At 71.2% G+C, this 57,671-nt stretch carries 45 protein-coding genes, 4 tRNA genes and 1 pseudogene (1 of these 50 only partly in view); 27 read left to right on the top strand and 23 right to left on the bottom strand.

Annotation, left to right across the window (positions count from 1 at the left end; genetic code table 11):
• Positions 1–168: 168 nt before the first annotated feature.
• From STRBO_RS0139175 to STRBO_RS0139190, 4 genes are all read right to left on the bottom strand, one after another.
• Positions 169–1,062, bottom strand: coding sequence for a DUF2797 domain-containing protein (locus tag STRBO_RS0139175; protein WP_028797109.1), 894 nt, complete (start codon positions 1,060–1,062; stop codon positions 169–171).
• A 263-nt stretch (positions 1,063–1,325) separates the two neighbouring features.
• Positions 1,326–1,547, bottom strand: a complete 222-nt coding sequence (locus STRBO_RS0139180; RefSeq protein ID WP_013002359.1) for a hypothetical protein — start codon at positions 1,545–1,547, stop codon at positions 1,326–1,328.
• A gap of 164 nt (positions 1,548–1,711) precedes the next feature.
• Positions 1,712–1,784: transfer RNA gene (locus STRBO_RS0139185), tRNA-Arg, on the bottom strand.
• A 199-nt stretch (positions 1,785–1,983) separates the two neighbouring features.
• Positions 1,984–2,074 (bottom strand) — tRNA-Ser (locus STRBO_RS0139190).
• Between the two features lie 212 nt (positions 2,075–2,286).
• Here STRBO_RS0139190 and STRBO_RS0139195 point away from each other — a divergent pair.
• Positions 2,287–2,922: an SSI family serine proteinase inhibitor gene (locus tag STRBO_RS0139195; RefSeq protein WP_005482793.1), complete on the top strand. Its 636-nt coding sequence runs from the start codon at positions 2,287–2,289 to the stop codon at positions 2,920–2,922.
• 320 nt (positions 2,923–3,242) lie between these two features.
• The gene (locus tag STRBO_RS0139200; protein ID WP_005482796.1) at positions 3,243–8,492 is read left to right on the top strand and encodes a PAS domain-containing protein; all 5,250 of its coding nucleotides are present in this window, start codon (positions 3,243–3,245) and stop codon (positions 8,490–8,492) included.
• Positions 8,493–8,577: 85 nt separating this feature from the next.
• On the opposite strand, the gene STRBO_RS0139205 is transcribed toward STRBO_RS0139200, so the two are convergent.
• The 6 genes and pseudogenes from STRBO_RS0139205 to STRBO_RS45300 all read right to left on the bottom strand — a co-directional run.
• Positions 8,578–10,236, bottom strand: a complete 1,659-nt coding sequence (locus tag STRBO_RS0139205) for a long-chain fatty acid--CoA ligase (RefSeq protein WP_005482797.1) — start codon at positions 10,234–10,236, stop codon at positions 8,578–8,580.
• A gap of 212 nt (positions 10,237–10,448) precedes the next feature.
• Entirely contained in the window at positions 10,449–11,153 is a 705-nt protein-coding gene (locus STRBO_RS0139210; protein WP_020115796.1) for a SigE family RNA polymerase sigma factor, read from the bottom strand.
• A gap of 263 nt (positions 11,154–11,416) precedes the next feature.
• A complete protein-coding gene (locus tag STRBO_RS0139215; RefSeq protein WP_005482800.1) occupies positions 11,417–12,583 on the bottom strand; it encodes a lipid-transfer protein in 1,167 nt (388 codons plus the stop codon).
• Positions 12,580–12,993 (bottom strand): MaoC family dehydratase, encoded by a 414-nt coding sequence (locus STRBO_RS0139220; protein WP_005482801.1) that lies wholly within the window; start codon positions 12,991–12,993, stop codon positions 12,580–12,582. The genes STRBO_RS0139215 and STRBO_RS0139220 overlap by 4 nt, the downstream gene beginning before the upstream one ends.
• Positions 12,990–14,078, bottom strand: a complete 1,089-nt coding sequence (locus STRBO_RS0139225) for a bifunctional MaoC family dehydratase N-terminal/OB-fold nucleic acid binding domain-containing protein (RefSeq protein WP_005482802.1) — start codon at positions 14,076–14,078, stop codon at positions 12,990–12,992. Before STRBO_RS0139225 ends, STRBO_RS0139220 begins: the two co-directional genes overlap by 4 nt.
• Positions 14,079–14,393: 315 nt before the next feature.
• Positions 14,394–14,625, bottom strand: a pseudogene (locus STRBO_RS45300) (hypothetical protein); the annotation flags it as partial.
• A gap of 175 nt (positions 14,626–14,800) precedes the next feature.
• Between STRBO_RS45300 and STRBO_RS0139230 the strand changes: the two are divergent.
• Positions 14,801–15,661 carry a bifunctional DNA primase/polymerase gene (locus tag STRBO_RS0139230; RefSeq protein ID WP_005482804.1) on the top strand — a complete coding sequence of 287 codons (861 nt, stop codon included), beginning with the start codon at positions 14,801–14,803 and terminating at the stop codon, positions 15,659–15,661.
• A gap of 34 nt (positions 15,662–15,695) precedes the next feature.
• Here STRBO_RS0139230 and STRBO_RS0139235 read toward each other — a convergent pair whose 3' ends face one another.
• Complete coding sequence (locus tag STRBO_RS0139235) at positions 15,696–15,905, bottom strand: antitoxin (protein WP_020115797.1); 210 nt, start codon at positions 15,903–15,905, stop codon at positions 15,696–15,698.
• A 321-nt stretch (positions 15,906–16,226) separates the two neighbouring features.
• On the opposite strand from STRBO_RS0139235, the gene STRBO_RS0139240 reads away from it, so the two are divergent.
• The 3 genes from STRBO_RS0139240 to STRBO_RS46135 all read left to right on the top strand — a co-directional run bounded on the left by STRBO_RS0139240 (position 16,227) and on the right by STRBO_RS46135 (position 18,090).
• Entirely contained in the window at positions 16,227–16,442 is a 216-nt protein-coding gene (locus tag STRBO_RS0139240; RefSeq protein WP_005482808.1) for a hypothetical protein, read from the top strand.
• 588 nt (positions 16,443–17,030) lie between these two features.
• Positions 17,031–17,546, top strand: a complete 516-nt coding sequence (locus STRBO_RS46130) for a winged helix-turn-helix domain-containing protein (protein ID WP_005482810.1) — start codon at positions 17,031–17,033, stop codon at positions 17,544–17,546.
• A 1-nt stretch (position 17,547) separates the two neighbouring features.
• A complete protein-coding gene (locus tag STRBO_RS46135; protein WP_005482812.1) occupies positions 17,548–18,090 on the top strand; it encodes an IS630 family transposase in 543 nt (180 codons plus the stop codon).
• Positions 18,091–18,310: 220 nt separating this feature from the next.
• Here the strand turns inward: STRBO_RS46135 and STRBO_RS43600 are convergent, their stop codons facing one another.
• Positions 18,311–18,877, bottom strand: coding sequence for a hypothetical protein (locus STRBO_RS43600; protein ID WP_158690977.1), 567 nt, complete (start codon positions 18,875–18,877; stop codon positions 18,311–18,313).
• Positions 18,878–19,776: 899 nt separating this feature from the next.
• Complete coding sequence (locus STRBO_RS0139250) at positions 19,777–20,475, bottom strand: DUF6534 domain-containing protein (RefSeq protein WP_005482815.1); 699 nt, start codon at positions 20,473–20,475, stop codon at positions 19,777–19,779.
• A 361-nt stretch (positions 20,476–20,836) separates the two neighbouring features.
• Between STRBO_RS0139250 and STRBO_RS0139255 the strand changes: the two genes are divergently transcribed.
• The 3 genes from STRBO_RS0139255 (at position 20,837) to STRBO_RS43605 (ending at position 22,959) form a co-directional block, all read left to right on the top strand.
• Positions 20,837–21,193, top strand: a complete 357-nt coding sequence (locus STRBO_RS0139255; protein ID WP_005482816.1) for a hypothetical protein — start codon at positions 20,837–20,839, stop codon at positions 21,191–21,193.
• Between the two features lie 442 nt (positions 21,194–21,635).
• Positions 21,636–22,121, top strand: coding sequence for a DUF4265 domain-containing protein (locus STRBO_RS0139260; protein ID WP_005482818.1), 486 nt, complete (start codon positions 21,636–21,638; stop codon positions 22,119–22,121).
• 388 nt (positions 22,122–22,509) lie between these two features.
• Positions 22,510–22,959 carry a hypothetical protein gene (locus STRBO_RS43605; RefSeq protein WP_161375686.1) on the top strand — a complete coding sequence of 150 codons (450 nt, stop codon included), beginning with the start codon at positions 22,510–22,512 and terminating at the stop codon, positions 22,957–22,959.
• A 172-nt stretch (positions 22,960–23,131) separates the two neighbouring features.
• Here STRBO_RS43605 and STRBO_RS0139270 read toward each other — a convergent pair.
• Positions 23,132–23,219, bottom strand: a tRNA-Ser gene (locus STRBO_RS0139270).
• Between the two features lie 108 nt (positions 23,220–23,327).
• Positions 23,328–25,046, bottom strand: coding sequence for a S1C family serine protease (locus tag STRBO_RS0139275; protein ID WP_020115799.1), 1,719 nt, complete (start codon positions 25,044–25,046; stop codon positions 23,328–23,330).
• Between the two features lie 265 nt (positions 25,047–25,311).
• Between STRBO_RS0139275 and STRBO_RS0139280 the strand changes: the two genes are divergently transcribed.
• The 3 genes from STRBO_RS0139280 (at position 25,312) to STRBO_RS0139290 (ending at position 28,195) form a co-directional block, all read left to right on the top strand.
• On the top strand, positions 25,312–26,121 hold the full coding sequence (locus STRBO_RS0139280; RefSeq protein ID WP_005482825.1) for a glycerophosphodiester phosphodiesterase: 810 nt from the start codon (positions 25,312–25,314) through the stop codon (positions 26,119–26,121).
• Between the two features lie 391 nt (positions 26,122–26,512).
• Positions 26,513–27,055: an ATP-binding protein gene (locus tag STRBO_RS0139285; protein WP_245170646.1), complete on the top strand. Its 543-nt coding sequence runs from the start codon at positions 26,513–26,515 to the stop codon at positions 27,053–27,055.
• A gap of 150 nt (positions 27,056–27,205) precedes the next feature.
• A complete protein-coding gene (locus STRBO_RS0139290) occupies positions 27,206–28,195 on the top strand; it encodes a DUF5926 family protein (RefSeq protein ID WP_005482831.1) in 990 nt (329 codons plus the stop codon).
• A 276-nt stretch (positions 28,196–28,471) separates the two neighbouring features.
• Here STRBO_RS0139290 and STRBO_RS0139295 read toward each other — a convergent pair whose 3' ends face one another.
• Positions 28,472–29,164 carry a hypothetical protein gene (locus tag STRBO_RS0139295; protein ID WP_005482832.1) on the bottom strand — a complete coding sequence of 231 codons (693 nt, stop codon included), beginning with the start codon at positions 29,162–29,164 and terminating at the stop codon, positions 28,472–28,474.
• A gap of 142 nt (positions 29,165–29,306) precedes the next feature.
• Positions 29,307–29,972, bottom strand: coding sequence for a bifunctional DNA primase/polymerase (locus tag STRBO_RS0139300; RefSeq protein WP_020115801.1), 666 nt, complete (start codon positions 29,970–29,972; stop codon positions 29,307–29,309).
• Between the two features lie 513 nt (positions 29,973–30,485).
• Here STRBO_RS0139300 and STRBO_RS0139305 point away from each other — a divergent pair.
• Both STRBO_RS0139305 and STRBO_RS0139310 read left to right on the top strand, forming a co-directional pair.
• Positions 30,486–32,009: a PP2C family protein-serine/threonine phosphatase gene (locus STRBO_RS0139305; RefSeq protein WP_078531532.1), complete on the top strand. Its 1,524-nt coding sequence runs from the start codon at positions 30,486–30,488 to the stop codon at positions 32,007–32,009.
• A gap of 160 nt (positions 32,010–32,169) precedes the next feature.
• Positions 32,170–33,660 carry an aminopeptidase P family protein gene (locus tag STRBO_RS0139310; RefSeq protein WP_028797112.1) on the top strand — a complete coding sequence of 497 codons (1,491 nt, stop codon included), beginning with the start codon at positions 32,170–32,172 and terminating at the stop codon, positions 33,658–33,660.
• Between the two features lie 142 nt (positions 33,661–33,802).
• Here the strand turns inward: STRBO_RS0139310 and STRBO_RS0139315 are convergent, their stop codons facing one another.
• Together STRBO_RS0139315 and STRBO_RS0139320 are read right to left on the bottom strand one after the other, a co-directional pair.
• On the bottom strand, positions 33,803–34,633 hold the full coding sequence (locus STRBO_RS0139315) for a triphosphoribosyl-dephospho-CoA synthase (protein ID WP_005482842.1): 831 nt from the start codon (positions 34,631–34,633) through the stop codon (positions 33,803–33,805).
• Between the two features lie 10 nt (positions 34,634–34,643).
• The gene (locus STRBO_RS0139320; RefSeq protein WP_202500216.1) at positions 34,644–35,600 is read right to left on the bottom strand and encodes an intradiol ring-cleavage dioxygenase; all 957 of its coding nucleotides are present in this window, start codon (positions 35,598–35,600) and stop codon (positions 34,644–34,646) included.
• A 399-nt stretch (positions 35,601–35,999) separates the two neighbouring features.
• Here STRBO_RS0139320 and fxsA point away from each other — a divergent pair, with 399 nt between their 5' ends.
• From fxsA to fxsT, 4 genes are all read left to right on the top strand, one after another.
• Positions 36,000–36,197, top strand: coding sequence for an FxSxx-COOH cyclophane-containing RiPP peptide (gene fxsA, locus STRBO_RS0139325; RefSeq protein ID WP_020115803.1), 198 nt, complete (start codon positions 36,000–36,002; stop codon positions 36,195–36,197).
• 34 nt (positions 36,198–36,231) lie between these two features.
• Entirely contained in the window at positions 36,232–38,700 is a 2,469-nt protein-coding gene (locus STRBO_RS0139330; protein ID WP_202500217.1) for an FxsB family cyclophane-forming radical SAM/SPASM peptide maturase, read from the top strand.
• Positions 38,701–38,850: 150 nt separating this feature from the next.
• Entirely contained in the window at positions 38,851–40,101 is a 1,251-nt protein-coding gene (locus STRBO_RS0139335; protein WP_005482852.1) for a TIR-like protein FxsC, read from the top strand.
• 82 nt (positions 40,102–40,183) lie between these two features.
• Entirely contained in the window at positions 40,184–44,164 is a 3,981-nt protein-coding gene (gene fxsT / locus STRBO_RS0139340; RefSeq protein WP_005482854.1) for an FxSxx-COOH system tetratricopeptide repeat protein, read from the top strand.
• A gap of 182 nt (positions 44,165–44,346) precedes the next feature.
• Here the strand turns inward: fxsT and STRBO_RS0139345 are convergent, their stop codons facing one another.
• Complete coding sequence (locus tag STRBO_RS0139345; protein WP_028797113.1) at positions 44,347–44,799, bottom strand: ATP-binding protein; 453 nt, start codon at positions 44,797–44,799, stop codon at positions 44,347–44,349.
• Between the two features lie 393 nt (positions 44,800–45,192).
• On the opposite strand from STRBO_RS0139345, the gene STRBO_RS0139350 reads away from it, so the two are divergent.
• The 9 genes from STRBO_RS0139350 (at position 45,193) to STRBO_RS0139395 (ending at position 55,729) form a co-directional block, all read left to right on the top strand.
• Complete coding sequence (locus STRBO_RS0139350) at positions 45,193–45,927, top strand: hypothetical protein (RefSeq protein WP_005482858.1); 735 nt, start codon at positions 45,193–45,195, stop codon at positions 45,925–45,927.
• A 200-nt stretch (positions 45,928–46,127) separates the two neighbouring features.
• Positions 46,128–46,874, top strand: coding sequence for a YcnI family copper-binding membrane protein (locus STRBO_RS0139355; protein ID WP_005482860.1), 747 nt, complete (start codon positions 46,128–46,130; stop codon positions 46,872–46,874).
• A gap of 85 nt (positions 46,875–46,959) precedes the next feature.
• Positions 46,960–47,631, top strand: a complete 672-nt coding sequence (locus STRBO_RS0139360) for an SCO family protein (protein WP_005482862.1) — start codon at positions 46,960–46,962, stop codon at positions 47,629–47,631.
• Positions 47,628–48,119 (top strand): copper chaperone PCu(A)C, encoded by a 492-nt coding sequence (locus STRBO_RS0139365; protein ID WP_005482864.1) that lies wholly within the window; start codon positions 47,628–47,630, stop codon positions 48,117–48,119. Before STRBO_RS0139360 ends, STRBO_RS0139365 begins: the two co-directional genes overlap by 4 nt.
• 13 nt (positions 48,120–48,132) lie before the next feature.
• Entirely contained in the window at positions 48,133–50,229 is a 2,097-nt protein-coding gene (locus tag STRBO_RS0139370; protein ID WP_005482866.1) for a copper resistance CopC/CopD family protein, read from the top strand.
• 7 nt (positions 50,230–50,236) lie between these two features.
• Positions 50,237–51,685 (top strand): iron uptake transporter deferrochelatase/peroxidase subunit, encoded by a 1,449-nt coding sequence (gene efeB / locus STRBO_RS0139375; protein ID WP_005482869.1) that lies wholly within the window; start codon positions 50,237–50,239, stop codon positions 51,683–51,685.
• A gap of 141 nt (positions 51,686–51,826) precedes the next feature.
• Positions 51,827–52,762: a prephenate dehydratase gene (gene pheA / locus STRBO_RS0139380; protein ID WP_020115805.1), complete on the top strand. Its 936-nt coding sequence runs from the start codon at positions 51,827–51,829 to the stop codon at positions 52,760–52,762.
• A gap of 784 nt (positions 52,763–53,546) precedes the next feature.
• Positions 53,547–54,824, top strand: a complete 1,278-nt coding sequence (serS, locus tag STRBO_RS0139390; RefSeq protein WP_005482873.1) for a serine--tRNA ligase — start codon at positions 53,547–53,549, stop codon at positions 54,822–54,824.
• A gap of 83 nt (positions 54,825–54,907) precedes the next feature.
• Positions 54,908–55,729, top strand: coding sequence for an HAD family hydrolase (locus STRBO_RS0139395; RefSeq protein WP_005482875.1), 822 nt, complete (start codon positions 54,908–54,910; stop codon positions 55,727–55,729).
• Positions 55,730–56,269: 540 nt separating this feature from the next.
• Here the strand turns inward: STRBO_RS0139395 and STRBO_RS0139400 are convergent.
• The 3 genes from STRBO_RS0139400 to STRBO_RS0139405 form a co-directional block, all read right to left on the bottom strand.
• A tRNA-Ser gene (locus STRBO_RS0139400) sits at positions 56,270–56,353 on the bottom strand.
• Between the two features lie 282 nt (positions 56,354–56,635).
• Positions 56,636–57,076: an SGM_3592 family protein gene (locus tag STRBO_RS46150; RefSeq protein WP_483414624.1), complete on the bottom strand. Its 441-nt coding sequence runs from the start codon at positions 57,074–57,076 to the stop codon at positions 56,636–56,638.
• Between the two features lie 146 nt (positions 57,077–57,222).
• Positions 57,223–57,671: the 3' portion of an ABC transporter permease gene (locus STRBO_RS0139405; protein WP_005482878.1), read on the bottom strand. Its footprint extends 271 nt past the window's final position; 449 of the gene's 720 nt are visible here — the last part of the coding sequence; its start codon lies off the right edge, out of view — the gene reads right to left on this strand; its stop codon occupies positions 57,223–57,225.

Below are 57,671 nucleotides of genomic sequence, written 5' to 3' on the forward strand. Positions count from 1 at the left end.
ACAGACTTTCCGAACGGGATCCAAAAGGGATCACACTCTTTACGCCCGCCGCACCTGTCCGCCGCACCGGCCCGCCCCTGCCACGCCCTCCGTACTCGCCGCGGACCACGCGCCCCACCGCCCGCCCTCGTCAGAGCAGCCCCTCCTGCTCAGAACAGCCCGAGCCCCTCAGAACAGCCCGTCCTGAACGCTCCCGCTCCCTCGGCTCGGCAAGTCCCGCACGGGCACGGTGAGGACATCCCGGGCTCCCTGGCCGACGGCGACGGGTGCGGTCAGCTCCCACCCCGTCATGAGCCGCGTATCGAGGACGACGACTCCTCGTCCGGTGGCCAGATGCAGATCGGGCCCGGCGACGGCGAGCACCTCACCGCCCACGGCCCCGCCCGCGACCAGCTCACTCACCACACCGTCCGCGGCCGGCAACCCGCCGAGCCCGAACACCCCGAAGTGATCGACCGCCTGGAACGGCACCGGCTGCAACGACTCGGGCCACCCCGCGAGCCCCTGGGCGCGCCCGTGCAGCACCGCCAGCTCGGCGGCACGCTCCTCGGCGGCCGGGAGGTCGGCCCGCACGGCCCTCTTCTCGGCGTACGGGATCCGGTCCGGCACCCCGAGCGCGGCCCGCAGCACCTCCTCCGCCCGCCGCGCGGCCATCAGCGGCCCCCGCCCGAGCCACCCGAAGGTGACCGCGCCCTGCTCCAACAGCCGAGCCGAGCCACGCTCCACCGCGGTGATCCCGACCTTCACCATGCCGGGCCCGAACCACGCGAGGTACACGTGATACGGCCGCGGATCGTCGGCGATCGTGTCAGCGGCCACGGAATGCGCCCGGTCGAGCCGCGCGCACTCCTCGCACCGTGCGCCGGTGCTCCGCCCCGACACCCCCGCCCGCAGCGCACACGGGTTCCCCCGGGCCCCGACGCATGTGCGCCGCCCCTCGGCCACGACCCCGAAAGCCACCGCCTTCCCCGGCGGCAAGGCACTTCCACGTCCGCCGGCCCACCCCAGCAGCGGTCCGTCCGCGCCCCACCGCAGCCCCGTACATCTCCACACGCGTGCCATCCCCCACGACATTAGAGGGCACCACTGACAACGCCTCCGCCCGGCTGTCCGGGGCCTGAACGAGCTACGTCGTCGGAGGCGGCGTGCCGCGCCGGCCGTGCGGGGTGCACGGTGCGGGCGCGGGTGTAGGCGGGGTGAGGTGGCACAGCGACATGGCGGCGGGACGCGCCCCCGGCGGAGCGCAACCGGCCGTCACTGTTGCGGACCTGGCCCCGACCCGGGCCCGGCCCTCGTTGTGTCTGTGTCTGTGTCTGTTTGCGGTCCTACAGCTTGCTCATCTTGGTGTACGGGCTCAGGATCCGCTGTCGCGCCGATCCGAAATCGACGAGTGCGGCGATCCCGTCCTCGATGCCGATCACCCGGCCGAGGCCGTACATGTCGTGGGTGACCTGGTCGCCCACCGCGAAGTGCTTGGGCGGCGGGGCGACCGGGGCCTTGAAGGGACTGGTGGGCAAATAGCGCTTCGGTGCACCTGGCTTTGTCATCTCGACCAGTATGCGCCCAGACGTATCCGCCAGTCCGCCCCCTTCCGCCCCCAACCCCTCCCGGGACCCCTCCGCACACCCCCGCGCCCGCTTCTCCCAGGGCGACGGCCAAGGTCAACGCCAACGCCGAAGGCCCCGGATCTCTCCGGGGCCTTCGGTGAATGTGCACTCGGCAGGATTCGAACCTGCAACCTTCTGATCCGTAGTCAGATGCTCTATCCGTTAAGCTACGAGTGCTTGTTCTGTTTTCCGCCGCTCCCGGCCCTTTCGGCCCGCTCGCGGCGACAGGAAGAACATTACATGACTGCCGTCGCCATGTGAAATCCGTTTCCCATACCCATTGTGACCTGCGAAAACGGCTTCTGGGACGGTCTTGGCGCGAGGGCGGGAACGACGAAGCCCCGGTCGGGTGGACCGGGGCTTCGGTGATCAAGCGCGGAGGCGGAGGGATTTGAACCCTCGATGGGATTGAAGTCCCAAACCGCATTAGCAGTGCGGCGCCATAGACCGGACTAGGCGACGCCTCCAGCACAACCACCCGCGCGAGCGCGAACGGTGCGTGCAGATGATGACACAGCCTGGTGGGCTGTCACCAATCGCCCCCCACGGTACTAGGCGGAGAGGCCGCAGGGCAAAGCCGTATGGCACGTCGGGAGCGGTGCGACGGGCCGCGGGGGAGGGGTGGGGACGGGGCGCGGCGGCGCCGCAACCGTGGGACGGGCGTGGCGTTAGTCAGGTCATGTCGCAGAGTCCCCCCACCCCCCGCCCGAAGCCCGCCACCCCGTCCGCCGAGCGCCCCGGCTCCGGCCCCACCTCCGGGTCCGCCCCCGGCTCCGGCCCCACCTCCGGGTCCGCCTCCGCCGCGCGCCCACTCCCTCTCCCCAGGTCCCTCGGCCGCCCCGCCGCCCTGGGTCGGCTGCTCCTGGGCGCCGCCGCCTCGCTCGCCACGGCGGCCGCCGGCACGCTCGCGCCGGTGGCGCCGGACGCGTACGCCGCCGAGGCGGTGTCGCGGGCGTCGCTGCGCGTGCCCACCCTCGCCGTCGGCTCCGAGGACCGGTTGACCGTCACCGTGCGGAATACCGGCGCCACGGCGGACGGGACGTTCGAGCTGCGATGCCATCCCGAGGGGGGCAGCCACCCGGAGGCGCGCGAGGCGTGCGGGCGCCTCGACCGGCGCACGACGTGGGGGACGGATCCGTTCGCGCCGGTCGGGTCCGGGACCATGTGCACGATGCAGTACGGCGGGCCGGCCACCGCCCACGTCACCGGGACCTGGGCCGGGCGGCGCGTCGACGCGCGCTACGACCGGAGGAACGGCTGCGAGATCGCCCGCTGGGACGCACTGGTGCCCGTCCTGCCGGACCTCCGCGCGTAGGGGAGGCGGCAGGACAGGAAAAGCGGAGAGCAGGGCGGGGACGGGAATCGGCCACCCGCCGGGCGGCCCGCTCGACACGCGCGCACAGCCCGTACATATGTGCCGCCGACAAGGCCCTCCGGCAAAACACACGGTCACGGCATCCCCGTCCGCGCAGTCACCGCATCTCCAGATGTTCGGTGTGCGACCTCCCTCTCATCCGGCGTCGCGAGCGCAACCTCTGCCCGTAGACTCCCTCGCGTGACACGTCGCGGGCCGGTTGGCAAGATGGCCACGGGCCCGGCGGTCGGCAAGGTGCGGTAACAGGGAGGAAGCGTCTCGTGAGCAGCAGGCCATCCCGAGGCGCTGCTCGCCTCGCAGCCATACTGGACGCGCTGCCCGATGCGTTGGTGCTGGTCAACGCCAATGGGACCGTCGTCAACGCCAACACGATCGCGCTGGAGGCCTTCGAGACCCCCGGGACCGCGTTGGTCGGACGCGGGTTGCTGGACCTCCTCCCCGAGTTCGACTCCCGGCTCATCCCGGGTTCCATGCGGCGGCCCGACACCATGGACCCGACCGGACGGACCAAGCCGACCCGGATGACCGCCCGCCGGACCGACGGCAGCGAGTTCCCGGTCGAGGTCACTTCCGCGAATCTGGAGAACGGCCAGCAGGCGTACGACGGTTACGGCTCCGCCAATGACGAGCTGCTCATGCTGGTCGTACGGGATCTTTCGGGCACCGTCGACACCGAGGCCGAACTCGCGCGTTCGCAACGGCAGACCGAGATGATCCTGCGGGCCGCGTCCGAGGGCGTGGTCGGCACCGACACGGACGGCCGGATCGTCCTCGTCAACCCGGCGGCCGCCCAGATACTGGGTTATCGGGCCAGTGACCTCGGCGGACGCGAGCTGCACACGCTCGTGCTGCACTCGCGCGAGGACGGCGCCCCCTTCCCGTACGGCGAGTCGCCGCTCGCGGACACCCTGCGGTCCGGGCGCAAGCACCGGGTGCGCGGGCAGGTGCTGTGGTCGAAGAACGGCGAGAAGGTGTCGGTCGACCTGACGACCGCGCCGGTGCGTGACGGGGACCAGCTCGTCGGTGCCGTGATGACGTTCACCGACCGACGGCCGTACGACAAGCTCGCCGAGGAGAAGGACTCCGAGGCCGAGACGCACGCGGAGGAGCTGGAGCGGCTCGCCAAGGAGCACGCCGAGGAACTGGCGGGCGTCCGGGAGGAGCACGCCGCCGAGCTGGCCGAGCTGAGCGAGCAGCACGCCGAGGAGCTCGCCGCCGGCGACGAGCGGTACGCGGCGCTCGGGGAGCGCGAGAAGGACCGGTACGAGGCGCTGGCGGCGCGGCACGAGCAGCTGCTCGCCGTGCTGGGTACGTCCCTGCGCGGCCCGCTCGACCAACTCCGCAGTGAGCTGGGCACTCTCGCCGCCGACGACGCCGGGCAGCTGTGGCCCGAGGCCAACCAGGTGCTGCACCACCTGACCGCCGGGTACTCGCGGATCACGACCCTCATCGACAACGTCCTCGGCTACCAGCGGATCGACGCGGGCGAGGACGGCCTCGTCCGCACGGCCGTCATGCTGGACGCGGTCGTCGCGGCCGGTGTCGACGGGGCCGTGGAGCTGATCGGGCCGGGCCGGGTGCAGTTCGCCGTGCACGCGCCGCCCATCGAGGCCGAGGTGGACCAGGTGCGGCTCGCGACCGCGCTCGCGCACCTCGTCGCTGATGTCGCCGGTGTCGACGCGACGGGCAACGCGCCCATGTCCGCCGGCGGTTACATGGACAACACCGTCGTGGTGGCGGCCGCGCAGCGCGGCGAGGTCGTACGCATCGAGGTGCGCGGGCCGTACGCCGGGGGAGACCCGGTGCACCAGCCGATCGTCCAGGGGATCGTGCGGGCGCACGGCGGTGTGCTCCAGACGGTCGAGGTGCCGGGGATGAGCGGCAGCGCCTATGTGCTGGAGGTGCCGCTCGGTGGCGGTGCCGGGGCCGTGCCCGCCGCCCCGATGCCCGCGGTGGTGGGCGCCGAGGCCGACTCCGCTCCCCTCGCCACCGGTGCCGAGGTCGCTCTGCCCGAGCAGGCCGCCGGTGGCGGGCGCAGGCGGGCGCGGCGGTCGTCGGTGGACGCGTTCCTGGAGAGTGAGGACGCTCCCGAGGGCCAGGAGCCCGAGGCCGCGGTCGCCCCCACCGGTCGGCGCAGGCGCCGGGCGGAGGAGGCGGCGGTCGCGGCTGGTGCGGCTGGTGCGGCTGACGGTGGTGCCGAGGGGCTCGTGCCCGCGCCGGGTGCCCAGGCCGAGGACGCCGGGGGCAGCGGGCGGCGGCGCGGACGGGGTATCGCCATCGAAGCCGCCGGCGAGTCCGTGGCCGCCGAGGGCGCTGTCGTCACGGCGGCCGAGCACGCGGCGGGTGCCGCGGCCACCGCCAACGGACTGGGGGGAACGGTGCCGCCCCAGGGCGTGCCCGCGCCCGGCGGGCGACGCGCGCGCCGGGAGCCCGCCGCCGCGCAGAACGCCTTGCCGGCGGCGCTGCCCCCGGGCACGAGCCCCGGCGGTGAGGCGAGCGCCGCCGAAGCCGATTCCGGTGCGGAGGGCGGCGCTCAACAGCCCACCGGACGCCGTCGTCGGGCTCTCGCCAGCGCGGAGGAGCGCGCCGCCGCGCCCGAGCCGGGGCCGCGAGCCGTCTTCGCGCTGCCGCCGGCCGAGGCCGACCGGGGACCCGAGTACGCGCAGGCGGTCGGGCTCGGTCCGGTGCCCCCGCCCGCGGGGCCGGGCGCGCCCGGCACGCCGATGCCCATGCCCATGCCCATGCCTCTGCCCGCTGGAACGGCCGCGCCGGCCTCGTCCGCCACGCCTGCCGTCCCCGCCGTGCCCTCCGTGCCCGTGCAGGGTGGCCAGGGGGCGACCGGCTCGGGCGGGGGGCAGGTCCCGGCCGCTGGAGGCCGGCCGGTCGCTGGTGGAGGGGCGGTCCCCGCTGGGGGGCCGGTTCCCGCCGGGGGACTCTCGCAGGCCGGGGGAGTTGTGCCCGCTGGTGGGCCCGCCCTCGCCGTAGGGCCGGTGCCTGCCGCCGGGGTCGGACAGCAGCTCCCCCAGGCCGTTGCGGGCCAGGCCCCCGGTGCCGGTCAGGGCGTTGTCGCCGGCCAGGGCCCGGGTGCCGCGCAGGGCCCGGGTGCCGCGCAGGCACCCGGTACGGGACAAGCCCCCGGCGCGGGACAGGTCCCCGCCGCGGGTCAGCACGCGGGCATGCCGGCCGGTGGCGTGGACGACGGCCGGCATGACACCGCGCCCCACTCCGCAGCCGACGACCACACACCTCCGCAGCCACACCCGATGCCCACGGGCCGCCGCCGGGCGGTACGGCAGTCCGCTCCCCAGCAGGGCGACGGCGTGGCCATGACGGCGACCGCGCAAGGGGTGCCGGTACAGGGCGGCGCCCCGGCACAGGGGATTCCCCCGCAGGGAGGCCCGGGCCGGCAGGCGCCCGCACAGGGTGCGGCGGTGGCCGCCGCCGCCCAGCCCGTCACCGCCCAGAACGTCCCGGGCGGCCCGCAGCCCGTCCCCGTCCAGGGCGTGCAGGCCGTTCCGCAACAGGTGCCCGGCCAGGCCGTCGCCGCTGCTCCCGGTCAGCTCGCCCCCGCCGCGGTCGCGGCCGGGCAGCCCGTCGCTCCGCCGGGGGTCGCTCAGGGCGCGGCCCAGGCGGCCGTGGGACAGGCTCTCACCGGGCAGGCGGCCACCGGCCAGGACCTCGCCGTCCAGGCCGGCGCCGGACAGGTCACCCCCGGGCAACCCGCTGTCGGGCAGCCCGTCGCCGCACAGGGCGCCGTCCCGCCGCAAGGGGCCCCCGGGGTCCCGCAGCAGGCGCCCGCACAGGCCGGAGCCCTCGGCCAGGCCGTCCTCGGGCAGTCCGTCCTCGTGTCCGGGGTCCAGGGCGTCCAAGGGGTCCAGGCCGTGCAGGGCGTACCGGGTGCGCAGCCGGTTCAGGGCGTCCAGCCCGTTCAGGCCCCCGGCGCCCAGCAGGCTGCCCCCGCTCAGGGCGCGCGCCAGCCCCAGTCCTGGCCCGACGCCCGCCACGAGACCTCCGGCGCGGGCATCCCCGTAGCCGCTCCGCAGGCGCCGCTGCCCCCGCAGTCCACTCCCTCCTCGGGTACCCCGCTGCCGCCGGAGGTCGCCGTCCAACAGCCGCGCGCCGCGCAGCCGTTGCCCGCCGAAGCCATGGCTCCGCCCCAGGCCCGGCCCGCACCGGCGGCCCAGGCCCCGGCACCCGCCGCCGCTCCTCTCGACCCCAACTCCACCCACGGGCGGGCGATCAGCGTGCGGACGCTCGGCCAAGGCGTCCCCTTCTCCCGCCAGGCCGGCCCTCAGGCACAGGCGCAGGCCGGTGCGCAGCCAGGGACCGGAGCCACGCCCGCCCCGAACCAGCCCGGTGGATCGGGCCGGCGCCGCAAGCTCGGGACACCGCCGCAGCCGACCGGCGACCGCCCCGAGACCGCCGCGCGCCCCCACCCGCAGTCCACCCCGACGAACGGCACCGGCTTCCGCGTCGGCACCGGCCAGACCCCGCCCCCGGCCCGGACGGCCCCGCCGCAGCAGGCCGCCGCGCAGGTGTCGCAGCCGTCGATCGCCGGGCAGGCCCCGCTGCCCGCGCAGCCCTCGCTCGCCGGGCAGGTCCCCCTCCCGCCGCAGCCGTCCCTGGCCGGGCAGTCCCGGCTGACGGGCCGTACGGAGGGCGCCGGGCGGTCGTACGCCATAGGGGCGCCCGACGAGAACGCGGACGAAGGTCCCGAGCCGCTCGACGGACCCGGCGGTGCGGTGGAGATTCCCGACCGGCCGCATCCGCAGCCGATGGACGACGAGTTGCCGCCGGAGCCGCTGGACAACCCGCGACGGCTGCTGGTGTGGCCCGCACCGGACGCCGCGACCCACCAGGCCCTCAGCGACCGCGGCTACCGGCCCGTGATCGTGAACTCCCGCGAGGACGTGGACGCGCAGATCGCCGCCTACCCGGCCGCCCTGTTCGTCGATCCGCTGACCGGGCCCATCACCCGTACGGCACTGCAGTCGCTGCGCCAGGCCGCCGTGGCCGCCGAGGTCCCCGTCCTCGTGACGGCCGGGCTCGGCCAGGCGACGCGTGAGGCGGCCTACGGTGCCGACCCGGCCATCCTGCTGAAGGCGCTGGCGCCGCGCGACTCCGAGCAGCACCCGCCGCGTGTCCTGCTCATCGAGGAGCACGCGGAGATCGCGCTCGCCCTCACCACGACGCTGGAGCGGCGTGGCATGCAGGTCGCGCGGGCCGCGTCCGACGCGGACGCCGTCACGCTGGCCGCACAGATGCGACCCAACCTGGTGGTGATGGACCTGTTGCAGGTGCACCGCCGCCAGGCCGGGATCATCGACTGGCTGCGGACGAACGGCCAGTTGAACCGGACCCCGCTCGTCGTCTACACCGCCGCCGTCGACCAGTCCGAACTCCCGCGCCTGGCCTCGGGGGAGACGGTCCTCTTCCTGGCGGAGCGCTCGACGAGCACCGAGGTGCAGACCAGGATCGTGGACCTGCTGGCACGAGTCGGCACGAACTGAGCCCATATACGGCAGGTGGGGCGGTGTTTCACGTGAAACACCGCCCCACCTGCCGTACGTACGGGTGCTGGATCCTCAGCACGTTCTAGATCTGCGTCACGTCCAGCGAGCCCTCCGCGTACTGCCTCCGGAGCACCTTCTTGTCGAACTTGCCCACGCTCGTCTTCGGCACCGACTCGATGATCGTCCAGCGCTCGGGCAGCTGCCACTTGGCGATGTGGCCCTCATCGGCGAGGAAGGAGCGGAGGGCGGCGAAGTCGGTGGTGGAGCCCTCCTTCAACACGACCGTCGCGAGGGGGCGTTCGCCCCACTTGTCGTCCGGTACGGCGACGACGGCGGCCTCGGCGACGTCCGGGTGGGCCATGAGGGCGTTCTCCAGCTCGACGGAGGAGATCCACTCACCACCGGACTTGATGACGTCCTTGGCACGGTCGGTGAGGGTGAGGAAGCCGTCAGGGCTGATCGTGCCGACGTCACCCGTCTTCAGCCAGCCGTCCTCGCTGAACTTGTCGTCGGGGCGTACGGGTTCGGCACCCGACCCTCCGTAGTACGCGCCCGCGATCCAGGGGCCGCGGACCTCCAGCTCACCGGCGGACTCACCGTCCCAGGGCAGGCGTTCGCCACCGGGGCCGGTGAGGCGGGCCTCGACGGAGGCGGGGAAGCGGCCCTGGGTGAGGCGGTACGCGAGCTCCTCCTCCGAGTCGGCCTCGACATGGGCCGGCGGCCGGGCGATCGTGCCGAGCGGCGAGGTCTCCGTCATGCCCCAGGCGTGGCAGACGCGCATGCCCAGCTTGTCGAAGGCCTCCATGAGGGCGGGCGGGCAGGCCGAGCCGCCGATGGTGACCTGGTTGAGCGAGGAGACCTCGCGCGGGCGGGCGGTCAGCTCCGCGAGCAGGCCCTGCCAGATGGTGGGGACGGCGGCGGCGTGCGACGGCTTCAGCGTCTCGATCATCTCGGCGAGCGGGCCGGGCTGCAGGAAACGGTCCGGCATCAGCAGGTTGACGCCGGTCATGAACGTCGCGTGCGGCAGGCCCCAGGCGTTGACATGGAACTGCGGGACGACGACGAGTGAGAGGTCCGCGTCCGTCAGGCCCATGGACTGGGCCATGTTGACCTGCATGGAGTGCAGGTAGATCGAGCGGTGGGAGTAGACGACGCCCTTGGGGTCGCCGGTCGTGCCGGAGGTGTAACACATGGCCGCGGCGGAACGCTCGTCCAGCTCGGGCCAGTCGTACGTGGTCGGCTTGCCGGCGATCAGGTCCTCGTACTCGTGCACCTGCACGCTCGCTCCGGCGAGCAGCGACCGGTCGCCGGGTCCGGCGACGACGACGTGCTCCACCGGCTTGAGGTGCGGAAGGAGCGGCGCGAGGAGGGGCAGCAGCGAACCGTTGGCGATGATCACGCGGTCGGCGGCGTGGTTGACGATCCAGGCGAGCTGCTCGGGGGGCAGCCGCAGGTTGAGGGTGTGGAGGACGGCGCCCATGGAGGGGATCGCGAAGTACGCCTCCACGTGTTCCGCGTTGTTCCACATGAGTGTCGCGACGCGCTCGTCGCCGTCGACTCCGAGGTCCTCGCGCAGGGCGTGGGCCAGCTGCGCGGTGCGGGCGCCGATCTCGGCGTAGGAGCGGCGTTCGGGCTCCCCCTCGCCGGTCCAGGTGATCACCTGCGACGTCCCGTGGATGACCTGTCCGTGGGTCAGGATCCTGGAGATCAACAGCGGTACGTCCTGCATGGTGCTCAGCACGGCGTCCTCCCGGGGCGGCTCTGCCTACGCGGTGGTAACGGTTGCGCTGATTCTGCTCACATACCGAGCGGTATGTCACTAGGGGGCGAGATGATCGATCAGACAGAGTGACCGGTCGAGCCCGAGTTCGAGCAGAGTTCGCGTTCGATCCCTCCGGGTCGGGCCGCGCGCGTCCGTCCTCGGGCCGGGTTCCTGACCGGCCAACGAACGACTCAGCGCACGGGTTCCAGCTCGGGATCCTCACGCAGCTTGCCCAGCGCCCGCGAGACCGCCGACTTCACGGTGCCGACCGAGACCCCGAGGACCTCCGCCGTCTGTACCTCGCTCAGGTCCTCGTAGTACCTGAGGACTACCATGGCCCGCTGCCGCGCCGGCAGCTTCATGATCGCCCGCCACATCGCGTCGTGCAGCGCCTGCTGCTCGGCCGGGTCGGCGGCCTGGGCCCCCTCCGGCTCCGGCATCTCGTCGCACGCGAACTCGTCCACCTTGCGCTTGCGCCACTGGGACGTGCGGGTGTTCAGCAGCGCCCGGCGCACATACCCGTCGAGGGCCCGGTGGTCCTCGATGCGCTCCCAGGCGACGTACGTCTTGGCCAGCGCGGTCTGCAGCAGGTCCTCGGCGTCGCACGGGTTCGCGGTGAGCGAGCGGGCGGTCCGCAGCAGCACCGGCTGGCGGGCCTTCACGTACGCCGAGAACGACGGGTAGGACGCGTGCGACGAGGGGTGCGACGACGGGTGCGATGTCGGGTGCGACGACGGAAGCGACAGGTTCGTCAGACCCGACAGAGCCGAGGTCGCCCGGGCCGCGGCCGAACGGACCGAGGTCGATCGGGTCCCGGTCGACCGGCTCGCGGTCGACCGGGCCGGGGTCGACCGGGCCGGGGTCGACCGGGCCGGGGTCGGCAGGGTCCGCGACACTGGTGCAGCGGCCTTCGAAGCGCTGGTGCAGACGGGTGTGGTCATGGCTCCACGCTAGGAGCGGGCCGCGCCCGGCGGATCGGCCGCAGGTCCCGAAGGCGAATCCCCCTCAGGTTGTAGGAGTGGGGCGGACCCCACCTACTGAAGGTGGATGAACGGCCCCCAGGTACTGAGGGTGTACCCCTGAGAATCACCTGCCCAGGGTGTACGGCACCGGACCCCGAGGTGCCCGAAAACCCCCTCAGCCGTCACATCCCGCCCCCTCACCCGTCCCTCCCCAGGACCAACCCCGAGGTCGGCACCCCGGTGCCCGCGGTGACGAGCGCCCGCTCGGCGCCGGGAACCTGGTTCACGGAGGTGCCCCGCAACTGCCGTACCGCCTCCGCGATGCCGTTCATCCCGTGCAGATACGCCTCGCCGAGCTGCCCGCCATGGGTGTTGATCGGCAGCCGTTCCTCGGCGACGAAGTCCGCGGCCTCCCCCGGCCCGCAGAACCCGAACTCCTCCAGCTGCATCAGCACGAACGGCGTGAAGTGGTCGTACAGGATGCCCACGTCGATGTCGTCCGGGCCCAGCCCCGAGGTCCGCCGGAGCTGGCGGGCGACGACGCCCATCTCCGGCAGCCCGGTGAGATCGCCGTCGTAGAAGCCGGTCATCTGCTGCTGCGCCCGGCCCGCCCCCTGCGCCGCCGCCACGACCACGGCGGGCGGCTTCGGCAGATCCCGCGCGCGCTCCACCGAGGTCACGATGAGCGCCTGGCCGCCGTCCGTCTCCTGGCAGCAGTCCAGCAGCCGCAGCGGCTCGGCGATCCAGCGCGAGGCCGCGTGCTCGTCGAGGGTGATGGGGCGGCCGTGGAAGTACGCCGCCGGGTTCGTCGCCGCGTACTTCCGGTCGACGACGGCCACATGTCCGAACGCCTCGGGGGTCAGCCCGTACGCGTACAGGTAGCGCTGCGCCGCCATCGCGACCCAGGAGGCGGGCGTGAGCAGCCCGAACGGGAGCGTCCAGCCGAGCGCCACGCCCTCCGCCGACGGCTCCCGGTGCCGTACGCCCGACCCGAACCGCCGTCCCGAACGCTCGTTGAACGCCCGGTAGCAGACCACGACCTCCGCCACGCCCGTCGCGACCGCGAGCGCCGCCTGCTGGACGGTCGCGCACGCGGCGCCGCCCCCGTAGTGGACGCGTGAGAAGAAGGACAGCTCACCGATGCCAGCCGCCTGCGCGACCGTGATCTCCGGACTCGTGTCCATCGTGAACGTCACCATCCCGTCCACGTCCGCCGGCGCCAGCCCCGCGTCGTCGAGCGCCGCCCGCACCGCCTCCACGGCCAGCCGCAGCTCACTGCGGCCCGAGTCCTTGGAGAAGTCGGTCGCGCCGATCCCGACGATCGCGGCACGACCACCGAGCCGGTCCTTGGTTCGTACGCTCATGCGACTTCCCCTGTCGTGGGGGCTTCGGGGAGCGTGACCGTGACCGTTCCGGTGACGTGTCGGCCGATGCCGTTCTCGCCGATGATCCTGACTGTGGCGGTACGGCCGTCCGTCGCCTCGACCGTGCCGGTCAACACCATCGTGTCCCCCGGGTAGTTGGGTGCCCCGAGCCGGATGGCGACCTTGCGGAGGACGGCGGTCGCACCGAAGTGATCGGTGACGTACCGGCCCACCAGCCCGTTCGTCGTCAGGATGTTCATGAACACGTCCGGCGACCCGCGCCGCCGCGCCAACTCGGGGTCGTGGTGCACGTCCTGGTAGTCGCGCGAGGCGATCGCCCCCGCGACGACGAGCGTGCGCGTGATCTCGATCTCCAGCGACGGCAGCCCGTCCCCGACCCGGGCCCTCATACCCGCACCACCCCTTCAGCCGTCTCCTCCTTCTCCTCCTTCTCCTCCCTCTCCTCCGTGCCTGCCGCCTCCTCCGTCTCAGCCGTCTCTTCCGCGCGGAACACGGGCAACTCCAACTCCTCGTCGTAGCGAGCGAATTCGAGGCGTACGGACATCCCGATCCGCACCTTGTCGTAGGGCACTCCGATGACGTTGCTGACCATCCGCACCCCTTCCGCCAGCTCGATCAGTCCGACGGCGTAGGGCGGGTCGAAGGCCGGGAAGGGCGGGTGGTGCATGACGACGTACGAGAACACCGTGCCGTCGCCGCTCGCCTCGACGGTGTCCCACTCGGGCGAACCGCACGCGTTGCAGCCCGGCAGCCACGGGAGGCGGAGCGTGGCGCAGTCGGCGCAGCGCTGGATGAGGAGGCGGTGGCGCGCGACGCCCTCCCAGAACCCGGCGTTGTCCCGGTTGACGACGGGTCGGGGGCGCCGGGGCCGTTGTTCACGGGGCCGCTCGTCCCCGGCCCGGGGCCGGGGCTCGGGCTGCCGCTCGTGCTGCCGCTCCTGCTCACCCTGAGCGTCGGCCGGGGCCCGCTCGGCGGGTGTCCTGGCCGGCGCGTACTTGAGGATCCGGAAGCGATGGGTGCCGACGAGTTCGTCGCCCTCCTCACCGGCCCGCACGTCCATGCGGGTCGTGACGAAGTACCCCGTGCCGAGCCGGGTGGTCTTCCTCTCGGAGACGGACTCGACGACCGAGTCGAAGGTGATCTCGTCCCCCGGCCGCAGCGCCCGCAGATACTCCTGCTCGCAGTCGGTGGCGACGACGGAGGTGTACCCGGCGTCGTCGAGCAGCGCCAGGAGTTCGTCGTACGCCGCCGAGCGGGCCTCGTGCCCGCTCAGCCCCCCCATCGTCCACACCTGCAGCATGGTGGGCGGGGCGATGGCGTCGGGCCCGGTGTACGCGGGGTTGGAGTCCCCCAGCGCCTCGCACCAGTGCCGGATCATGGGCGAGTTGACGGGATCCTTGCCACGGCCGCCGAGGACGGCCGCGCGCCCCTCGTAAGCCTTGAGCCGTACGGACAGGTCCTCGGTCACCGCCACCGTCCCACCACCCCCTCCGAAGAATTCTGACTACCCGTCAGATTGAAGGAACTGGTGCCGCACCTGTCAAGGTCGCCGTAGCCCGCCCCGCGCACCGACATCCGGCCGCGAACGGCCCGAGGAACCACCGGAAAACGCCTGTGCGGCGACGCCGAAGCACCGCCGCACAGGCATCTCACACCCCACGAACACGTCGCCCATGCCCTACATGTCCCGCATGTCCCACATCCCGCACCCGAGGGTCGGACCGGGAGCCTCAGGGGCCGGGGCGACCACATCCGCCCACCCTCGGGCCCCGGCCCGCCCTCGACCGGCTCACCAGGGGTCGGTGAAGCCGACGACGGCGTTCTTCTGCTCGACGGCCGTGAGGGCCGGAGCCGTTGACCTGGGCGACGTTGTTCTGGTTCGAGGCTCCCGAGCCGTTCGCCTGCTGCTGCGAGGTCGACGAGTTGCCGTCGTTGTCGCGGCCGACACCGCTGCCGACGATGTCCGCCACGCCGGCGTTCGCTCCACTGTCCGCGAACGAGCCGTTGTCGGCCGCTTGGATCAAGGAACTCCCAGCTCAGCGATATCGAGCCCGCCGAGCGGCGGCAAGATCGGGCGGGGCAAGGGGCGAAGCGTTCCGGCACATTTCCGGCCGCCCCGCGAACGCACCCTCGACGGCCGAAAGGACACCCCGAACCACTCTTCCCTTTATCGAACATGCGTACGAACATAGAGGCATGGCCACCATAGACCGGCAGGCCGGCACCCTGGCCCTGGCACACGCCCTCTCCGCCGCCGAACGCGGACTGGCGGTGATCCCCCTCTCCCGTTCGAAACTCCCTGCCCTGCGCTCCCCACACCGGGACGACCCCCGGCCCCGCCCCTGCCACGGCGAGTGCGGCCGTTTCGGCCATGGCGTGCACGACGCCTCCACCGATCCCCGCCGCGTCCGCGAACTCTTCTCCGCCGCCCCCTGGGCCACCGGTTACGGCATCGCCTGCGGCCTCCACCCCCACCATCTGATCGGCGTCGACCTCGACACGAAGTCCGGTACGGACTCCTCGGCGGCCCTGCGTGAACTGGCCCTGCGCCACCTCTTCACGATCCCCGAGACGGTCGTCGTGCTGACCCCCAGCGGCGGACGCCACATCTGGCTCACCGGCCCGCCCGACGTCGTGGTCCCCAACTCCGCGAGCCGGCTGGCCCCCGGCATCGACATCCGCGGCGCCGGCGGCTACCTCGTGGGCCCCGGCTCCCGCACCGACCACGGCGTCTACGGCACGGCCCCCGGCACCTCACACCTCCCCCCGGCCTCCTGCCCGCCGGCCCTGCTCCGCCTCCTGCTGCCCCCGCCGCGCACAGGCCCCGCCGGCACGGCCACCGACCACGGCCACGGTCTGGTCCACTTCGTCCTGACCGCCCAGGAGGGCCAGCGCAACACCCGCCTCTTCTGGGCCGCCTGCCGCGCCTACGAGAACAATCTGGGCCCCGACCTCACGAACGCCCTGGTCGAGGCAGCCGTACGCACGGGCCTCACGGAACGGGAGGCCCGCTCGACGGTGGCTTCGGCGGCGCGGATGTCGGGGCGGGGCGCGTAGCCCTCGGTCGCGCGGGGGCTACGCTCCAGGCCCCCTACCGGGGCGGTTCCTCTCGTCCGGCATCGCCCCGCCCTGTCTGCTCCGAACCCAGCTGCTGCCTGAGCCTCTCCTGCGCGGAGTCGACCTGCCCGCTGTACTTCCCCTGCGTCCGGCCGTCGACGTAGTCACCACCCTTGTCGACACCCTTCCCGGCCTGCTCCTCGTGCCCCTTCAGCATCTGCTTGAGCTTGTCCATCACAGACATGGCGACTCCTTCCGCGATTCACACGGTCCCCACCAGAATCAGCGCCACGCCCTGCCCCCGCATCTCGTGGCCCCGCCACGACTCACGAGCTTCGGGGAGCAGCCGATCCGTCGTGTCAGCCCGCTCGGCCGCCTGGCCCGCTCGGCCCGGCACGAACGGGACGGCCGACCGGGACGGCCGACGAGGACAGACTGGCCGAGGGACGACCGTCAGACTCCTGACCCCGATGTTTCGCCGCGAGCGCTCCCAGGAGCTGTCTCGACGAAGACAGATCCCTATCAACTCTGGGCAGCTACCGCCTTGGCCTGCCACGATCAAGCCATGGCCAACCTGTCGAAGATCCCGGATCGCCTGGACGCCGTCATGGACCTCATGGGCCCGGTGATCGGCGTCGTAGCCCTGATGGCGGGCATTGCGACCTACCGTGGTGGTGGATCCGTGGGCTGGCCCCTGCTGGGAGCGGCCCTGCTCGTGATCAACACCCTGGTGGCCTGGCGCCGACTCTCCGGGCGCCGACGCCCGGATGCCTCGCCGTAGCGACGCCACACGGCGGTACGAATCAGAACGTGCCTGTGCCTGTGCCCGTGTCCCTGCCCCTGCCCCTGCCCCTGCCCCTGCCCCTGCCCCTGCCCCTGCCCCTGCCGTGCTCGGTCCCCGGCAACTGACGGGGAATCACCGTGGTTTGACGAAGTACGCGCAAGAGAACGGCCCCCGACCGATTGACCTGGTCAGGGGCCGTTCACCTACGCGGTGGGTGTGGGATTTGAACCCACGGTGACTCGCGCCACGACGGTTTTCAAGACCGCCCAAAGATCAGTGCCACAAGGTGGAGGAAATCTGGCCAGAGGATGGCCACGGAGGGTGATGCGGCGCACAAGTCGTGGCGAGGCATTGGTCCCGGCGGTCACCCGTCGAAATCCCTCTAGAGGGAGGCTACGCGCGGGCGGTTGCTGATGCGGTCTGCGGCTCACGCGGTGCCGTAGCCAACCTAATAAACGCCTTCCTCACCGAGACCGGACCGACCATCAGACCTGCCTGATCAGCGGCACGACATCCCAAGTTCCAAATCATCAATTCTGACCTATTGATCCGAAACGGTAAGCGTTCTGGGTCGTTGAATGCTGCGTGAGTGAACTGGTCGGGGACGCACGGCAGTTGTCGCCGTCGGCGCAGGAAGCGTTGCGACTGCGGGCGGTGGCCGCGCTGGTGGAGGGGCGGGACCGCGAGGATGTCGCGGCGATGTTCAAGGTCTCGCTCAAGGCGGTGGACGGCTGGTGGGCGAAGTGGCAGGCCGGTGGGCGTGAGGCGCTGACCGCGCGTCCGCGTGGGCGGCGCGTGGGTGAGCATCAGGTGCTGTCCGAGGTCGAGCAGGCGGCGGTGCGGCAGGCAATTTTGGATCACCTGCCGTGTGACCTGGGTCTTCGTGGCCAGTTGTGGACGCGTGGTCAGGTGGGTGAGCTGATCGCGAAGCTGTATCGGGTGCGGATGACCGAGCCCGGGGTGGGCAAGTACCTGCGGCGCTGGGGACTGTCGTTCCAGCGGCCCGACAAGCGCGCGGTCGAGCAGAACCCGGAGGCGGTGCGAACCTGGCTGGAGGTGACATGGCCGGCGATCCGGGCGACGGCGAGGGCCGGGAGGTGAGGTGCTGTTCGCCGACCAGGTCGGCATCCGTTCCGATCAGGTCACCGGCCGCACCTGGGGCGAGAAGGGCCGTACCCCCGTCGTGCGCCGCACCGGCAACCGGTTCTCCGTGAATGCGATGTCCGCGATCAGTACGAAGGGCCGGATGCACTTCATGGTGTTCACCGAGACCTTCGACGCGAAGGTCATGTGCCGCTTCCTCGACCGGCTCATCGGCCACTTCGACCGCAAGATCCACCTCGTGGTGGATGGTCACTCCGCACACCGCTCTCACGTGGTCCGCACATGGCTGACCGACCACGCCGACAGGATCGAGCTGCACTTCCTGCCCTCGTACTCGCCCGAACTGAACCCCGACGAACTCGTCAACGCCGACCTCAAACGAAGCCTGCCCATGAGCAGCAAGGCCCGCAACCAGGCCCAACTCGCAGCCGAGACCCGCAGGTTCTTCCACCGCCGCCAGCGCCAGCCCCACATCGTCCGCGGCTACTTCGGTGGCCCCCACGTCCGCTACACCCTCGAAGAGAACCTTTTGAGTTTCTGATCAATAAGATCATGGCCCCAACGTCGTGCTTTACGGGCAGGTCCACTGACTGCCCGACTCGCCATGAGCTTACGGGGCCATGATCACTCGCCCCAAAGCAGCTCCAGCCCAAAGCCGCTCCACCGACCTCGGAAGTAGATCGATCGGGCAGTCAGAGTGCCCCGAGGAACCCAAAGATTAGACACTAACTAACCAAGGCGACAAGCGGCATGCCGAGGCATCAATCTCGACTTTCTTCAGCAGAGAAAGGGAATTCCCTTGTTCGCCTGATAACCTCTCCCGCGCATTCCTCAAACAGAGTGCGCGCAACGACCAACCGCTCCGTGCGCTGATACTGCTCTATAACCCTCAGTCCCGTGCGTGCCGGATCGGCAGCATCTGGCCTCAACATCATCAGTCCCTGCACAGCCGACGTGGCTGATTCAGCCAGATGCTTGCCCAGCAAGATCACTTGCGGCGGGCCAACAAGGACGATCTTGCCCAGCGCCATCATCAGAGACTGGTTACGACTCATAACGTTTTCAACGTCTTGCTCAGAAAGGGAATTTAAGCGGACCCCAGAGATATCCTGCAACAGTTTCTGCGCGGCATCGAGAGCCTCCGTATATATCTCATAGCGCTTACCGCGAAACCATTCCTCCTGAGCCAGCGAGCGTGCATTCTCCGACGTTTCACGAGCTGCCTCACGCGCTGCACGTGCAGCCAGCACCGCAGCCCGTGCTCCGATTAGAGATCCACCCAATCCCCCGACCAACGCCGCAATAGCTGCAATCAGCGCTTCGCTCACGACATACATGATGACGCTCTTCGACTCCGCAGGAGAGTCTTTCAGTAAATCACTGAACGAGCTGAGCAACCTTCCTGGGTCGCCTCCAGGCCGGGCAAGGGCGTCGACCAACGGCGACCGACAGGCCGACGCCGGGAAGGTCGGCGGCAACGAGGTCGGAGGCGGCTAAGTTACGCTCCCTGCCTACGGCGCTGACGGTGCAAACGATTTGGGAAAACCGGCGACATCCGTAGGCTCAGTCCGGCCCGTCGCTGGGCCGTCCAGGCCACCCCGACGCCGACCAACAACGACAAAGGCCCACGCATCTGAACTGGTCAGAGCCGTGGGCCTCTTCAGTCTCACTGGTCAGCTAGACCGGTGATCAGCAGACCGGCATGGAGCGCCCCCGGGCCGTCCTCGGGCCGTGGAAGGGCGCTCAACGATGACCAACGTCGACAGCTACCGACAGCTCAGCAGCAGGTCAGGACGTTGATCGATTAGACAGCCGCAGGTCACGGCCGCCGACGATCAGTTGTGGCTGTACTGAGCGAGCGGCATTCAGCAATCAACCAGCCCCCAAAAAAGAAGCAACGTGGCTGAGGCCAGTGGGGGTACATCGAGACACACGCGTGATCGGTCGACGCACCCGCCGTCGTGGCTGGCTTTCGTCGGCTGAGGCTCAGGCACTTCGGGGCCCGGCTCTGCAAAGGGGCGTACGAGGCGAAGAGGCCGTGCCAGTCGTGTGCCAGACCTTGCGGGGAACAGCGAGGACTGGCCCTAGCTACGGCCAGGGCTCCAACATCGCTCCACCGCAGGTCAGCCCGGAAGCCACCGGCAAGAAACTCGAGCTTCCCAAGCTCAGGGCTCTCCCCCGAGAATGCTGCGGCCCAGCACCTACTGAGTAACGAGTCTGTGGGTAGTCACTGGAGCAGGCCATAGCGGAAGCGGTGGCCCACGGCTCCCTTGTTGCCCTCCAGAACACGAAGCAGCATCCACCGGCCGGAGGTGGTGCGTACGCAGACGCTGTGCGTTTTCCAGTCGTAGTCTTCGTCGTGTAGGGAGATTCGCTGCCCCAGCTTTTCTCCGAAGTCCGCCCTTCCGGCACAGTCGGGCAGATCATCGTTATTGATCCATCCCACGCGAACTGTATCGTCCATTCGATGCTGCCTCCCGTACTGCAGAGAAGCAAAGCTCAGCCATACATCATTGTCGGTGTCTGCCTGGTTCAGCCGGCCGCTGTCGAGGTCGAACTTGTTGCCGTCTCCGATGGTGATCTCGTCGGCGCCCGTGACGAACTTGTCGAAGTCGACATGTCGGACTGCATCGGCGTTCAACTCGGAAGCGGAGGGCGAGCTGGTCACCTCAGCGGTCGGCTGCTCGGGTGCCAGCTGCGACCTGGATGGCTCCGGGGGCTTGCGGTCCGCCGAATCGCCGTCCCCTCCAGGTAGGAAGACCGCACAGATCAGACCGGTCAGAATCGCCAGTGCGTTCCCTCCGATGATGATGATTCGATCAACGACAACGCTCGTCGGACGCATCCGGCGCACGACGAGCCACATGGCGAAGCTTGTCGCGATCAGGCCGACGCAGACGACCGCTCCGAAGAGCCAAGGTTCCACTTCCCGCCCCCCCAGGGTAGTTGTGCAGCTACCGTAAGTATGGACTCTTCTCGTGGCCCCTCAGTTCCCTGCCTCCAATCACTTCAGTGTGGTTCGCGATCGTGCGGCCGCACCGGGTCTGGAACGTGTACGGCACCGCGTGATCATCGATTGCTGGTGTGGCCAAACGAAGATCGTGCGGTGGCCGCAGTCTTGCGGTGTTCCGCACCTGAGGTGCCTGGTGCTACCGCCTTCCCACGGAGGTGACCGGAACGGGAAAACCTCGCTGCTGTGGCTGACTGTCATCGGCCGAGGTTCAGGACGGCGGTTCTCGACCAAGGCACGAGGGTAGTGACGTCGGCGAAGAAGCTGGTTCGTGCCGATGTCAGACGCCGATGAGAGTGTGTCGGCCATGGAGACACCCATTGCCCCTGAGAGCGGGGATGAGGAGCACGCCGTCATCGCACACTTCCGGCTCGCCAGTGGCGGTTTCGGCGAGGCTGACCAGCGGGAGCTGGTCTACGAAGCCGAGCAGGCGATGGCGGCCGCGGTCGAGGCAGCTGACGTTGGGGAGGTCGACGGCAACGAGTTCGGTGGGGGCGAAGCAGTCGTGTACGCCTACGGACCGGATGCCGATGCTCTTTTCAAGGTCATGGAGTCGACTCTGCGCGGTCTACCGTTCCGGCCAGCGCACGTCGTTCTCAGGCGAGGCGACGGCGAGTCTCGCCTGGACCTGTAAGCCCGGCACAGCGGCCATAAGCGGACCGGGCAAGGTGGAGACGAGGTGCACCACTAGCGCACCAGATCAGGCGGGGAACAGCGGGGAACCACGGTGAAGCAGCCGAGCCCTACGAGGCCACAGCTCGGCCCTTCGCCCAGGTCAGCACCCGAACCCGCCTCGAATGCTCACAGCTTCCCAAGCTGAGGGCCTGGAAGAGGCGGGCACCGAGTTCTCCGTACACCCCGGCCGGCGCAGCTTTCTCTGGTCGACGACACCGGCAGCGTGGCTGAGGCCGGTGAGGGTGCAGCGAGACACACGCGCGCCTGATCGGTCGGCGCACCCGCCATCGTGGCTGGCTGTCGTCGGCTGACGCACAGGACAACCTGTTACCGAATTCTGAACAGACGTCATAGGTCACCCACCTGCGGCCGGAGTAACAGGACTATGCATCCTGGGCACCATGACGAACCCCGAAGGCCAGTACGTGAAGGTGCACTTCCGGCTTGAGATCGAGGACGACTGGCCCCCGGCATCGGTGGAGAGCCTGTGGGCCGTCGACCAGGGCGACGGAACCGTCCGGCTCGACAACATCCCGTGGTTCGTTCGAGGCATCGCGTGCGGGGACATCGTGGCTACCGAGCCCGACGAAGAAGGCGTTCAATGGGCCGGCGAAGTGGTTCGGCGTTCGGAGAACTGCACCATCCGCCTCATCGTGCTCCGTGACAGCGGCTCGGGAGCCGCACGGCAGAGCGTGCTCAACGCATTTCACGAACTCGGCGTCTGCGGCGAGGGCATAGAACGGTTCCGCATGGTCGCCCTGTACGTCCCACCCACCGCCGATCTCGCCAAGGTACAACGGCTCCTCAAGCACGGTGTGGCCAAGGAGTGGTGGGACATGGAAGAGGGGTGCATCACCGCGCAATGGCGAGCCACGTCCGCTGGCTGACGCCGTTCATGTGACTCACGACTGGGCCGTCCCTGGGCCGTCCGAGGCCGCTCAACAGTGACCAATGACGACCAACAACGACCACCAGGAGCGCGATCCCATCGTCCCCGACCAGCGAAAACCCAGCTCACCAACATCCCCGGCAAGACCCAGGGCAAGAAGACATATCTTGCCTAACCCCTTGAGTCACCACCCCCTCCTCCGCTTCGAAGGTACTGGTACCAAGTATCTGAAACAGCATCAACCGGCTTCCCGCCTGGCTACGATCTGCACACGAGCCATCAGCAGGGGGTAAGACATGGTTCATCGGCCTTCTTGGCTACCGTCGTGGGTGGGAATGAGTGCCTGGACGATCGGCAGTGGAACACTTGCGCTGATCTTTGCGGGCGTGAGCACCTACTACCAAATGTCCGGTCAAACTGCGAAGGCGACGACTCCTCATTACTCCATCGTGACGCCTGGCGAAGCCGAGTCCGTCGGATTGTGTGTGCCAGTGATCAGAGGTCGGGGCGAGGCACCTCAGAAGGGATCACTGTGGCTGGTAGTCCATGGCCTGGCCAATGTCGGCTACTACCCGGTTCGGCAAGTGCAAACCCGGCAAGGAGAAGAGGAATGGTCGGTCAGCAAGGTCCAGGTCGGTTCCGCCGAAACAGAAGCAGGGCAGCGCTACGAGCTGGTTCTTTGGCAGATCGATGAGGATCTGACGGAGGCGATCGAGCACATCCCGGTGAAACATCGAGTCTTCAACGATCCCCCAGCCGGCGCTTCCGTTGTGGGCCAGCCCACGACAGTCGTCCGGCGCGCCGATACACGCAGCTGCGGAGCCTCTGGGAACTGACTCTCGGTCGCGGGACTACCGTTGCTCGACTCCTTGCAGAGCTACGGCCCAGCAGAAGCCGTGCCCCAACCGTGCCCGATCCAGCGGGAAACCACGGGGAACCACGGCGCCGAACGGGCACCGAGCACGGCAACGACCCCTGACCAATCTCCTGGTCAGGGGCCGTTTCACCTGGCGGTGGGTGTGGGATTTGAACCCACGGTGACTCGCGCCACGACGGTTTTCAAGACCGTTCCCTTAGGCCGCTCGGGCAACCCACCCCGCGCGATCACGGTGGTGGTCGCGCGGGGACAAGAGTAGCCGGTCAGCGGGGGCGGGGGTGGGCCGGATCGGGGGTGGCGGGTGGGTCGGCCGTCGGCCGGGGTGGGTCAGCTGTCGCCCTCGCGTTCACCCAAAGTGACCTCCGCCGTGCGGGTCTTGCCGTCGCGGGTGTACGTGAGGGTGACCTTGTCGCCGGGGAGGTGGGTCCAGATCTCGCCGATGAGGGTGGGGCCGCTGTCGATGACGTGGTCGTCGAGCTTGGTGATGACGTCACCGGGCTTGAGGCCGGCCTTGGCGGCGGGGCCGTTCGCGGTGATGGGGTCCAAGCCGCCCTCACCGGAGTTCGTGATCTTCGCTCCGCCCGTGCCCTCCTCCAGGGAGACCGAGGCGCCGATCACCGGATACACCGGCTTGCCCGTCCTGATCAGCTGCTGGGCCACGTTCTTGGCCTGGTTGATCGGGATGGCGAAGCCAAGGCCGATGGAGCCCGCCTGGCCGGAGCCGAAGCTGCCGTTGCTGGCGGACTGGATGGCCGAGTTGATGCCGATGACGTTGCCGCGGGCGTCGAGGAGGGGGCCGCCGGAGTTGCCCGGGTTGATCGACGCGTCGGTCTGCAGGGCGCTCATGTAGGAGGCCTTGCTGCCGGAGGAGCCGTCGCTGGAGGCCACGGGGCGGTTCTTGGCGCTGATGATGCCCGTCGTGACCGTGTTGGAGAGGCCGAAGGGCGCGCCGATCGCGATCGTCGAGTCGCCCACCGCGACCTTGTCCGAGTCTCCGAGCGTCAGCGGCTGGAGGTTCGAGGGGGCGTTCTTCAGCTTGATGACCGCCACGTCGTAGCCCTGCGCGTGGCCGACGACCTCCGCGGCGTACTTCTTGCCGTCCGGGAAGGTGGCCGACACCTTGCCGCCGTCGACGGCCTCCGCCACCACGTGGTTGTTGGTGACGATGTGGCCTTCCTTGTCGAAGACGAAGCCGGTGCCCGTGCCGCCGTCGCCGTCGCTGTTGGACGCCTCGATGGTCACCGTGCTCGGCAGTGCGGAGGAGGCCACGGCGGCGACCGTACCGGCGGCGCGTTTGACGTCTCCGCCGTTCTGGGAGGCCGAGACGGTCGTGGAACCGGTGGAGTTGTCGTTGCGGTCGGCCAGCGTGTAGCCGATGCCACCGCCGACACCGCCCGCGACCAGCGCGGCCACGAGGACCGCGGCGATCAGGCCGCCCCGCTTCGTACCCGCCGGCTTGGGGGCGGGCTGCTGCGTCTGCTGCCACGAGGAGCCCCAGCCGCCGTCACCGGGACCACCGGCGCCACCGGCTCCGGAGGCCGCGCCCGTGTCCGCGTACGCGCCACCGCCGTGGTCCGCGTACGACGGGACGGCCGGCGGCGCCGGAGGGGGCCAGGCGGCGTCGGGCGCGGAGGACCCGGCCCCGCCGGGAGCCTGTCCGTAACCTCCGCCGTACCCCGGGCCCGGGGCCGCCGCGTAGCCGGGCGCCCCGGCGGACACCAGTTCGGGCTGCGGCTGATGAGCCGCCGACTGCTGCGCGGTCGGGTACTGCGCCGTCGACTGGTGGGCCACCGGCTGCTCCGCCGTCGGATGCTGCGGCATCCCCGGCTGCACCGCGGTGGCTCCCGGCTCCGGGGCCGTCGGCGGGACCGGCGGGAGCTGGGTCGTCGGCGCGTTGTCGGCGGCCGGCGCCGGAGCGGGGGGCTCCGCCGGGGCCGCGCTCGGCTCGTGCGCAGGGGCCGGCGCGGAGGCAGCGGGAGTTTCCACCGGCACGGGAGGTGCGGACGGGGCCGGGGGTACCGGGGTGCCCTCGTTCTCGGTGCTCACAGCTTTTCTCCTCGATCCACGGCTTCGGCTGGTCGGTGGTCGACGTCGGCGGTCGACTGTTCTTGGTCACACGTCGGACCGTGCGCAAGTTGTATGGGGTCAGCTTTTCCCACGAGCCGTCAGGGCACCATAAGCGGTGCCTGTGGGTCCGGGACCATCCTTTATGTAGGATCAATTGGACTAATGGAGCATACTGTGCGTACGAACCCGGTCGTCCACGGTCACCACCCCCACGCGTACCCCGTCACGGTGGCACCATGACGCCGTGACCCACGTACGACAGCTCCCGATTCAGGTCGTCGCCCACCGGGGGGCCTCCGAGGCGGCCCCCGAACACACCCTTGCCGCGTACAAGAAGGCGATCGAGGACGGTGCGGACGCCCTCGAATGCGATGTGCGGCTGACGGCGGACGGCCACCTCGTCTGTGTCCACGACCGGCGCGTCAACCGTACGTCGAACGGCCGGGGCGCGGTCTCCGCGCTGGAGCTCGCCGACCTCGCGGCCCTGGACTTCGGTTCCTGGAAGAACGGCGACGAGGCCCCCGACTGGGAGGTCACCCCCGAGGACCGGGCCGACACCTCCGTCCTCACTCTCGAACGCCTGCTCGAACTCGTGGCCGACGCGGGGCGCCGGGTGGAGCTGGCCATCGAGACCAAGCACCCCACGCGCTGGGCGGGCCAGGTCGAGGAGCGGCTGCTGGTCCTGCTGAAGCGGTTCGGGCTGGACGCCCCGGAGACGGCCACCGAGTCGCCGGTACGGATCATGAGCTTCTCGGCACGCTCGCTGCAGCGCGTGCGCACCGCGTCCCCCACGCTGCCGACCGTCTATCTGATGCAGTTCGTCTCCCCCCGCCTGCGCGACGGACGGCTGCCGGACGGCGTCCGGATCGCGGGCCCCTCGATCCGGATCGTGCGCAACCACCCCGCCTACATCGAGCGCCTGAAGAACGCCGGTCACCAGGTGCACGTGTGGACCGTGAACGAGCCCCAGGACGTCGACCTCTGCGTCGAGCTGGGCGTCGACGCCATCATCACCAACCGCCCCCGCGCGGTGCTTCACCAGCTGAGCCGCTGACCGCGCCCCCCGGACCCACCCTCCGCCGCCCCACCGAGCGCACGGCCTCCCACAAGTTCGAACACACCGATTCCGACAGCTTCCAACACCGCGCTCACGACCGCTCCGAACACGCCGCTGTTCACACCTGCGACCACCTCGCCGACCGTCGTCGCCACCCTCGCACGGCGCTTGACGGAGGTAAGAATTCCGCCAAGGCGGCCGGACCGATGACCAGGGACAAGTCGGCATATCAGGGACGAAATTCAGCCACTCGGCTACGGGGAGTGCACCGGCGCGTTCGGTACGTGTTCGAACGTCGCGAGTGCGCCAGAGCACGTGTTCCGGCCGGTTTCCAGTCCAGTCCAATGGGGCATTCACACCGTGGCGTGGGGTGAAGGAGGTCTCGGGGGTGGCGTTGGTGGTGGCACAGGAGGTGCCCACGTCGTCGAGCATGGCCGTACCCCATGGCCCTGCGGGCGTGGGGAAAGCGAGGCACCGGATGCGCGATCAGTTGCGCGACGGTGGTGTGGCGGATTCGGTCATCGACGACGCCCTACTGATCCTTTCCGAACTGCTCAGCAATGCCTGCAAACACGGCAGACCACTGGGCGACGCACTGGCCGGCGACGGCGACGTGCGTTGCGCCTGGCGCATGGATCCCACCGGACGGCTCACGGTCGAGGTGACGGACGGCGGTGGTCCGACCCGCCCGGTCCCGTCCACGCCCTCGGTCACCGCACACGGCGGCCGCGGGCTGAACATCGTCACGGCGCTGGCCGACGACTGGGGCGTACGCAACGATGCCCACGGCGAGGTCACGGTGTGGGTCGTCGTCCAGGACGACATCTACCGCGCCCACCGCCGGGACGACTTCGCCACCCGCGTCGCCGCCCCCACGGTCTCCACCGTTCCCGACCTGGACTTCGTGGACGCCTTCGACGACCTGGACTGACCCGACGGCCGGCGGCAGGCGTGCACATCCCGGCCCGAACCACCGGTTCCGGGACGACTCGGTGCGTTGTCCACAGGGTCCCGTCGGGCGTCGTACGAGCGGCTAGGCTCGCGCCAGTACGAGACGAGCCGTGATCGGGAGACACCCACGATGGCCAAGAAGCGACCCCACACGAAGGCCAAGCGCCCGCAGGGCACCGGCGGAGTCGGCGCCGCAGGCGCCGATGGGCAGGTTCCGGTTGTCGGCGCGCGCGAGCAATGCCCCTGCGGCAGCGGCCGCCGCTACAAGGCCTGCCACGGCCGGGCCGCCGCCCAGGCGGTGACCGAGCTGGTGCAGCGCCCCTTCGAGGGCCTGCCGGGCGAGGGCGACTGGATCGCGCTGCGCGAGCTGGTGCCCGCCGCCACCGTCGAGCTGAAGCTGAAGGACGCGCTCCCGCAGGGCGTTCCCTCGGTGACGCTCGCCACCGTCCTGCCCATGGCGTGGCCCGCGCTGCGCCGCGACGACGGCTCGGTGCTGCTCGGCCTGCAGAACGACACGTCGTCCGGCGACATCAGCCGCGACCTCGCCGACACCCTCCAGCGGGCCCTCGTCGCCGACCCGGGCACACCGGTCCAGGGCCGGCGCGCCCCGGCCGACGGACCGCGCCTGCAGGACCTGCTGGACCCCGAAGGGGAGTTCGAGCCAGTTGTGCACACGGGCTTCGAGTTCTGGGTCCCGGACACGGAGAACACGACCCCGGAGGTGACCGCCTCCCTGGAGCGCGCCAACTCCGCGGCGATCCCGACTGTGAAGCTCGCGGGCGTCGACGCGGCGTACTGGTGCGAGACTCCCGACAAGAACCATTTGCGATGGGTCATGCCGCACGCCGAGGAGCGGCTTCTGGACGCCCTCGCCCGGCTCCACGCGGCGGGGCGCTCCAGCCTCGGCGAGGGCACCCGTCTGGTCGGTTCCTTCCGTGCTCACGGCCTCACCGTGCCGGTCTGGGACCTGCCCACCGGGGTCGGCGCGGACGACGTGGAGAAGCCGGCGGCCGAGTTCGCCGAGCGGCTCGCCACCGCCCTGGCCGACGAGTCCCCGCTCACCCCGGACGAGCGCCGGGCGCGCGGCGGGCTCACCAACCGGCAGGTCACGCTGAGTTGACCCTGCGCGTCGGCCCGGCCGTACGGGCGGCCGACCGAGTGCGCTCGGGATGTGGTGACTCCTGTCACAACTCCCCTACGTGACAAGCAAATTCGTGTCCGAATAGCCAAGACGGAATTTGCGAAGCGCCGATCTCTTGTTACGGTTTCATTAGCCCGGTTGCTGGTGCATCCCCCGTCGCCAGCAACCGGGTCTTCTCATGCCCGGGTCTCTCCCGGGTCCTGCCCGGGGTCCTGGGCGCCACCGCCACACCGACCCCGCTCGGCCCCAACGCCCTTATGAACGGCCTGAGTTGCTCCCTGAGCGCAGCAGCAGCGGTCCGTCGCCGTCCGGTGCCGCGAACTCCGCCACGGCCGTGTACGCCCCCATGGCGCCCCGCGTGCGCTCCCTGGGCGTCTCGCACGCCCCGGGCTCGTCGTGCGCGCCCACGGCGCAGTACATCCGTACGGTGTGACCGCCGGGCGCCATCATGCTGAGGACCGAACGCAGCTCACGCCCGGTGGCGTTGCGGTAGTACGTGCGGGCCCAGGTCTGCTCGCCCTGCGTGAGGACGCACGTCTGCGCCTCGATGCCGTCGGGGGAGGTGAGTTCGGGGCCGCAGCGGGCGGCCGTGGCGAGTCCGATGCCGAGCAGCGGCCGCGAGGAGCGCGCGGTGTCGTCCTTGCCGCCGACGTCGGCGACGTCGCCGGCATCACCGACGCCGCGGCTCGCCGCCGTTCCGTTCGGCTCACCCGGCCCGCCCGCCTTCTGATCGACGCGTCCGGAGGACTTCTCGGCGGCTCCTGCCGACCCGTCGACGGCAGGGCCCGGGTGCGAGGAGGGAGACCGTGCGGGCGTGAGAGCGCGGTCGGACGTACGTACGTCGCCGAGGGGGCCCGCGGCGGCGGCGAGGGGCAGGCCCAGCGCGACCGCGACCGCGGCGGTCAGTCCCGCCAGGCGGAGCCGGTGCGGATCGGGCCCGCCGCGCACCGGCTCGGGTGCTCTACGGCTCCGGGGCGGGGGAGCGCTGTGACGACCGCGCGGAGGGGCCCCGCGGCCCCCGGGAAGACGCTGCATGTGCGGAAGATAACGACCGACCGGGGGCGCCCGGCCCCGCGCGCGCCGGGCGCGCTCAGAACTCGGGCGCGCTCACACCCGTACGAGTGAGGGCGTCGACGACCGCGTCCACGACCGCCTCGACGTCGGGCACCCAGGGCGCGGCCGAACCGGGCAGCGGGGCCCGCTCCCAGCGGATCACTCCGTGGCCGGTCTCGGAGGGGGGCAGTGCCAGATAGCCGCCCTCGCTGTGGAAGCGGAGCGAGCCGGGCACGAAGTCCTTGGCGTAGAGCAGTTCGCCCAACTGCTCCATGGAGTACGGCGCGACGAGGATCGCCCAGCGGTGCGGGGCCGCGACCACGGGGCCGAGGCGCATGCCGGTGCGGTCGAGCGCGGCGAGGGCGCGGGAGGCGGCCAGGGCCGGCAGGCTCACCGCGCAGGGGGCGGCGCCGCCGGTGGCCAGCACGATCGGTGCCGTCGGCCGGTTGCCCCACCACCAGCGCACCATGCGCTCGTCGGTGGTGGCGGCCAGCAGGCCGGGGTCGAAGGGGTGAGCGCCGGGCACCACGCACTCCGGGTCCGGGCAGCCGCAGCGGGCACGGCCCTGCGGGTCCGGCGCCACCCCCGGGAGTACGGGCCACTGCCATTCCGTCGCGAACGTCAGGGCCTGCTCAAGTAGCTCGGGCCTCCCGCCGTTGCGCCTGGACAGGAGCCTGCGTCGCTTTCCGGGGATCTCGCGCATGAGCGCTCGTCCTTTCCGTTGCACGCATGGCAACACCGTGGGTCACATCACAACATGTGTCGTTCACTGCACTGTGCGTACCTGCTGGCGCATCACACCCCTGTCGCGGACAAGGGGAACCCCTGCGGGCCGGGCTCGTTTACGTCCGCGTCCATCGCTTGCGTCGACTTGCGTCTGTCAAAAGCATGGGCATGGCGTAGGGGTGGCGGCGCCTGGCGTTTTGCCGTCTCGCATGTGCTCGCCGCCTCCGCCACGGGAGGATGGGGCTCGGTCGTCGGTGGATAGGACGCCCGGGTCAGCCGCCAGGTTCCGGGCGACCTCCGCCACCCCTGGCCTTCACCGAGTACGTACCCATCACGACCGCTGTGACGCTCTGTTGAACAAGGCCAGTCGACCTCAATACACCGTTCACCACAACACTTTTAGGCCAACTTTCCTTTTCCCGAAGGTCTGGACAAGAGGTTGACGGGCGTCCAACAACGCCTCACGGACACCAGATATCCCAGCAGGACAATGCTGGACATCCCCTCACGAGTGCGTGTACATGTGGAGAGACTGCTAGCGGTGCAGAATGACATGGGGGTTTGCGATGCTTTTGAGCAATACGCACCGGTCGGAAAGCCGGACACCATGAACGCCCCTCACCCTCCGAAAGTGGCTGGAATCGATTCAACGGTTCCCTCCCCCGCACACACTGTCGCGCCCGCGCCCGTCGCCCCCGGTTCCCCATCGGCCCCTCCCGCCACAGGACCGGGCACCGCTCCCGGGGCTGTTCTGCAGGACAGACTCGCGGGCTGGGTCTCGGACCTCACGACGCTGCACGAACTCACCGAACGCCTGACCCGCACGGACTCGCTCGACAGCGCGCTGGACGAGGCCCTGCGCGCCGGCGCCGCCCTGGTGGGCGCCCGCCGCGGTCTCCTCGTCCTGGAACCGGCCGGCGGAATCGGTCCGGACACCACCGTCGGCCTCGGGCTCGGCCGCGCCGACCTCGGGCACATCGAGACCGTGCCGCGCAGTTCCCTGCCGTACGGCCGCATCCTCGACGGACTGCCGGGCGGGGACGGCGAGATCGCCCAGCCCGACCTGTTCGCCGAGGACGGACTCGACCCCCGCCACCGCGAGGTCGCCGCCCGGCTCGGATACGCGGCGAGCTACGCGCTCCCCCTGTCCACCGAGAGCGCCGGCCGGCTCGGCGCCGCCGTCTGGCTCTACGACGAGCCCGCGGAGCCGGTCGAGCGGCAGCGCCACCTCGTCGGGCTGTACACGCGCTTCGCCGCCGAGCATCTGGCCCGGCTCGTCGAGGTCGAGCGCACCCGCGCGTGCATGGCGACCATCGCCGAGGAACTGCTGCCCTCCCGGCTGCCCCGGGTCGCCGGCGTGCAGCTCGCCGCCCGGCACCGCACCGGACCGCGCGGCGGCGGCGACTGGTACGACGCGCTGCCGCTGCCGGACGCCGCGCTCGGGCTCGCGGTCGGCTCGGTCACGGGGTCGGGGCCCAGCGCGATCGCCGCGATGGGACGGCTGCGTGCCTCCCTGCGGGCGTACGCGGTGATGGAGGGAGAGGACCCCGTCGCCGTCCTCTCCGATCTGGAGCTGTTGCTGCGCCTGACGGAACCCGCCCGCTCCGCCACCGCGCTCTTCGCCTACGTGGAACCCGCCCTGCGCAAGATCACCCTGGCCGGGGCGGGGCACAGTCCGCCGCTGGTGATCGGCGAACGGCGCACCGAGTTCGTCGAGACCTCCCTGTCGGCGCCGCTCGGCATGCTCGCCTGCTGGGAGGCGCCGAGCGTGGAGCTGACCGCCCATTCAGGAGAAACCGTCCTGCTCTATACCGACGGCCTCCTCCAGCGCACCGGCGAACCCGTCGACCGGGCCTTCGCCCGCCTCCACGCGGCCGCGGCCTGCGTCCCCCGGGCCCTGCGCACCGACCCCGGCGCCATCGCCGACCACGTCCTGCGCACCGTTCTGCCGGAGAGGCTCGACGCGGCCGACGGCACGGAGGACGTGGTGCTGCTGGCGGCGCGGTTCGAGTAGGCCTGCCGCGCCTTCCCCGGGTGCGGGACGGCGATCCCTCGCGGCTGCTTGCCGTGAGGGATCGGTGACCCCACGTGAGAGGCGTTCCGGCCGCCCCGGGCTCCCCGGCGGCACGACCGTACGATGGACGCGGTCCAGTGCCGTACCTAGGAGGATGACCGTGGCGGACGAGCTCGAACCGGTGACCCCGGAGACCGAGGCGACCGAAGCCGAGGAGCCCATCAAGCAGCGCAAGAACGGCCTGTACCCGGGCGTGTCCGACGAGCTGGCCGAGAACATGAAGTCGGGCTGGGCCGACACCGAGCTGCACGGCCTGAAGCCGATCGCCCAGGCCGCGGAGACCGCCGCCCGCCGCGCCGCGCTCTCCGCGCGCTTCCCCGGCGACCGCCTGGTGATCCCCTCGGGCAACCTCAAGACCCGCTCGAACGACACCGAGTACCCCTTCCGGGCGTCGGTCGAGTACGCGTACCTCACTGGTGGCCGGCCCGATGACAGCACGGACGGCGTCCTGGTCCTGGAGCCGACGGGCGCCGAGGGGCACGAGGCGACGATCTACCTCCTGCCCCGCTCCGACCGGGAGAACGGCGAGTTCTGGCTCTCCGGCCAGGGCGAGCTGTGGGTCGGCCGACGGCACTCGCTGAGCGAGTCGGCGGAGCTGTACGGCATCCCCGCCGCCGACGTCCGCGAACTCGCCGACAAGCTGCGCGAGGCCACCGGGCCGGTGCGGGTCGTACGCGGGTACGACGCCGGTATCGAGGCGGCGCTGCACGACAAGGTCACCGCCGAGCGTGACGACGAGCTGCGGGTCTTCCTCTCCGAGGCACGGCTGGTCAAGGACGCGTTCGAGATCGGCGAGCTGCAGAAGGCCGTCGACTCGACGGTGCGCGGCTTCGAGGACGTCGTACGCGTGCTGGACAGGGCCGAGGCGACCTCGGAGCGCTACATCGAGGGAACCTTCTTCCTGCGCGCCCGGGTCGAGGGCAACGATGTCGGCTACGGCTCCATCTGCGCCTCCGGTCCGCACGCCACGACGCTGCACTGGGTCCGCAACGACGGTCCGGTCCGCTCCGGCGACCTGCTCCTGCTGGACGCCGGCGTCGAGACGCACACGTACTACACGGCCGACGTCACGCGCACCCTGCCGGTCAACGGCACCTTCAGCGCGATCCAGAGGAAGATCTACGACGCCGTCTTCGACGCGCAGGAGGCCGGTATCGCCGCCGTGCGGCCCGGCGGCAAGTACCGCGACTTCCATGACGCCGCGCAGCACGTTCTCGCCGAACGGCTGGTCGAGTGGGGGCTCGTCGAGGGGCCCGTCGAGCGGGTCCTGGAGCTGGGCCTCCAGCGCCGCTGGACCCTGCACGGCACGGGTCACATGCTCGGCATGGACGTCCACGACTGCGCCGCCGCGCGCGTCGAGTCCTACGTCGACGGGACGTTGGAGCCGGGGATGGTGCTGACGGTCGAGCCCGGCCTGTACTTCCAGGCGGACGACCTCACCGTCCCCGAGGAGTACCGGGGCATCGGCGTCCGCATCGAGGACGACATCCTGGTGACGGAGGACGGCAACCGCAACCTGTCCGCGGGGCTGCCGCGCGGTTCCGCCGAGGTCGAGCGGTGGATGGCCTCGCTGAAGGGCTCGCGCGACTGAGGGGACCGCCGTCCGGCCGCGGGCGCGCGGGGGCTGGTCGCACAGTTCCCCGCGCGCCCGCGGTTTCGTGCCCTGTGCTCTTCAGCGGCGCGGGGAACTGCGCCCCTGGTGGGGCGCGGTAGGGGCGGCGGGGGCGAACCCCTCACGCGGGCACCGGCGAGAGGCCGGGCAGGGCGTCCACGAACAACGCCCCGGCCAGCAACGACCCACTCCCCCGCGGACTCCACCCCCGCTCCTGAAGATCCGCGTCGAACGCGACCAGACCCCGCCGCCCCGCATCGGTCGCCACACCCCCCGCCTCGATCACCGCCCGGGCCCCGGCCTGCACATGCCGCAGCCCCTGCGGCCCGGCGGTGTACAGCAACTCGGTGTCCTGCAGCGTGGACATCACCGTGAGAAGCGCGTCGAGCCGGGCCTCCCCCTCCCGCGTCCCCGCGACGCGCGCCCCGGCCAGGACGTCCAACGCCCGCCGTACATGGGGAAAGCCAGCCCGGGCCTCGCCCCGGGCGCCGGCGGCCCCGTACTTGGCGGAGACCGACGACCCCCGTGAGGGGCGCCTGGGTGCCCGGCGGTCGGGGTGGGCGGCGATCTTCTTGGCGATGGCGGCCAGTTCGCGCCCCCGGGCGCCGGGCTCCATGGCGGCCGCGGCGACCAGCAGACCCAGCACCCAGGTGGCGCCGCGATGCCCGCCGCCGGCGCGTTGCGTCGAGTGCTCGGTGCAGCGCCCGATCGCACCGAGTTCGGCCCGGAGTCCGGGGGTCGGGGCACCGTTGCGCCGGGCGCAGGCCGCCATCGCCGCGAAGCCGGGCAGCAGTGCCTTCGCCGACCAGCGCAGGGCACGGTGGTCCTGCCGGGTCGCGCGGGCGCCGAGGTCGCGCGGGTCGGGCAGGCCGGGCTTGGGGGTCAGTTCCAGCTGCCGGGTGAGCGCGGCCACCGCGGCCCGCGCCAGCGTCTCGTCCTCGCGACTGCTCATGGGCGCACCCCTACGAGGCCGACGCGGAGCCGGTGGCGCCGTCGGTCGGGGCGTCGGCCGGGGGCTCGCCCGACGGGGGCGTACCGCCCTCTCCGCCACCGCCGGTGTTCTCGGCGTCGGGGTCGATGCCGAGGATGAGGGAGCCCCGGTAACCGCGGGCCGGGTTCGCCTTCTTGACGGCCTTGAGGGTGAGCAGGCCCGTGGAGGCGCCTCCGCCGTCGTAGACCATGTCGTCGTCGAGGGTGGTGTAGCTGCCGCTGTGCCGGGAGTACGGCTCCAGCGTGAAGACCGCCTGGGCGATCTCGTCGTCGAAGAAGAACTGGCCGGTGAAGTTGACCTTGCCGCCCTCGTAGGTGCCGTCCTCCTTCCCGCCGCCGGTGTGCACCTTCACATGGATGTGACAGGTGCGCGGGGTGTACCAACCGGGGAAGACGGTCCTGAACTCGACGACCCCGTTCGCGTTGGCGATCTGATATCCGCGAAGGTACGTGGCGTCGTCGGCGGTCGAACCGTCCTCGCTCTCGGCGGGTGCCCAGCCGCCGGGATTCGCGGTGGTGTAGCCGGAGTAGTAGCCCCAGGCGTCGCAGTGCCAGATCTCCACGGCCGCGCCGGGGACCGGGGTGCAGCCGTCGGTGGCGTCCACCACGGTGAGGCGCAGCGTCAAGGGAACACCGCTCTTGCCTTCGGTGATGTCCTTGCGGACGAGGGCGCCGTCCAGATGGTAGGGCCCCTCGGTGACGCTCGACATCAGCGTCATGCACGCGCTGCCGGCGCTCGTCCCGAAAGCCGTGACGGTCGCCTCGGCGCTACTGGTGTTCCCGTCCGCGAACGCCGACTGGTACCCGGTGGCCACCAGCCCGCCGGCGGCGATCGTCCCTCCGGTCACCGCGAGAGCACGGCGCCTCGTGATCGTTCTGCTCGTGCGGTGTCCCGCCGTGTGGTGTCCCGCCGTGTGGTTTCCCGTCATGGCCGTGACGTTAGGGGCGCACTCCGTCAGGGGGCTGAGGTCCGGCTGTGCGGTGGCTGGGAGTGCGCGGCGGTCCGCCTCCGGCGCCGGAACGGGGTCTGTCCTCCGCCCCACCACGACGCCGGGAGCCGGAAGCCGGAAGCCGGTGGATGAGACGGTTCTCACGTTTGCCGTCCCGTATACGGACGAGGCTTGTGTTGCCGTTCGAAGCACTCCCCGGTGTCGGCTATGTTCTGGTCGCGACCAGCAGCTGACCGAATATTCGGCGCCGTCGGCCCGGTCGGCCGCTAACTTCTTCTGCGGCCGACCCTTGAGTGAGAAATTTCTGTCGGCAACCGCTTCATCGAGCCGCAAGACCGCAACTCCGTCGGTTTCCACGCACAGATTGATGAGGTCCCCATGAACGCATCCCTCGACCCCACGGCCGCAGAGTCAGGGTCCACGGCCGCCGTCGGTCCGGAGCGGGTGTCCTTGGTGCAGTTGGCGGCACGGAGCGGAGGCGCGCTGTCGCCCGCTCTGACCCGTGCCGTGTCGAACGGCGTCGAACGGTCCGGTCCGGGACGGGTCGCGGTCGCGGCCTTCCAGTCCTCCGTCTGACACCGCCCGTATCCGGCCGATCCCCGTGACCGTCATGGGCCGACCGCTCCTGCCCCTACGCCAGTTCGTGCTGAAGATGCACAGTCGCTGCGATCTCGCGTGCGACCACTGCTATGTGTACGAGCACGCCGACCAGAGCTGGCGCGGCCGGCCCCGGGTGATGTCGGACCTCGTCCTGCGCGCCACGGCGGAACGCGTCGCCGAGCACGCGAAGACCCATGGGCTCGCCGCCGTGCACGTGGTGCTGCACGGCGGCGAGCCCCTTCTCGCGGGCCGCGCCCGGCTGCGCGCGGCCGCCGTGGAACTGCGCGCCGCCCTCGACGGCGTGTGCGAACTGGATCTGCGGATCCACACCAACGCCGTCACGCTCGACGAGCGGTTCCTGGACCTGTTCGACGAGTTCGGCATCAAGGTCGGCGTCTCGCTGGACGGCGACCGCGCCGCGAACGACCTGCACCGGCGCTACGCCGACGGGCGCAGCAGCCACGACCGGGTCCTCGGGGCCGTCGCCCTGCTCGGCCGGCCCCGCTACCGCCACCTCTTCGCGGGTCTGCTGTGCACCATCGACCTGCGCAACGACCCGGTCGCCGTCCACGACGCGCTCGCCGGCCTCGCCCCGCCCCGCGTCGACTTCCTCCTCCCGCACGCCACCTGGGACGAGCCCCCGGCGCGCCCCGAGGACGATGTCGACGGCACCGCGTACGCGCGCTGGCTGCTGGCCGTCCACGACCGCTGGACCGAGACCGGACGGCCCATGGAGGTCCGGGTGTTCGACTCGGTCCTGCGGACCCTGCGTGGCGAGAGCAGCCTGACCGAGTCGCTGGGGCTGGACCCGGCCGACCTCGCCGTGATCGAGACCGACGGGACCTTCGAACAGGCCGACTCCCTGAAGACCGCCCACGCCGGGGCCCCCGCCACCGGCCTGGACGTGTTCGCCCACTCCCTGGACGAGGTCGCCGCGCATCCCGGGATCGTGGCCCGGCAGCAGGGTCTCGACGGGCTGGCCGCGCAGTGCCGTTCCTGTCCGGTGGTGCGCTCCTGCGGCGGGGGCCTGTACGCCCATCGCTACCGGTCCGGCGGCAGCGGGTTCGCCAACCCCTCCGTGTACTGCTCCGACCTGCTGTCCCTCATCACCGATCTCCGGGACCGTCACATGACCGACCAGTGCGTACAACCCGCGCTCGCCGAGGCGCACTTGGACGAGCTGGCCACGGGATGCGGCTCGGACACGACCGTGGACCTGCTGGGCCGCCACCAACTCGCCCTGGTCCGCGAGCTGCTGGGCCATGTGCGGCACACGACGACGCGCACCCCGGCGGGCGGGGACGCCGAGGACGCGCAGGAGGCGTGGCAGACGCTGACCGCCCTCGACAGCGCGGCCCCCGAGGCCGTGGACACGGTCCTGGCCCACCCCTATGTACGGCCCTGGGCGCTCAGCTCCCTCGGGGTCCGTCCGCCGACGCGACCGGCGGCGGGGAAGGCCGGAGACGCGGGAGGGACGGCACCGGCGGAACCGGCCGGGGGCGGCAGCGAGACGGCCGCGACGGCGACCCGCGGGATCGCGGAGATCGCCGCCGCCGCCGCGGTGCGCGCCGGGCGCCCGGCGGCGGTCGTCGTCCCGGTCCGCGACGGACTGCTGCGGCTGCCCTCGCTCGGCACGCTGGCGGTGGGGGCGGGCGCCGGGCGCGCCGTGGTGCGCGCGGGCGCCGACGGTTTCACGGTCCACGCGGACGACCGGACGTACACGGTGGCCCGCAACGAGCCCGCGGACCCCGCCTGGCAGGGGAGCCGACGGTTCGAGCTGGACGGCTGGTCCGTGACCCTGGAGGACACCGACCCCTGGCGGGCCTGCCACGGGCATCCGGCGCACCCCCGGCTCACCGAGGGGGAGGCCGAGGCGTGGCGGGCCGACCTCACCCGGGCCTGGGCCTGGATCCGCCGCGAACTGCCCCGCTACGCACCGGGGATCGCCGCGGGGCTCCGGGTGATCACCCCGCTCCTGCCCTCCCCCGAGGGCGCCGACATCAGTTCGGCGGCCCGCGACGCCTTCGGCGCCGTGGCCATCGCCCGCCCCGCCGCACCGGAGACGCTGGCGCTGCTCCTCGTCCACGAGTTCCAGCACGTGAAGCTGGGCGCGGTCCTGGACCTGGCGGACCTGTACGACCCGGCGTGCGACACGCTGTTCTACGCGCCCTGGCGCCCCGACCCGCGCCCGCTGGAGGGGCTGCTGCAGGGGACGTACGCCCATCTCGCGGTGGTCGACTTCTGGCTGGCCCGGTGGCGGAGCGGGGGCGGGCAGGGGGCCGAGACCCGGTTCTCCCGGTGGCGGGACCAGACGGCGGAGGCGGTGGAGACCCTGGCGGGGTCGGGAGCGCTGACGCAGGCCGGGGGACGGTTCGTGGCGGGGCTCCGGCGGGCGCTGCCGGCGGACGAGGTGAGCGCGGACGCCCGGCGGGCGGCCCGGCGGGTGGCGGACGAGCACCGGCGGACCGTTCTGCCGTAGGGGGAGTGGAGTGTCTCCTGCTTCCGCTTACGTGTTCGAGGGTCGCGCATTCCTCGGCCGGAGCGGGGACATTGGGCCCGTTCGTCATATTCCACGTGCCCCTGCCCCCTTCCTACACTGAGGAAAGTCACCGGGCATCGGGGGGCACGGGTGCGAGGAGATGCGGCCAACGGGGGCGGGAGCCCTTATTTCTTCCTGAGTTATGCGCACACCCCGCGCAACGACGCCGGTGACACCGATCCGAACATCTGGGTCAAGAAGCTGTACGACGGGCTGTGCGCCCACATCATGCAGATGACCGATCTGCCGCGCGGCGCACGCGCCGGGTTCCTGGACCAGGGCATGGCGGTCGGCACCCGCTGGACGGACGAACTGTCGGAGAACCTCGCGCGCTGCAAGGTGTTCGTGCCGCTGTACTCGCCGCGCTACTTCATCAGCGAGCAGTGCGGCCGGGAGTGGTGGGCCTTCTCCCAGCGGCAGATCAGCCACCGGGCACGCGGCGGGGCCGCCCGGGAACACGCGATCATCCCCGCGTTATGGGTGCCCGTGGAACCCGTACAACTGCCTCACGCGGCGAAGGACCTGCAGTTCAACCATGTGTCCTTCGGCCAGGACTACGCGGAGGAGGGGTTCTACGGGCTGACCAAACTCCGGTACCTGCGCGACGAGTACGAGCGGGCCCTGTACCGGCTGGCCAAGCAGATCGTGCACGTGGCCAAGGTCACCGAACTGGACGAGGGGCAGACGTACGACGAGTACGAGTCGCTGCCCAGCGCGTTCGGCGCCTCGGGGCACCCCCCGGAGTTCGACATCACGGTCCTCGCGTGCACCCGCTCCGACCTGCCCCCGGGCAGTGAACCCGACTGCTACGGCCCGCTGCCGCGCGACTGGAACCCGTACCACCCGGCGTCGGCCCGGCCGCTCGGCGAACACGCGGCCGACCTGGTGCGCACCATGGACTACAAGGTGAACATCGGGGACTTCGAGAAGGACGCCGACCGGCTGCTCGGGCCCGGTCCGCCCCGGGCGCCCGGACTGCTGCTGCTCGACCGGTGGGCGCTGGGCTCCGCCAGGGGCCGGGAGCTGCTGGACCGGCTGTGCGAGGAACAGCGGCCGTGGATCAGCGTGATGATCCCCAGGTGCGAGGACGACGCCGGTCCGGCCCGGGAGAAGAGGCTGACGGCGCTCACCGAGAAGGCACTGGCCGCGCGCATGACGGAGGGCAGCGGGCACCGCACCCTCAACGGCGGCATCCGCACCCTGGACGCCTTCGGCAACGAACTGCAGACGGCCGTGAAGCAGGCCGTCGCCTCCTACGAGGCACACGCGCGGACCTATCCGCCGGCGGGACCCCGTATCGCGCCCCCGCGCCTGCGGGGCCCGGCGGACCTGGGCTGCTAGCGCCCGGGGCCACCGGGATGGACGGGAGCACGGGAGCACGGCAAGGGCGGGGCGGGTCGGACAGGGCGGAGGACGGCAGGCCATGACGGAGAACCGCAACGGCACGGTGATCACGTTCTACTCGTACAAGGGCGGCACCGGGCGAACGATGACGCTCGCGAACGTGGCGTGGATCCTGGCCGCGGGCGGACACCGCGTCCTGGCCGTCGACTGGGACCTGGAGGCCCCCGGCCTGCACAAGTTCTTCCACCCCTTCCTGAACCCCGCGATGCTCCGGGCGACCCCCGGGCTGAGCAACCTCATCGGCGACTACCGCCGCGAGGCACTGCGCGACCTGCCCGACCGCGCCCCGGACTGGCACCGCCGCTACGCCCGGGTCCGGCCGCACGCCCTGACGCTGGACTGGTCGTTCCCCGAGGGCGGCAGCCTGGACTTCCTGTCCGCCGGCCGCCGGCACGACGACTATCCGATGATCGGCAACATGGACTGGGAGCTGTTCTACGCCAGTTACGGCGGCGGCCGGTTCTTCGAGGCGATGCGCGCGGACATGCGGCGCCACTACGACTACACCCTGATCGACAGCCGTACCGGCCTCAGCGACCTCGCCGACGTCTGCACCGTGCAGATGCCCAACACCCTCGTCGTCTGCTACACCCTCAGCGGCCAGAGCATCGAGGGCGCCGCCGCCGTCGCGCAGAGCGTCCGGGAGCGGTTCGGCCACAAGGGCATCCGCATCCTGCCCCTCGCCATGCGCATCGATCTCGGGGAGAAGGACAAGCTCGACGCGGGACGCGCCCTGGCCCGCGACCGCTTCGCCGGGCTCCCGGCCGGCCTGGACGGCGAACGGCTCACCGACTACTGGTCGTCGATGGAGGTCCTCTACCAGCCGTACTACGCCTACGAGGAGATCCTCGCGGCCTTCGGCGACCCGCCGAAGACGGCCAACTCCATGCTGAGCGCCTGCGAACGGGTCACCTCCGTCATCACCGAGGGCCGGGTCACCCGGCTGCCCCCGATCGGCGAGGAGAAGCGGGCGCGGTACAAGGCCGCCTACACCCGGCGGCGGCCGCTGCCCGTCTCCCGGCTGGTGCTGTACTACGTCTCCGAGGACCGGATGTGGGTGGACTGGCTGGAGTCGGTGCTGCGGGACGCGGGCTTCGAGGTGGTGCCCATGGACGTCCGCGAGCTGCCGCAGGACGCCGACGGGCTCCCCGGAGCCGCCGCGCACCCGGACCCGGACGACGACTCGGAGCGGCTGCTCGCCGTGGTCTCCCCCGCCTTCCTCAACTCCCGGCGGGCCCGCCGGGCGTGGGACGACGCGGTACGCGCCGGGGGGCGCAAGCCCCGGAACCGGCCGGTGGCGGTGCGGGTCGACGACGTCCGGCTCAGCCTGCCGCACTCCGGCCGGGGCGCCATCGACCTGACCCGGCTGGACGAGGAGCGGGCGTACACCACGCTGATGACCGGCCTCGACCACCCGGACATCCTGCCGGCGCCCCCCGGCGGCGCCGCGCGCTTCCCCAACACCGGCACGCGCATCTCCAACGTCCAGCCCCGCTACCCGTGGTTCACCGGTCGCTCACCGATCCTGGACCGGCTGCGTGAGCGCCTGGTCAGCGGCCGCTCCGGCCAGCGGCTGCCGCAGGTGCTGCACGGCCTGGGCGGGGTGGGCAAGTCCCAGCTGGCCCGCGAGTACGCGCACCGCTTCAAGGCGGACTACGACCTGGTGTGGTGGATCGACGCCGAACAGCCGGACCTGGTCCTGCCGAAGGTGGCCGCGCTCGCCCAGGAGCTGGACCTGCCCGTCGGCGACGACGTGGCGGAGGCGGCCGAGGCGGCCATGGCCGCGCTCCGGCAGGGGGACCCCTGCGAGCGGTGGCTGCTGATCTTCGACAACGTCCCCGACCTGGACAAGGCGCTGCACCTCTTCCCGGAGCGTTCCGGGCCCCTGCCCGACCACGTCTACGGCCATGTCCTGGCCACCACCCGGGCCCGGCCCGCCTCGACCGCGGTCCAGTCGCTGGAGATGGAGGTCTTCACCCGCGAGGAGAGCGTGGAGCACCTGTGCCGCCGGGTGCCGGGACTGCGCGAGGACGACGCGGACCGGGTCGCCGACGCGCTGGGCGACCTGCCGCTCGCCGTGGAGGTCGCGGCGGCCTGGCTGGAGACGACGGCCACCCCGGTGCAGGAGTACATCGAGCAGCTGAGGGAGCAGTCCACACGGGTGCTGTCCGTGCAGGAGGCCGTGGACGCGGTCGAGTACCCGTCCTCCGTGGGCGCCACCTGGAACATCTCCATCGCCCGGCTGCGCGAGGAGTCACCGGCCGCCGCCCGGCTCCTGGAACTGTGCGCCTTCTTCGCCGCCGAGCCCATCTCGATGTCCCTGATCAGCAGCGACGCGATGATCGACGCGCTCCTGCCGTACGACAGGGATCTGCGGGCCCGCTACATGCTCGGCCGCGTCACCCAGGCCCTGAACCGCCTCGCACTCGCCAAGGTCGACTCCGCCGACAACTCCATCCAGGTGCACCGGCTGGTGCAGGCGGCGGTGCGGGACAGCCTGGACGACGAGCAGCATGTGCAGACCATGCACGAGGTGCACCGCATCCTCGCCGCCGCGCGGCCCAGCGAGGGCGCCGTGGACGATCCCGCGCAGTGGCCCGGTCTGGAGGTGATCTGGCCCCACCTGACCCCTTCGAACATCCGCTCGTGCACCAAGGACGAGCCGCGCCAGCTGATGGTGGACCGCGTCCGCTATCTGTGCAGGCGCGGCGAGCTGCAGGCCTCGCGCACCCTGGCCACCCAGCTGCACGAGCTGTGGACGGACGCGTTCGGGGACCGCGACGACGAGCAGATCCTCAACCTGCGCTTCCAGCTGGCGAACGTGCTGCGGGCCCAGGGCGACTACCAGGCCGCCGTCGCCATGGACGAGAGCACCCGGGACGGCCGGCGGCGGCTGTTCGGCGAGGCCCATCCGACCGTTCTCATCGCCTCCGGCAGCGTCGCCGCCGACTACCGGGCGCTGGGCCGCTTCAAGGAGGCCCTGGAGCTGGACACACGCATCCACCAGGGCTTCGCGGCCGTCTTCGGCGAGGACCATCCGCGAACACTGTCCGCCGCCAACAACCTCGCCATCGACTTCCGGCTGGCCGGTGACAGCGAGGCCGCGCGCCGGCTCGACGAGGACACGGTCCGCCGCCGTACCGCGCTGCTGGGCCCGACGCATCCGTACACCCTCGCCACCAAGGGGCTCCACGCGCGCGACCTGCGGGATCTCGGCGACTACCGGACCTCCGCCGAGTTCCTGCGCGAGGTGCGCGAAGGGTTCGAGCAGGTGTTCAACCCGGGGGTGCCCGAGGTCCTCCAGGCCGACAAGAGCCTCGCGGTCTCCCTGCGCAAGGCCGGCCGTACCGCCGAGGCGCTGCGGATCACGGAGGAGACCTGGAAGACGTACGCCCGCTACCACGACCGCTACGGCAGCACGATCCCCGAGGTTCTCGCCTGCGGGCTCAACCTCGCCGCGGACTACTACGCCACGGACGCCGAGGACGGTCCCGCGCGGGCGGTCCGCCAGGTCGAGGAGGTGCTCGACGGGTACCGGGACTCGTTCGGCGCCGAACACCCGTTCACCATGTACTGCTTCAACAACCTCGCCATGTACCACCGGGCCCTCGGCAACACGGAGACGGCCGAGGAGCTGAGCCGTCACGCCCGCGACTGTCTGGCCGCCACCCTCGGGGACGACCACCCGTCCGTCCTGTCCGCCGGCCTCAACCTGGCCAACACCTACGGGGACCGGGGGCTGCACGAGAGGGCCGAGCACTGGGAGCGCCGGGCCGTGGACGGACTGCGCCGGCGGTTCGGCCCCGACCACCCCGATGTGCTGGTCGGCATGGGCAATCTGGCGGTCACCCTGCGGGGCACCGGCCGGGAGGAGGCCGTGCAGCTCCAGGAGAAGGCGGTGCACCGGCTGACCCATCTGCTGGGCAGAACCCACCCGGTCACCACGCTGGTCCGCTCCTGGCAGCGCGTCGGACGGGATCTGGAGCCGCATCAGATCTGACGCGGGGCGCGTGCGTCCGTGGGGGGCGTGCGACTGCGGGGACGCGTCCCCGTGGGGTACGGGGGTGCGTCCCGGGTGGGGCACGAGGGCGTGTCCGCGTGGGCTGCGTGGGCGCGTCCCGTGGGCTGCGGGGTGCGCTCCCGTGGGCTGCGGGGGTGCGTCCGCGTGCGGCGCGCTGTGGGCTACACGGCCATCAGCGGGGCGTCCTCGCGCCACTTGAGGATCTTGTCGAAGCTGACGACCGCGCCGCCGTGGCCCGGTTCGTTGCCGATGTGGACGTGGTCGGCCAGTTCGCGGATGAGACAGAGGCCGCGGCCGTTCTCGGCGTCCGTGTGGGCCTGGGCCGGACGGACGGGGTGACGGTGCGGGAAGCCGGGGCCGGAGTCCGCGACCTCGATACGGCACTTCTCTCCGTCGAGGTAGGCGGTGACCCGGTACGCCTCGGTGGTGGCGCCGGCCGAGAGCCCGCCGCCGTGCTCGACAGCGTTGGCGCAGGCCTCGCTGAGGGCGACGGAGAGGTCGTAGGAGACGTCCGGGTCGACGCCCGCCGTCTCCATCGTGCCGATCAGCAGCCGCCGGGCGAGCGGCACGCTCGCAGCCTCACGCCGCAAATGGAGTGACCACCAGATGCTCATGCTCCAGCCTCCAGGCCGCGGCTCGACATACCGTTACGTATTGCCACGGAGAGCACCGCGCAATCGCCCGGACGCTGTCTGTCCGCCCATACGGCGGATGCGGCCCCCGCACATTCGGTGTATGCGGACCGAACCCTTCCGAATCACCTGTCACTCCGTGCACACAAGGCCACGGCTTTGAGGGCTCCACCACGCCACCCCCACCCCGTCGCGCCCACGCCACCACCTGAACACCGCCGCCCTCGCCGCCGTACCCCCCGCCATGCACCCGCCGAACCCAGCGGAGCGCCCCGGTGCGATGATGGGCCCGCCATGACTGCCCCCCGCCCCCGCCGGCCGACCACCCCGCGCCCCGTGCGCGCCGGAGGTGAACTCCGGTTTCCACGAGCCGCGGTGTTCGCCGCGGTCTGTGTCGCGCTGGCCGGGGCCGGACACGCGCTCGCCTCGTGCGCGGCGATCCCGCTGTGGACCCTGGGTGTCGGCTTCGTCGGCGTCTTCGCCGTAGCTGCCGTTCTGGCCGGACGGGAACGCTCCCTGCCGGGCATCGCGGCGACCCTGGCGGTGGGCCAGACCCTGCTGCACGCTCTGTTCGGACTGGGCCAGCACGGACCGACGGCCGCGTCACGGACCGCGGAGGCCATGGACGCGGCGCTCGTGGAGCGCGCCGCCCGCTTCGTGTGCGGCACGACCGCGGCGGCCCTGAGCCCCGCGCAGGCCCAGCGGATCCTCGTCGAGGCCGGGGTGGGCGGCACACACGCCGCGCACGCCCCGGCGGACACCGTGACGACCGTGGCGGGCTCCCCCGCCACCCTCCTGCCGTCGCTGCCCATGATGCTCGGCCATGTGCTCGCGGCCGTGGCCGCCGGCTGGCTGCTCCGCCACGGCGACCTCGCACTGCTCCGCCTGGCCCACCTGTCGGGCCATGAGCCGCTCGTACGGTCCCTGCGCGGCGCGCTCGCGCTGGCGCTGGCCCTGCGCTCCGGGCTCCCGAGCGCGCCGGAGGCCGTTCCCTGCGCCCCGTGCGCCGGGTACGCGGCGCCCGCGACCCTGCGGACGACCGCCCTGCAGCACACGCTCGTCCGGCGCGGACCACCGGCCGCCGCATCCGTCTTCGCCCTCGCCGCCTGACACGACGCCCGCTCACTCCGCACCTGGGAGGGGAGTCGTCGACGGCGTCGAGACTCGCGCCGCATCCGCCTCAGCTCCCGGCCCCCGGCTTCTCGCTTCGGGCTTCGGGCTTCGGGCTCGGCCCCGGCCCCGGCTGCCGCGCGCGGCGCGCGCACCCCTCGTCCTCTCTTCTTCCTCCTCACTGTGGAGTGTCACCAGTCATGAAGGCTTCTCGTGTCGCCGCCGTCGGCGCCCTCGCCGGTTCGGCCGTCCTCCTCCTCTCCGGCCCCGCGTTCGCGCACGTCAGCGTCGCGGCGGAAGGCACCGCGGCCAAGGGCGGGTACGCGACCGTCAACTTCAAGGTCCCCAACGAGCGCGACGACGCCACGACCACCAAGCTCGAGGTGAACTTCCCGACCGACCACCCGCTCGCCTCGGCCCAGCCGGAGGCCATCCCGGGCTGGGACATCAAGGTCACCAAGGCCAAGCTCGCCAAGCCGGTCGAGCTGCACGGCGAGCAGATCGACGAGGTCGTCTCCAAGATCACCTGGACCGCCGACGGCGCCGGCATCAAGGCGGGCTTCTTCCAGAAGTTCCCGGTCTCCGTCGGCCAGCTCCCCGAGAACACCGACGAACTGGTCTTCAAGGCGATCCAGACGTACTCCAACAAGGAGGTCGTCCGCTGGATCGAGGTGCCCAAGGACGGCGAGGAGGAGCCCGACAACCCGGCCCCCGTGCTCGCGCTCTCGGCCGCCTCCGGGGACCACCACGGCTCCGGCGCCTCCACCGCCTCCGACGAGTCCGAGGACGCCGACGACGCCAAGGCCGCGTCGAAGGAGACCGCCGCCGCCGCGCCCGCCGACACGAGCGACACCACCGCCCGCGTCCTCGGCATCGTCGGCATCGTCGTCGGCGCCGCGGGTGTCGCCTACGGCGTGCTGGCCGGCCGCCGGCGCACGACCGCCTGAGCCTCCGGCTTCCCGGCCCTTCCCCCTCGGCGCGCACGTGCAGCCCCCGTGCGCGCCGGGGCTCGAACCAACTGGACATATTCCTATGCGCACGAACACGAAGAAGACGTTCGCGGCCGGAGCCCTGCTGGTCGCGGCCGTCCTCGGCCTCTCGGCCTGCGGCACGGGCGACAGCTCCACGACGTCGGTCGCCGAGGTCTCCGACACCGGCCCCCAGAAGCCCTACACGGTCCTCGACCAGCCGTTCACCAAGCCGGATCTGGTCCTCACCGACACCAGCGGCAAGCCGTACGACCTCCGCGAGGAGACCGAGGGCAGGCCGACGCTGATCTACTTCGGCTACACCAACTGCCCCGACGTCTGCCCGCTGACCATGAACAACCTGGCGGTCGCGAAGAAGGAGGTGGCGAAGAAGGTGCCGAAGTCGGAGCTGGCGAACCTCCGGCTGGTCTTCGTCACCACCGACCCCGAGCGGGACACCCCGACGGAACTCGGCAAGTGGCTCAAGGGCATCGACCCCGAGATCGTCGGCCTGACCGGCGACTTCGACGACATCCAGAAGGGCGCCCTCAAGCTCGGCATCTCCATCAACCCGCCTACCAAGAACAAGAACGGCAAGGTCGTCTCCGAGCACGGCACCCAGGTCATCGCGTTCTCGCCGAAGACCGACGGGGGCTATGTGCTGTACGACGAGGAAGCCACCGTGCAGGACTACGAGAGGGACCTGCCGAAGCTGCTCAAGGGCGAGAACCCGTGAGGCCTCGACCCACCGACGCCGTACGGCCCCGGCTCGTCGGCCCCGTCCTGGTCACCACGGCCGCGCTCGTCCTCGCCGGGTGCGGTTCCGGTGACTCCTCGTCCGCCGCCTCCGCCGCGAAGCTGTCCGTGAAGTCCGCGTACATGCCACAGCCCGTCACGGACTCCCTGGCCGCCGGTTTCCTCGTCATCCAGAACGACGGCGGCAAGGCGGACGAGCTGACCTCCGTCACCAGCGACATCGCCCAGGACGTCACCGTGCACGAGACGGACGGGCAGTCGATGCAGGAGATCAAGGGCCTGAAGGTTCCCGCCGACGGCGAGCTCGTGCTCAAGAGCGGCGGAAACCACCTGATGTTCGAGAACCTGAAGCGCAAACCGAAGGAAGGCGAGACGGTGTCCCTTCGGTTGCACTTCACCAAGTCCAAGGCCATCACGGTCGAGATGCCCGTGAAGTCGGCGACGTACCAGCCGACCAGCGGGCGCTGAGGGAGGGAGCACCGTGAGCCGGTTGAGGCCGTTGCTGTTGCTGTTGTTCGCCGCCGTCGGAGTGCTGCTCGCCGGTGCCGTGCCCGTCTCCGCGCACGCCGCGCTGACCGGCAGCGACCCTCAGCAGGGGTCGGTGGTCCAGGACGCGCCGGACCAGGTGTCGCTCACCTTCTCCGAGAACGTCGCGGTGTCCGACGGCGCGGTGCGCGTGTACGACCCCAAGGGCAAGGAGGCCGACACCGGCAAGGTCACCGAACTGGGCGGCAACAGCTACTCGGTCGGCCTGCACTCGGGCCTGCCCGACGGCACCTTCACCGTCACCTACCAGGTCGTCTCGGCGGACAGCCACCCCGTCTCCGGTGCCTTCACCTTCTCCGTGGGGGCGCCCTCCAAGACGACGGTCGCGGTACCCGAGCAGCAGGTCGGCGGCGGGGTCGTCGGCGGTCTCTACGGGTTCGCGCGCTACCTGTCGTACGCCGGTTTCATCCTGCTGGTCGGCGGCGCGGCCTTCGTGCTGGCCTGCTGGCAGCGCGGTGCCGGCGTACGGCCCGTGCAGCGGCTGGTGGTCGGCGGCTGGCTCACGCTGACCACCGCCACCCTCGCGATGCTGCTGCTGCGCGGCTCCTACACCGGCTCCGGCAAGCTCGGCGACGTCTTCGACCTCGACCTCCTGGGCCAGGTCCTCCAGACGAAGACGGGCGCCGCCCTCGTCTCCCGGCTGCTGCTGCTCGCCGCGGCGGCACTGTTCATCGCGGTGCTGTTCGGCGCGTATGCGCGCCGGGACGAGGAGATCGAGGAGAGCGAAAGCAGCGAGGAGAGCGAGGGCAGCGAGGGCAGCGAGGAGGGAGCCGTCGGAGGCCGGACCGCCGAGTACGGTGACGCCTCCGAGGGCGCAGACGACGCTGACGACGCTGACGACGCTGACAAGAGCAAGGACGGGGACGGCGACGAGGACGAGGGCGGGAACGACGACTCCCTCCGGCGGGACCTCACCTTCGGGCTGGCCATCGGCGGAGGCGTGGTCTCCGCCGGTCTCGCCGCGAGCTGGGCGATGGCCGAACACGCCTCGACCGGCATCCAGACGGGCATCTCGATGCCCGTCGACATCCTGCACCTGCTGGCGGTCGCCGCCTGGCTCGGCGGCCTCGCGACACTGCTCGTGGCACTGTTCCGGGCACCGGTGGACGCGCAGATCGAGACCGAGGCCGTACGGCGATTCTCGCGGGTCGCGTTCGGCAGCGTGCTCGTCCTGACCGCGACCGGGATCTACCAGTCGTGGCGCCAGGTCGGCACCTGGTCGGCGCTGACCGGCACTTCGTACGGGCAGCTACTCCTCGTGAAGATCGGCCTGGTCGCCGTACTGGTCGGGATCGCGTGGATCTCCCGCCGGTGGACCGCGCGGCTCGCGGAGGCAACGACGGATGCCGCGGAGGACGAGGGAGCCGCGGAGAAGGAGCCGGCGGTCGCACGTGCCACCGGCGGGTCAGCGGGGAGCGTGGGCGACGACGCCGGAAAGGGCGCCGAGAAGGGTTCCGAGCGGGCCGCTCAGCTCGCCCGGCAGCAGGCGGCGGTGGCGAGCACACGCGAGAAGCGCATGCGGAACGCCGATCCCGGCCGTACGGGGCTTCGCCGGTCGGTGCTGGCGGAGGCGGGCGTCGCCGTCGTCCTGCTCGCCGTCACGACGGCACTGACCGCTGCCGAGCCCGGACGCACGGTGGAGGATGCCAAGGCTGCCAACGCCGCCGTGCGGCAGGAGAACGAGACGGCCGGCGCCTTGGCCCTGGACATGTCCTTCGACACGGGGGGCAAGAACGGCAAGGGTGTGGCCCGGCTGCAGATCGACCCCGCGCGCGTGGGTGCCAACGAGATGCACGTCTACGTCCAGGGCCCCGACGGCAAACCCTTCGACGTCCCCGAGGTGAAGGTCGCCTTCACCCTGGAGGCCAAGAAGATCGGTCCCCTGCCCGTCGTCCCCGACCGCGTCACCACCGGCCACTGGACGGCGAACGGCGTGCAGATCCCCATGGCGGGCGACTGGAACATCGAGATCACCGTACGGACATCTGAGATCGACCAGGTGACCGTCAGCAAGAACGCGAAGATCGGCTGAAACCACCATGGCTGACCAAGACCTGGTCGAGAACGACCCCACCACCCCGGAAGGCGCGCGGGGCCCGCGAGGGGCGCGGAAAGGCGCCGGGCATGCGTCCGGCGCGGCACGGGCGCGAGCGGCCGAGGACGCGTCACGTCCCCCGTCCGTCCCTTCGGGATCGGAACGCGACGGCGACAGCCCGGCCGCCGACGGAGCGATCTCGCGTCGTCTGCTGCTGGGCACCGCCGGCGCGACCGGGCTCGTCCTGGGTGCGGCAGGTGCCGCCGCCGGTTATGCGGCCGGATCCTCTTCCTCCTCGTCCTCTTCGAACGAGGAGGTCACACCGCTCTCCTCCCTCGGCGCGGGGGAGGAGATGTTTCACGTGAAACATCAGCCGGGGATCACCACGCCTCTCCAGGCCCGCGGTCACCTCGTCGCGTTCGACTTGGCCGCCGGGGCGGGGCGCAAGGAGGCGGCCGCTCTGCTGCGCCGCTGGTCGGACACGGCTCGGCGGCTGATGGCGGGCGAGCCCACGGCACAGGACGACACCGATATCGCCCGTGACGCGGGCCCGTCGTCGCTGACGGTCACCTTCGGATTCGGACACAGCTTCTTCGCCCGTACCGGTCTGGAGAAGCAGCGTCCGGAGGCCCTGGATCCCCTGCCCGACTTCTCCTCGGACCAACTCGACCGGGCGCGCAGCAATGGCGATCTGTGGGTGCAGATCGGGGCCGACGACGCGCTCGTAGCCTTCCACGCCCTGCGCGCGATCCAGAAGGACGCGGGCAGCGCGGCCCGGGTGCGATGGCAGATGAACGGCTTCAACCGTTCGCCGGGCGCCACGGCCCACCCCATGACGGCCCGCAACCTGATGGGCCAGATCGACGGCACCCGCAACCCCAAGCCGGCCGAGCCCGACTTCGACGAGCGGATCTTCGTGCCCGCGTCCGCCTCGCCGACCACCTCCGGCGACCCGGCGTGGATGTCCAACGGCTCCTACGCCGTCGTACGTCGCATCCGCATGCTCCTGGACGACTGGGAGCAGCTCTCGGTCAAGGCCCAGGAGGACGTGATCGGACGGCGCAAGTCCGACGGGGCGCCGCTGAGCGGGGGCGAGAAGGCGACCGAGACGACCGCGATGGACCTGGAGAAGACCGACACCCAGGGCAACCTCCTCGTGCCGATCAACGCGCACGCCCGCATCACCCGCCCCGATCAGAACGGCGGCGCGGCCATGCTCCGCCGCCCGTTCTCCTTCCATGACGGCATCGACGCGAAGGGGGTCCCCGACGCGGGCCTTCTCTTCGTCTGCTGGCAGGCCGACCCCCTCCGCGGCTTCGTCACCGTCCAGCGCAAACTCGACCGCGGCGACGCCCTCTCCAAGTTCATCCGCCACGAGTCGAGCGGCCTCTTCGCGGTGCCGGGGGGCGCGGCCGAGGGGGAGTACGTGGGGCAGAGGTTGCTGGAGGGCTGACCGAGGCGGTGTGCGGCGTCTCCCAGGGCCGTACGTCGCTCTTGGGGTCATACGTGTCGGGCGAGACGCTGGCGTCGCCCTCAGGGGTGGTGGGGCGCCATGCGTGCGCCGGGGTCCCGCGAGGCCCATTAGGGTGAGTCCATGCCAGCCAGCTACGTGTACCTCGGCCCCGAGGGCACCTTCACCGAGGTCGCCCTGCGCACGCTGCCGGAGTCCGCGACCCGCGAGCTCCTCCCGATGGTGTCCGTGCCCGCCGCACTGGACGCCGTCCGCAACGGCGAGGCCGAGGCAGCGTTCGTCCCGATCGAGAACTCCGTCGAGGGCGGGATCACGACCACCCTCGACGAGCTGGTCGCCGGCGCCCCGCTGATGATCTACCGCGAGGTGCTCCTCTCGATCACCTTCGCGCTGCTGGTCCGGCCGGGCACCAAGCTGTCGGAGATCAAGACGGTCACCGCGCATCCGGCCGCCCAGCCGCAGGTCCGCAACTGGATGAAGGCCAATCTCTCCCCGGACGTCGTCTGGGAGTCCGCCGCCTCGAACGCCGACGGCGCGCGACTCGTCCAGGAGGGCCGTTACGACGCCGCCTTCGCCGGGGAGTTCGCGGCCGCGCGGTACGGCCTGGAGGCGCTGCAGACCGAGATCCACGACGCGGAGAACGCCCAGACCCGGTTCGTACTCGTCGGCCGCCCCGCCCGGCCCGCCGCCCCGACGGGCTGCGACAAGACGTCCGTCGTCATCTGGCAGCGCGACGACCACCCCGGCGGACTGCGCGACCTCCTCGGCGAATTCGCCGTCCGCGGCGTCAACCTCATGCTGCTGCAGTCCCGCCCGACCGGCGAGGGCATCGGCAACTACTGCTTCGCCATCGACGCCGAGGGTCATATCTCCGACCGCCGCGTGGCCGAGGCGCTGATGGGCCTCAAGCGGATCTGCCTCCAGGTCCGCTTCCTCGGTTCGTACCCGCGTGCGGACGCCGCCACGGCGAAGATCCGGCCCACGTCGGCGGGGACCTCCGACGTGGAGTTCGTGGCCGCGGCGGACTGGGTGGCCCGCTGCCAGGACGGCAGGTTCTAGGTCGGCAGGTTCTTGGTCGGCCGGTTCTTGGTCGGCCGGTTCTTGGTCGGCCGGTTCTTGGTCGGCCGGTTCTTGGTCGGTCACTTCTGGGGCGGTCGGCTCTAGCACGGCAGGTTCAAGCACGGCGGGTTCGAACACGGCAGCTACCAGCACGGTCGGTTCCAGCACCGCCTGCCTGTCCCTGGGCTTCGCGCTTGCGCGTCCACCGCCGGTCCTACCTGCCTATTTTCTTTGTCCACAGAAGTTATCCACAGGGTCGCTTCTCGACCTGGGGACAAGTCGACAACGTATCGCCATGCAGTCGACAAATCCTCTTCGTGGACCCCACTCCGTCCACAACCTCGTAGGTCACCCTTCGTCCACGCGTTTCCTCTGGTCAATCCTTTAGAGCGACCCATTCACCCACGAATCCACACGAAAGTGGGCGTGAAGGTGGTTTGAGTCGGGAATCCTCAAGTCGGCCCCCGACATCCCCCGCGATCTTCCCCGTAGTCCACAGATCTTTCACACAGCCTGTGGATAACTCTGTGACAATGCGGACCGCTGTGGACAGCCGATCCCCAAGTCCCCTGAAACACAAGGGAGTCGAGTCAACCAGGCGCCACAGCCGCCCCCACTTTCAGGGGGCCGAACGCCGCTTCATTGACTTTCGCCACCCCGGTACACCGCCCCGCGACGCCCGAGCCCCCTCCAGCGCCAGCGGCATTCGGTGCAATCACCTACAGAAGGGTCATGGGGCGTATTCGAGTCGTGGGCCGGAACCACGCACCGGTAACCTTGGGGCGTGATTGACCTTCGCCTGCTCCGTGAGGACCCCGACCGTGTGCGCGCGTCCCAGCGCGCCCGTGGAGAGGACGTCGCGCTCGTCGACTCCCTCCTGTCCGCCGACGAGCGGCGCAGGTCCTCCGGCGTCCGCTTCGACGAGCTCCGCGCCGAGCAGAAGTCGCTCGGCAAGCTGATCCCCAAGGCCTCCGCCGAGGAGAAGGCCGAGCTGCTCAAGCGCGCCGAACAGCTCAAGGCCGACGTCAAGGCCGCCGACGCCGAGCGCGACGCGGCCGCCACCGAGACCCACGAACTCCTCCTGCAACTCGGCAACCTCGTCCACCCCGACGTCCCCGTCGGCGGCGAGGAGGACTTCGTCACCCTGGAGACGCACGGCGAGATCCGCGACTTCACGGTCGAGGGCTTCGAACCGAAGGACCACCTGGAGCTCGGCACCATCCTCGGCGCCATCGACACCGAGCGTGGCGCCAAGGTCTCCGGCTCACGCTTCTACTTCCTGACGGGCGTCGGGGCCCTCCTCGAACTCGCCCTGGTCAACGCGGCGATCGCCCAGGCCACCGCCGCCGGCTTCACCCCGATGCTGACCCCGGCGCTGGTCCGCCCGCAGTCGATGGCCGGTACCGGCTTCCTCGGCCAGGCCGCCCAGGACGTCTACCACCTCGACAAGGACGACCTCTACCTGGTCGGCACCTCCGAGGTCGCGCTGGCGGCGTACCACATGGACGAGATCATCGACGCCGACCGCCTTCCCCTGCGTTACGCCGGCTTCTCTCCCTGCTTCCGCCGCGAGGCCGGTTCGCACGGCAAGGACACCCGGGGCATCTTCCGCGTCCACCAGTTCGACAAGGTCGAGATGTTCTCGTACGTCGCGCCGGAGGACTCCCAGGCCGAGCACCAGCGCCTGCTGGACTGGGAGAAGCAGTGGCTGACGTCGCTGGAACTGCCCTTCCGCGTCATCGACGTCGCCTCCGCCGACCTCGGCTCCTCGGCCTCGCGCAAGTTCGACTGCGAGGCGTGGATCCCGACCCAGGGCAAGTACCGCGAGCTGACCTCGACCTCCGACTGCACCGAGTTCCAGTCGCGCCGTCTGCAGATCCGCGTCCGTGACGGCAAGCAGGTCAAGCCACTGGCCACGCTCAACGGCACGCTCTGCGCCGTCCCGCGCACGATCGTGGCGATCCTGGAGAACCACCAGCAGGCCGACGGCTCCGTCCGCGTCCCCGAGGTGCTGCGCCCGTACCTCGGCGGCCGCGAGGTGCTGGAGCCGGTGGCCAAGTGAGCGACGCGGCTGTCACCGGGGGTTCCGCAGGCTCCATGGGCTCCGGGGGGACCGCGACGTCCGAGGTGCCCGCGGCGCCCGGGATGCGCGAACCTTCCGTGCGGCCCTCGGGCTTCCCGTACAAGCTGGTCGCGACCGACCTCGACGGAACGCTCCTGCGCTCCGACGGCTCCGTCTCCCGACGTACTCGTGAAGCGCTCGCCGCGGCCACCGCGGCGGGCGCCGCCCACATCGTCGTCACCGGCCGGGCCGTCCCCTGGACCCGCCACATCCTCGACGACCTCGGCTATTCGGGCCTGGCCGTCTGCGGCCAGGGCGCGCAGGTCTACGACGCCGGAGAGCACCGCCTGCTCACGGCCGTCACCCTGGACCGCCGGCTCGCGGCCGTGGCTTTGGCCAAGATCGAGGCGGCGGTCGGCCCTCTGCATCTGGCGGCCAGCCGGGCGGGCCTGGAGGGCGAGGTCCTCGTCGGCCCCGGCTACGCCCTGCAAGGTTCCCTCCCCACCACTGCGCTCACGGACGTGTCCGACCTCTGGGCCGCCCCGCTGAACAAGATCTACATACAGCACCCCACGCTGACCACCGACGAACTCGCCGAGGCCTCCCGCCAGGCCGCCGGCGGCTTCGTCTCCGTCGCCATGGCCGGCGAGGGCATCGTCGAACTTCTTCCCCTCGGTCTCAGCAAGGCCACCGGCCTCTCCCTCGCCGCCCGCCGCCTCGGCGCGAAGCGCGCCGACACCATCGCCTTCGGCGACATGCCCAACGACATCCCCATGTTCAACTGGTCCACCCACGGCGTAGCCATGGCCAACGCCCACGCCGACCTCAAGGCCATCGCCAACGAGGTGACCACCTCCAACGACGACGACGGCATCGCCGCGGTACTGGAACGCCTGCTCGCCTAGCCCTGAACGCACGCCCTACGACCAGCGCAAAACACACCGAGGGCGCCGCCCGACGCCACGGGGGACCGCTGGCCCCACGCGTAGCGGGCCGGACGAAGCCGACGCCACTGGGTGAGCCACGCGGTCGCCCCCACAGCGGACTGCGGGGGCTGCGCGGTGGCGGGGGCCGGGTCGCGATGAGGTCGTGCGGCAGCAGGGTGGAACAGACAGCGGTGAACTCGCGGCGCGGTAGCGGTTGGGGACGCAAGGCAGTGAAGCCGACCGGCGCCCATCGGGAGTGCTGCGCTCACCCACCCGGGCCGCCCACGCACACCTGGCGGCAGGGGCACCTTGCGGCAGGGGCGCCTCTCCGCCAACCGCGCGCCCTCAGGTGACGCCAGCACCTCTCGTCGGCCGACGAACAGAGCGAAAGAAACCCACCCCCGCCCAGCACCAACCCTCGCGCCCCTCAAGAACGCCCCTGCCGCAACAGAACCCGGGCGCCCCCTCCACTTACCCCCAGCCCAACAGCTCGGCCGAGTCACAGCGACAGCAAAACGGCGGAGGATGCACGAATCGAACGTGCGCGGGCAAAACCCGACCACGGCTTAGCAAGCCGGTGCCTTACCACTCGGCCAATCCTCCGGGTGGGCGGCCCACGCGAAGAATCGCGCGCTCGAAGCGGCCGCCCCGGGCAGCCCCCCGCTGGGGGACGGACTCTACGGAGGGGTAACTACTCCGGAGCCCGCCGTGGGCTGCCCTGCCGGGAACTCGACATACTGCGCCTGACGGACAGCATCGCCGGGCTCCTCTCCCAGTACGTGGCGCCGACTCGATCCGGCGGCCTGGACATCAACCACTCTGCCCCGCCGCCGAGTTGCTCGCCACCGAATTCCCCCGCACGAGGCGCCGCCCCCACAAGGGCAGTCACCGTCGGCGCCATCTGTGCCGCCGCGCCTTGCTGAAGAACCACCCGGCGGGCGGCTCGTCCGAGCGCCAAGGCTGAGGTTCAGGGGCCTCCCGCCGCCAACGCGCCGCGAGCATCCGGGCCCGGGCCGACGGTTCCGCCGCCTCGGCGTCCCGTATGAAGTCCTCGTCCAGAGCGATGTCGTCCCAAGCCGCGGGCCCTACGGCCGAACCGGCATCGGCGAGGCTTTCGGCGCCCCGTTCCGATCGGCTCCCGGATCCATCCCTGACGCCCGGTGCACCGTCGGAACCCGAATCCTTGTGACCGGCCCCGACACTCGCTCCCCCTGTGGCACCACCCTCGGCACCCTGTCCGGTCGAGGAGCCCGATCCGTCTCTGACCGTGCCGTCGGTCACCGCCCCCGGCACCTCGCCGCCCTCGGGCGACACCTCCGTTGCCATCCCCGTGCCTCCTGCCTCCTGGTCGCCCCTTCTGGCCGCCTGTCTCCGCTCGTTTTCCGCGGCCCACTCTGCCTGGACACGCGTGAAGCCCTGGTCAAGATCGAGAACGGATCGGCCTCCGGGGCTGAACGCCCCGGAGGGTTCCGTCACTCTTCGCCGGCCAGCTTCAACGTCCGCAGTTTCTGCCCCGCGTACCAGGTCGCGCCCGCGGTGACCACGATCAGCAGGACCACCGCGGTCGGCAGACCCACGTCGGACGTCACGAGACCGCCATCGGTGACTTTCTGGGCCACGGCGAGCGCCCACTGCTGCACGCTGAGCGTGCGTGCCCCGTCCACCAGAGAGCCGAAGAGCGTCTCCCAGACGAGCGCGTACACGAGTCCGAAGACGACCGCGTGCCGGGTAACCGTACCGAGGAGCAGGAACATGGCCGCGTACGCAATCGAGGCGACCAGCGCCGCCACCGTGTAGGCGACCGCGATCTGCTGTCCGTTGCCGTTCAGGATCAGGCCCGCGATCAGCGTCGGGACGGCCGAGAACGCCATGGTCACGGCGATGGCCACGATCAGCTTGGTGAAGATGATCGTCGGCCGCT

The sequence above is a fragment of the Streptomyces bottropensis ATCC 25435 genome, from assembly GCF_000383595.1.
GTDB lineage: Bacteria > Actinomycetota > Actinomycetes > Streptomycetales > Streptomycetaceae > Streptomyces > Streptomyces bottropensis.

What these genes read in the sequence shown, in the direction of transcription:
- STRBO_RS0139175 (WP_028797109.1), bottom strand. Translation starts at nt 1,062, where the DNA reads ATGGCACGCGTGTGGAGATGTACGGGGCTGCGGTGGGGCGCGGACGGA.
- STRBO_RS0139180 (WP_013002359.1), bottom strand. Translation starts at nt 1,547, where the DNA reads ATGACAAAGCCAGGTGCACCGAAGCGCTATTTGCCCACCAGTCCCTTC.
- STRBO_RS0139195 (WP_005482793.1), top strand. Translation starts at nt 2,287, where the DNA reads ATGTCGCAGAGTCCCCCCACCCCCCGCCCGAAGCCCGCCACCCCGTCC.
- STRBO_RS0139215 (WP_005482800.1), bottom strand. Translation starts at nt 12,583, where the DNA reads ATGAGCGTACGAACCAAGGACCGGCTCGGTGGTCGTGCCGCGATCGTC.
- STRBO_RS0139220 (WP_005482801.1), bottom strand. Translation starts at nt 12,993, where the DNA reads ATGAGGGCCCGGGTCGGGGACGGGCTGCCGTCGCTGGAGATCGAGATC.
- STRBO_RS0139230 (WP_005482804.1), top strand. Translation starts at nt 14,801, where the DNA reads ATGGCCACCATAGACCGGCAGGCCGGCACCCTGGCCCTGGCACACGCC.
- STRBO_RS0139235 (WP_020115797.1), bottom strand. Translation starts at nt 15,905, where the DNA reads ATGTCTGTGATGGACAAGCTCAAGCAGATGCTGAAGGGGCACGAGGAG.
- STRBO_RS0139240 (WP_005482808.1), top strand. Translation starts at nt 16,227, where the DNA reads ATGGCCAACCTGTCGAAGATCCCGGATCGCCTGGACGCCGTCATGGAC.
- STRBO_RS0139255 (WP_005482816.1), top strand. Translation starts at nt 20,837, where the DNA reads ATGTCAGACGCCGATGAGAGTGTGTCGGCCATGGAGACACCCATTGCC.
- STRBO_RS0139260 (WP_005482818.1), top strand. Translation starts at nt 21,636, where the DNA reads ATGACGAACCCCGAAGGCCAGTACGTGAAGGTGCACTTCCGGCTTGAG.
- STRBO_RS0139290 (WP_005482831.1), top strand. Translation starts at nt 27,206, where the DNA reads ATGGCCAAGAAGCGACCCCACACGAAGGCCAAGCGCCCGCAGGGCACC.
- STRBO_RS0139300 (WP_020115801.1), bottom strand. Translation starts at nt 29,972, where the DNA reads ATGCGCGAGATCCCCGGAAAGCGACGCAGGCTCCTGTCCAGGCGCAAC.
- STRBO_RS0139305 (WP_078531532.1), top strand. Translation starts at nt 30,486, where the DNA reads ATGCTGGACATCCCCTCACGAGTGCGTGTACATGTGGAGAGACTGCTA.
- STRBO_RS0139315 (WP_005482842.1), bottom strand. Translation starts at nt 34,633, where the DNA reads ATGAGCAGTCGCGAGGACGAGACGCTGGCGCGGGCCGCGGTGGCCGCG.
- STRBO_RS0139320 (WP_202500216.1), bottom strand. Translation starts at nt 35,600, where the DNA reads ATGACGGGAAACCACACGGCGGGACACCACACGGCGGGACACCGCACG.
- fxsA (WP_020115803.1), top strand. Translation starts at nt 36,000, where the DNA reads ATGAACGCATCCCTCGACCCCACGGCCGCAGAGTCAGGGTCCACGGCC.
- STRBO_RS0139330 (WP_202500217.1), top strand. Translation starts at nt 36,232, where the DNA reads ATGGGCCGACCGCTCCTGCCCCTACGCCAGTTCGTGCTGAAGATGCAC.
- fxsT (WP_005482854.1), top strand. Translation starts at nt 40,184, where the DNA reads ATGACGGAGAACCGCAACGGCACGGTGATCACGTTCTACTCGTACAAG.
- STRBO_RS0139345 (WP_028797113.1), bottom strand. Translation starts at nt 44,799, where the DNA reads ATGAGCATCTGGTGGTCACTCCATTTGCGGCGTGAGGCTGCGAGCGTG.
- STRBO_RS0139355 (WP_005482860.1), top strand. Translation starts at nt 46,128, where the DNA reads ATGAAGGCTTCTCGTGTCGCCGCCGTCGGCGCCCTCGCCGGTTCGGCC.
- STRBO_RS0139360 (WP_005482862.1), top strand. Translation starts at nt 46,960, where the DNA reads ATGCGCACGAACACGAAGAAGACGTTCGCGGCCGGAGCCCTGCTGGTC.
- efeB (WP_005482869.1), top strand. Translation starts at nt 50,237, where the DNA reads ATGGCTGACCAAGACCTGGTCGAGAACGACCCCACCACCCCGGAAGGC.
- pheA (WP_020115805.1), top strand. Translation starts at nt 51,827, where the DNA reads ATGCCAGCCAGCTACGTGTACCTCGGCCCCGAGGGCACCTTCACCGAG.
- STRBO_RS0139395 (WP_005482875.1), top strand. Translation starts at nt 54,908, where the DNA reads ATGCGCGAACCTTCCGTGCGGCCCTCGGGCTTCCCGTACAAGCTGGTC.
- STRBO_RS46150 (WP_483414624.1), bottom strand. Translation starts at nt 57,076, where the DNA reads ATGGCAACGGAGGTGTCGCCCGAGGGCGGCGAGGTGCCGGGGGCGGTG.